Source organism: Halobellus ruber, assembly GCF_014212355.1.
Taxonomy (GTDB): Archaea; Halobacteriota; Halobacteria; order Halobacteriales; family Haloferacaceae; genus Haloquadratum; species Haloquadratum rubrum.
In genome coordinates this window covers 1-42,754 of sequence record NZ_JACKXD010000009.1, presented here as the reverse complement: position 1 = coordinate 42,754, position 42,754 = coordinate 1, and the positions used below count along the sequence as shown (strand labels likewise).

Sequence of the window (42,754 nt, the reverse complement as noted above, 5' to 3'; positions counted from 1 at the left end):
GGGAAATAGAACGACGAACGTCTTCGTTTGCAACGAGTTTCAGTCATATCGACCCACCGACAGCAGAATCGTGGCTCCAAGCTCTCGCTGTCCGGCACAATTCACGCCAAATTTAACGCGACCCTTGAAGCCTCTGGGTTGTATCGAATTACTCCACTCGGTGTTGCTGCAATACATTCCCGACACAACTGAGACAACGTATCACCGGACATCTAGCGCGACATCAGAACTACGTGGTACCCATCGGGTATTCCAATTTGTATGAGGGGATTTCGATGGGCCGCGACCAGATCGGGACGGTGTTCCGTGATCGGAGTTCTCGGTATTTCACGTCGTATTCCAGTGACTACAAACTCAGTCCCCCATATGCAGTTCCGCCTCGACGGTCAATAGCGTGACGGCTGGCAATGACTGGAATCGCGCGCGTGTTCCAGCTGAAAAAGATAGTGTCTCGCTTCTATCTATCTCAGCGCAACTCTTCGAATGCTGATTCAGGGTCCCTGAACTCATAGTCAATAGCATCGTAGAGAGTAGAGGAATCAAGCGTACTATCGGTGGGCCGTGGCGCCTCTTGACCGAATTCTTCGGTTGTGATCGGTTTAACTAGATCCGTATCGTACCCGCACACTTCTGCAAGTACAACAGTAAATTCATACCGTGACATAGACTCGGGTCCTGTTGAGTGGTATAGTCCAGTCTGGCTTTCCTCTCCGAGACGAAGACATACTTTCGCCAAATCAGGGGCGTATGTGGGGGAGGATATCTGATCATTGACGATAGTCAATTCGTTACTGTCTTCTAACTCGCCAAGGGCCCACGTTACGAAGTTCTGGCTCGCTGTGCCATAAATAACACTCGGCCGGAGGATAGTCACTTCATCTGCGATACGTGCTGCTCGTTCGCCCGCATATTTCGTCTCAGCATAGTAGTTGACCGGTTGGATCCGATCCGACTCGGTATACGGTATTTCCTCTGGGTCGCCAGGAAAGACGTAGTCCGTAGAGAGGTAAATGAGGTGAGCGCCGGCTTCGTTTGCCGCAGTAGCGACGTTCCGAGTTCCAGCAGCGTTTACACTCCAAGCCCGATTCCGCTTCGTTTCGCAGTCGTCAACTGCGTGGAAAGCTGCTGTATCTACGATAACGTCCGGGTCAAAGTCTGTGATGACGGACTGAGTTCGGCCTGCATCCGTTTTGTCCAGATCGATATCTGTGGTTTCCGTCTGAGTATCGAGGTGCGTCGAACGAACGGTGTCCCCACGAGATTCTGCTTGCTCGACAATGTTTGAACCGACAAGACCTGACCCTCCGATTACAAAGATTCGCATAGATTGTCCTCTATGTAAGCCGTGCTAAATCTTACTCTATTTGATTCAGGATCGCTTCCGTGAGATAGTCCCCGAACGGGAGTGAGGATGTGAGCCCCCGTGAGACCGCATTCAGCACGTGGGTAGATTGGGACCCGTGCTCAAAGAGTGGGTCTTTGATGAGTGTGCCGTCCTCTCGAACAACTTGAGCACGAATACCAGCGTAGCTTTTTCCGAAGTCCTCGGTTTCAATTTCTGGGACAAGAGACTACGATGCCTCAATGAACGCTTCTTTTCGATACGACTTGTTCAACTCGTTGAGCGCGACGCCAATCATCTTCGGCGACGCCAGAAGCTTCCAGAAACCTTCGTACTTGAGTGTCGATGCTAATTCTGAAATATCGAATTGGGTGTTTTCGTACGCCTCCCGTCCGAACGCGAGCACGGCATTCGGACCGATAATCACCTTGTCGTCGGTTCATCGCGTGAAGTGAACCCCTAAGAACGGGATTTCGGGATCTGGCGTGGGGTAAATCATCGTATTCACCGGATCACGCTTTTGAGGGACGAGTTCGTAGTATTCGCCGCGGAACGGCACGATTTGATACTCTTCTCCAACGCCCATCTGATGGGCAAGTTCGTCAGCGTATAGTCCAGCAGCATTCACGAGATGGGACGCGCTGATTGTTCCGTTTGAGGTGAGAAGGTGGTATGTATCGTCAGCTGTTTTGATTTTCTTCACCTCATAGCCGGTATAAAAGTCAACGCCACGGTCCTCTGCGTCGCCCGCAAGTGAATAGACGTACTTTTGTGAGTCAACAGAGGCGGCTTCAGGGCAGTAGAGGGCAGCTTCGCCGGCAGCGTGTGGTTCGTGCTCTTGGATTTCCTCTCTGGTCTCTAAGATTTCCGTCTCAACCCTGTTTTCTTCCGCCTGTTCTCGGATTTCAGTTAGTCGTTCTCGTTCCTCTTGATCCGTTGCGACGACAAGAACACCTATAGTAGCGTTTGCAACTGATTGCACATCCGATCGCACGACGGCGTGCGATCGAGTGAGCGAAGACTTGCAAACGCCGCTATAGTTTTCGAGAGGGATATCGTTCTCCTCACAGTACTCTTTCATTCGGCGGGCTCCTTCGGTTGCGAATTTCGCCTTCAGCGAACCGGGAGGGTAATTGAACCCAGGATGGAGCACACCGGAGTTACGTCCGCTCTGATGTTCGGCAAGGTGATGTTCTTTCTCGACGATACAGATATTCAAGTCAGCTTGACCTGCTAAGTGATATGCGACGGAGCACCCAACACACCCCCTCCGACGATGGCCACATCGTATTCAGACATATGTTGGCATACTATGGTAACATCTTGAGTGTTCTGCTCTATCTAATAACGGTATGGCTGGCATCACAAACAGTAAGTGGGATTAAAACTTCGGCCATAGTGAACGCGTATGATACACGATGTGGAAATAGAAGAACTCCAGATTAATGCGGACGAGCGCGGATGTCTCACGGAAATCTGGCGCTCAGACTGGGAGTTCTTCCAGGGAGAGGACGAACCAACAATGTCCTACTTTTCCGAGACGTACCCGGGAATCATCCGTGCGTGGCATCGCCACCACCGCGGTCAGATTGACCACTTTGTCGTCCCCCGTGGAAAGGCAAAGATCGGCATCTACGATGACCGCGAGGACTCACCTACACAAGGCGAAGTTGATACTTACATTGTTGGGGAAGGAAATATGAACGTGATCCGTGTTCCAGGGGACTGCTGGCACGGGTTCAAAACAGTCGGTGACGAACGGGTTCTGTTACTTAATTTCCCGACGAACCTCTATGACTACGAGAATCCTGACGAGGAGCGCCTTCCCTACGATACGGACAAAATCCCGCTTGACTGGGAAGAGCCCCCGCACGAGTAATCTATGAAAGGAGTTATACTTGCAGGCGGCACGGGATCCCGTCTGCGTCCGATTACCCATACTGGCCCCAAGCAACTCGTCCCAATCGCTAATAAGCCAGTTCTTGAGTATGCCGTCGATGACCTAGTTGAAGCGGAAATCGATGAGATCGGTATCATTCTCGGCAACAAAGGTCGAGATGAGATTCAAGAGTACTTCGGTGACGGTAGCGACTGGGGTGTCGAAATCACCTATATCGTCCAAGGAGAACCGCTTGGACTAGCACACGCGGTCGGTTGTGCGAAAGACTTCGTTGGGGACGACTCGTTCGTTGTCTATCTCGGTGATGACTTGATGCGGGAAGGAATCACGGAACTCGTCGAGGATTTCGATTCCGAAAAATACGCTGCTGGGATCGGGCTGCAAGAGGTAGACGAGCCGTCCCGATACGGTATCGTGGACGTGAACGACGGTGGTGACGTAATCCAGCTCGTCGAAAAGCCTGACGACCCGCCGAACAACCTCGCTCTCATCGGCATCTATGTTTTCACCCCCGCGATCTTTGACCAGATCGAATCCCTGGAGAAATCCTGGCGAGGCGAATACGAGATCACAGAAGCAATCCAGGGGCTGCTTGATGACGGAAAAAGAATTCAGAGTCATATGGTTTATGGTTGGTGGAAGGACACAGGAAAGCCCGAAGACATCCTTCATACCAACAGACTCGTACTGGACGGTATCAAGACCAGCATCAAGGGCACAGTTGAGAATGAGGAGTCTGTGACTGGCCGGATTGAACTCGGAGATGGAAGCGTTATTGAACAGGGAGCCGTCGTTCGAGGGCCGGTGTCAATCGGCGAAGATACTACGATTAGATCGGATACGTATCTCGGCCCGTATACGAGTATTGGAGATAAGTGCGTGATTGATGGAGGACACATCGAATCGAGTGTTGTTGTCGGGGAGTCCGAGATCAGCGCTGAGCGAACTATTGTGGACAGTCTTATCGGCCGTAAGGCGACGATCACCGCCAATCATAAGAAGAAACCCGACGGCGAACGATTAATTATCGGGCAAAATTCATCGCTGGAGCTCTAATTATGGTACGAATCATTACTTTACCGTGTCCGAACTGTGGCACAGTCGTCGCTGGAAACGTCCTAGAAGACCACCGCAAAATGAAGTGTCCGGGATTAAAGTGCGACGAAGTACTCCGATTCTCAGATCTCCGCGAGAGCGAACAGCAACATATGCTTGAACACCCCGAGCAGTACGTGATGGAGGATTAATCAATGACAACACTCGTTACAGGTGGCCTGGGGTACCTCGGATCCCGACTGATTCGTGAGCTTCCGGACCACCCATCGTTCTCGCAAGAAACGATCCGAATTCTCGATAACTTTCGTCAGCCCCGGTTCCATTCGCTATGGGATCTCCCGACGTACGCCGACTACGAATTCGTTGAGGGAGACATCCGCGACACTGAGGTACGCGCAGAAGCGCTTAAGGGGGTGAATACGGTTTTCCACCTGGCAGCGATTACGAACGCTCCCGAGACGTTCGATATCCCTGAGAAAACGTGGGAGGTTAATCACGAAGCAGCTGTTGAACTCTTTAAGGATGCACGTGATGCGGGTGTTGATGAGTTCGTTAATGCCGTGACTTGTTCCGTGTATGGCCGCACTGAAGAAGAGATTACTGAGAACTTTGATTGCGATCCCGAGTCCCCTTACGGTGAGGCTAAACTGGCCGCCGAGCAAGAGATGTTTGATATCTACAATGGAGAGGTGGGACTGACCGGACTTCGCTTGGGGACGGTCTACGGCTGGACGACCGGAATGCGGTTTGACACGGTTGTGGATAAGTTCGCTCTTCTCGCTGCAACGGGTCAGCCGCTGACCGTATACGAGGGAGCAGAGAACCAGAAGCGGCCGTACCTACATGTGCAGGACTCTGTCCGCTCAATGATTTTCGCCGCGAACGAGCTGGGCGACGGGGATGCGTACAACGTGGTTGGGCAGAACGGGCGACTGCAGGATGTCGTTGATGCTATCGTGAAGTATTTCCCCGATGTAGATATCGGGTACACCGAGGCCGAGCAGTTGAACCAGTTGTCGTACATCGTGAGCGACGAGAAAATTCGTAGCGAGGGCTTCAAAACGTGTTACACGCTGGAGCAGGGCGTTGAAGAGTTGGCCGATAAGTTCCGGACATTCGTGTAAATAGACTGTCTTTTTTTCGCAGGACTGACGATGGCAACTGAGGGCGGGCACGAATAAAAAAAGCTGGAAAGTCGCAAGCACCACACCCCGTCCAGTTCGTCAGGTGCGCAACGACCGATAGGTACGTGCCGTATGAGAGCGGAGTGTGAGGCTCATACTGTCGGCTACAGTTCCGTGACGGATCTCGAACCCCGGGGTGTCGAACATCTTCACGTAGTTATAGCCAACAGTATCAGCCACCGGCTGTCGCCGGCGACCGACGCGAACCAGATATACACGATGCGGGACGGCAGGATCGTCGAGCGTGGGATCCACGCGAACTGGTGCAACGGAACGGGACCTACGCCGAACTGTACGGGCTCCAGACGACGAACTCCGCCGCGAGCGACTGACCGCACACGGCGGGTAGCGGGGGGTGCTGCGAGGCGCACCGCGGAGGAGTCCGCCGGCCGACCCCCCGACGTCTACCGGGGATCGGGTTCGAGTCGCGGCCCGGGTCCTCGAGTGCGCCGGCGACAGTACTCCCTCGGCGATCCCGGGACGCACCCGGATCGGCGACCCTCAGACGCCGTCTATCTCACGGGCAACAGCCCGAGCCGTACTATTATGTGTCCGTTGTCCGACCTACGCCGTATGGCGGAAGAGACCATCCACGACTCCGAGCGGAGGCGCAGTCGACGCGGGATCGCATCGTACCTCCGGCGGCTGGCGACGGCGCTGGGCCGCGGGGAGCGGGTCCCCGTCGACGAGGAGCAGACCGTCACGGTCGATCCCCCCGCCGACACCGACTTCGAGGTGGATGTCGAACGCGAAGACGACACGGTCAGCGTCGAGATCGAGATGGAGTGGGAGGAAGAAGCGGGCGACGTCGAGACCGGGACCGCAGCCAGTAAGGCCACCTTCGAGGTGTACGAGGACGCCGCCGGGCAGTGGCGGTGGCGGCTCGAACACCGCAACGGCAACATCATCGCCGACAGCAGCGAGGGGTACGCCTCCAAGCAGAAGGCCAAACAGGGACTGGAGAGTGTCCGCTCGAACGCTCCGGGCGCCTACGTCGAGGACCACTCGAAGGACGACCCCGCGCCCGACGCGCCCGACGGCGGCAGCGACGCGACCTTCGAGCTCTTCGAGGACAAGGGCGGCAAGTGGCGGTGGCGGCTCCGCCACGACAACGGGAACATCATCGGCGACGGCGGGCAGGGGTACGCCTCCAAGCAGAAGGCCAAACAGGGACTCAACAGCGTTCGACAGAACGTCCCCGGCGCGCCGGTCGAGGACGTCGAGAACTGACGAGCGGCTTCTCACCGATTCCCGACACGTCGAACCGGGCGGCTCGGTCGGGGCCACAACCCAGCTATGCACGTTCGTGACGCGACGCCGACGGACGCCGAGGCAGTGCGGACGGTCCACTACGCGTCGATCGTCGGACTCGGGGGCGAAGTGTACGACCATCGACAGGTGGAGGCGTGGGCCAGCGGCTGCGGCAGTGCCGATTACGGGGCCGGAATCGAGGCTGACGCGCTCGACTACGTCGTCGCCGACCGCGACGGCGTCGTCGTCGGGTTCGGGTCGCTGAACGCGGACCCGCCAGACGACTACGAGACCGATATCGGCGCGGAGATCACCGCCGTCTACGTGCTCCCAGCAGTCGCCCGGGAGGGCATTGGCACGAGGATCCACGCGGAGTTACAGCGTCGGGCCCGGGCAGACGGCGTCGGGACGCTCGGGCTGTCGGCCTCGCTGCCCGCCGTGCCGTTCTACGAGGCCTGCGGATACGAGCGCGTCGCCGAACGCGACCACGAGTTCTCCAGTGACGACGGGACCGGCGTGACCGGACGCGTCGTCGAGATGCGAAAGGAACTGTGAGCCGCGGCCGACGACGTTCGACGCCGCAGTCGGTTGCGGGTCGTCTCCGGAGCTTAAATCATCCGGCCGGGGTCCGGCGCCGACACTACAGATCAGCCCACGCCCCGTAGAACCGCTGGAGCGCGGTCAGGTGGCCCACAACCGCGAAGAGGACCAGTAACCACCCGACGACGCCGAGCCCCGCGGCCCGGGCCGGAATCGCGGGGACCGCGAGCGTGACGGCGGCGACGATCCCGCCGACCCCGATGATCGCCAGCCGGTCGGCGCGGCCCACCAGCCCGCCGTACTCCCGGCCCAGCCCCACTGCCTGGATCTGCGTGCCGAGATAGGAGGTCATCAGCACGCCCGTGACCGCCGCCAGCCCCAGGGCGTAGGCGTCGACGCCCGCCGCGAGCCCAACCAGCATCGCGATGTCGGCGTAGCGGTCGAGAACGTGATCGAGCAGGTCGCCGCCGTCGCCGTCGACGCCCTGCGCCCTGGCGAGCGCGCCGTCGACGAGGTCGAGCCACCCGTTTGCGAGGACGAACGCTGCGCCGAGAACGTACCAGGCGGGTGAGGAAAGCGCGAAGGCGACCCCCGACGCGACCGCGAACCCGAACGCAACCCAGCTTACGCCGTCCGGCGTCAACCCCAGCCGGTCGGCCGCGGAGACGAACGGTCCCAAAACCCCGTCGGCCAGGTCGCGGTACTTGTCTAAGGTCACAGGTACTCGATGAAGTCGACCACGCCGACGCGGGGGTCGATCCGCCCCTCGATCGCGGCCGCGACGTCGTCCGCGACCGCCTCGGGCGTCCGGTCTGTGGTGTCGACCTCCCACACCGACGCTTCGCCGTGGCGGTCGACCGCCGTCGCGAGGATCCCATCGAGCGCTTCGCTCTCGGCGTTCTCCGCCACCGACGCCTCGGACTCGCCGCGGGCGCGGAGCCGGGGCTTCAGCGTCTCGGGGTGGCATCTGAGGACGACCACCCGGTCGACGTCGAGCAGGTGTGCGAGGTGCGATTCCACCAGGAGGTCGCGGTCCCGCTCGTCCGTGCCGAGGTCACCCGACTCGCCGGCCCGGTAGTCGTCGAGCCACGCCTCGACGGCGTCGAGGTCCGCGATCAGGGAGTCGCGGTCGACGTCGCGCTCCGAGACCAGCGCCGCCTCCCGGATGGCGTCGTTGAGGTGAACCACCTCGATCTCAAGCCGGTCGGCGACGAGCTCCGAGACCGTCGTCTTCCCGGTTCCGGGGGTGCCCGTGAGCGCGACGGTACTCACGGCCCCGAGGCCTCCGGCCGGACCTCCGCGACGACCTCGTTGAGGGTCTCGACGGCCGCCCGCGTCTCCTCGCGGGTGCCGCAGGAGACGCGGACGCACTCCGGCAGCCCGAAGCTCGCGGTATCGCGGACGATCACCCCCCGGCGCTGACACGCCTCCGCGACCGCCGCCCCGTCGCCGACCTCACACAGCACGAAGTTCCCCCCCGACGGCCAGGTCGGGACGTCTAAGTGCTCGCGGTAGTACGCCCGCGCCCACCGGGCGGTGTCGACCGAGAGTTCGAGGTGCTCGTCGTCGTCGAGCGCCGCGAGGGCGGCCCGGCAGGCCACCTCGTTGGCGGCGAAGGGGGTGTTGATCCTGGCGTAGGCGTCGCCCCACGCGGCGGGGACCGCGGCGTAGCCGATCCGGAGCCCCGCGAGTCCGTAGGACTTCGAGAACGTCCGCAACACCGCGAGGTTGTCGTAGTCGTCGAGGAGTTCGATCGCCGAGGGGTCCTCCGCGTACTCGCCGTAGGCCTCGTCGACGGCGACGAGGGTGTGGTCGTCGACGCGGTCGGCGAGCGTACGGAGTTCCGCCGGGGGGACCGTCGACCCGGTGGGGTTGTGGGGGGTGGTGACGTGGACGATCCGTTCGCCGTCGTACGATGCGAGGACGTCCTCGGCGGTCTGGACGAAGTCCTCGGACTTCTCGAGGGGGTATGTCGTCACCTCGCCGTGGTGGTACCGGGTCGACATCGGGTAGTAGGCGAACCCGGGGTCGGGGAGCAGGGCGGCGTCGCCCGGCTCCAGGAACGCCCGCGAGAGGTAGTCGATCGCGCCGTCGGCGCCGGCACTGAGCCACACCTGCTCGGCGTCGAGGCCCCACTTCTCGGCGATCCGGTGGGTGAGGTCGGTGTGGGAGGCCTTCGGGTAGACGTTCACCGTCGGCGCGGCGGCCTCGATGGCCTCGACGGCGGCGGGGCTGGGCCCGTGGGGGTTCTCGTTGGAGGAGAGCTTGATCAGCTCCTCGGGGTCGATCCCGAGGTCGCGGGCCACCTCCTCGGCCCCCCGGCCCGGCACGTACGCCTCGTGTTCGGAGAGGTCCCTCGGCTGCATACGCGTATGCAGTCGCCCGCGGGTCTTGAAGGGTGCGTCTCGGAGTGGCGTGTCGCTACGCTCCCCGGGTGTTGACCTCGACGCCGCTTCCGATCCCGCCGGGCGGTGGCTTCTCGGCCGGCTGTCGCCCGTCCGAACGCCCGGAGTCCTCACCGCAACGACCGCAACGTCGACAGCAACGTCGGCGAGGACTCCTCGAACCGCCGGAGCTGGGCCGCCCCGGTGAACGCGTACCGGCCGACGAGCAGGCTCGCCGTCATACTCGTCAGCCCGCCGGCGGCGAAGATCATCCCCATGATCACGAACTGGTACTGGGCGGCGTAGATGGGGTTCGCGCCGCCGAGGATCATCCCCGCCATCATCCCGGGGATGTAGACCAGCCCGAGGGTCCGCATCGCGTCCACGACCGGGATGAGCGACGCCCGCACCGACTCGGTGACGTACTCCGATACCGCGGCCCCCGGAGGAACGCCGATCGCGAGCAGCGCCTCGATCTCCCCGCGGTTGGACTCGATCTCGCCTTTGAACCGGTCGAGCGCGAGCGAGTTGGTCTTCATCGCGTTGGCGATGATCATCCCCCCGACCGGCACCAGGTTCCGGACCGTCGACTCGATTGCGCCCGCGGCGAGCATCGTCAGGATCACCACCGCCGATCCGAGCCCGATCGCGGTCAGCGAGACCCTGAACGCTTTCGGCACCCCGTCGCCGCGCTTCCGGGACTCCCAGGCGGCGTAGCCGATCATCGCCGCCAGCACCACCCCCGAGAACGGCAGCGGGATCGAAAAGAGCACGCCGATGAGCGCCCCCATCGCGAGCACCTGGACGAACCCGCGGGCGAACGATCCGCCGAGTTCACGCTCCAGATCGAGGTTCCGGACGTACGAGAGCCCGAGTACGACCGCGGCGAGCGCGGTCGCGGCGGCGACCTGCGCGAGGCCCTTCAGCAGGACCGGATCGCGGAGCTGCGGCGGGAGCTCCGCGGGGATCACGGCAGCACCTCCCCCGGCGTCCCCGCCGAGTGGATCCGTCCGCCGACGACCCGGACGACCCGATCGGCGATCCGGTCGACCTGCGCCTGATCGTGGGTGACGAGGACGGCGGTCCGGGCCGACGCGGCGAGCAGGTCCGCCAACAGCGCCTCGATGTCGGCCTGGGCGTCGGGGTCGAGGCTGGCGGTCGGCTCGTCGAGCAACAGCACCTCGGGGTCGACGAAAAGCGTTCGCGCGATGGCGACGCGCTGGGCTTCGCCGCCGGAGAGGTCGGTAACCTCCCGGTCGGCGTAGCCCTCGAGGTCGACGCGTGCCAGAAGCGCCTCGACGCGCCCCGGCTCGATAGACTCCCCGCGGAGGCGGGGGCCGATCGTGACGTTCTCGCGGACCGTGCCGTCGCGGAGCGCCGGGTCCTGCGGCACCATCCCGACGCGGGTCCGGAGCGCCGTCGGATCGAGCGTCCGGTAGTCGGTGCCGTCGAGGTAGACCGTCCCCGCGGTGGGTTCGTCGAGCCGACACAGGAGGCGGAGGAGTGTCGACTTCCCCGCGCCCGACGGCCCGATGACGGTGAGCGTCTCGCCGGCCTCCACGGCGAGGTCGACGTCGCGGAGGATGGCGGTGTCGTCGACGACGAACGAGAGGTCTTCGGCCGCCAGCTTCGGTGCGGAAACGCCCATACGGACTGTAACCGCCTGTACGCGGGAGCGGCGCCTGAGTGTTTCGGTGGGGCGACCCCGACTCCCGACCGGCTACACCGACTCGGCCATCGACTCCGCGACGCGGAGCGCGAGCGCGGCGATGGTGAGCGTGGGGTTCATCGCGCCGCCGGTGGGGAACACCGAGGAGCCGACGATCCGGAGGTTCGGGAGGTCGTGGGCGCGGCAATCGGCGTCGACGACGCTCGTCGCCGGATCCGTCCCCATCCGCGTGGTGCCCATCTGGTGGTACGCCGGCCCGGTGGCCTCGGGGCCGACGGTCCACTCGACGTCGACGCCGAGTTCCTCGAGGATCGCGTGCTGGATCTCGTTGGCCCGGCGGAGCGCCCCACGGGTCCGCTCCGAGAGCGACCACTCGATGTGGGGAACCGGGTTGCCGTGGTCGTCGCGGACATCGGGATCGAGCGTCACCCGGTTGTCGGCGTCGGGGAGCTGCTCGACCAGCCCACCCATCGCGACGTGGGTGCCGTACGACGCCTGCAGTTGTTCCAGGAGTTCCTCGCCCCACGTCTCCGCGCCCAGCGCCTGCATCACGGGCGAGGGGCCGGCGTAGTTGAGAAACTCCAGTTTCATCCCCTCGACGGGGTCGGTATCGTCGTAGAACTGGTGGGTCTCGCTCGTGTTGAACCCGACGTGGTTCTGGCGGGTCGGCTCGTCCAACTGCCCGCCTGCGCCCGCGAAGAGATGATCCATGAAGAATCGGCCGACCGCACCCGAGGAGTTCGCCAGCCCGTCGGGGTACAACTCGGACGCCGAAAGCAGAAGCAGTCGGGCGTTCTCCACCCCGCCCGCGGCGAGGACGAACCGGTCGGCCGGCTGGCGGCGTTCCGTCCCGTCGGGGGTCGCATACACCGCGGCTTCGACGGTTTCGCCCGCGTCGTCGTGGACGAGCCGCTGGACGGCGGCGTGATCGACGATCCTGGCGCCCGCCTCGGTCGCCTTCGCCACGTGGGATTCGGCGGTGTACTTCGCGCCGGAGGGACAGATCGGCTTGCAGGTTCCGTAGCCCTGACACGACGCGCGGCCGTCGTATGGCTCGGAGTTGCGCGCGTTCGGCACCGAGTGCATATCGATCCCGAGCCGCTCACACGCCGGCGCGAACAGCGAATCGGAGTGGGAGGGCGGAAACGCCGGGAGGGGGAACGGCTCCTCCCGCGGCGGCGCGTAGGGGTTGTCCGCGGCGCCCGCGACGCCAAGCGCGCGCTCGGCGGCGGCGTAGTACGGCCGGAGATCCTCGTAATCGATCGGCCAGTCGACCCCGACGCCGTGTCTGGATTCCAGCTCGAAGTCCCGTTCGTGGAGCCGCATCACCATCCCCTGCCAGTGGAGCGTCGACCCGCCGACGCCCTTCACGCGGGCGGCGTTCAGCGGATACCCCCGGCCGGAATCGGTGTAGGCGTCCCGGGCGCCGCCCATCTCCCAGGGGTCGCCCATCCCCGGCCGGATGAACTCCTCCTGCTGCTCGCGGCGCTCGTCGAAGTCGAACCGCGGGCCCGCCTCGAGGACGACTACGTCCGCGCCCGCCCCCGCGAGTCGGTGGGCCGCGAGCGCGCCCGCCGGGCCGGAGCCGACGACACAGACGTCCGCCCGCGGCGAGGGGGTGCGGTCGGCGCCGTCGCCCACGCCGCCGTCGTCGGCGCCGGCGCTCATCGGTTCCCTCCCGGACTGAGTTCCCTCATCCGTCTCCCCCCGCGCCGTCGTCGGCCGGCGACATCGTCGCTCGCTGGTAGCTCTCGATCCCGCCGGGGTAGCCGATCGGGTTCTCGATCCCGACCAGCCGGCCGCCCGTCGGGGAGGTGTAGAAGGCGAAAAGCGGGTCGTTCACCAGGAAAAAGCGGATCCGGTCGGTCACCGGCCCCTCGGGGTCGGGGTCGGCGGTCTCGACCCCCAGATCCCGGAGGAGCAGATCGCGGGTGTCGGCGTCGAGGTCGGCGTAGGGCGCGTCGTACCAGTCGCGGGCGACGGCGTCGAGTTGGGCGGCGGCCTCGCGGAGCCCCGCACGGTAGTCGGGGCGATCCGCGACCCGACCAACCACGTAGCTGTCGACGAACGCGCGGCGGTTCTCGACGCCGTCGGGGTAGACGACCTCCGCGACCGCGTCCAGCAGGGCCAGCAGGTCCGTCGACAGCGACACCCCTTCGTCGGCGTCGGTGGCCTCGTCTCCGTTCCCCGCCGCGTCGTCGGCCCGTGGCGGGTCGAACCGGCCGGCGAGCACGCCCCCGCCGACCGCCGCGCCGACCGCGGAGAGCGCCGCCAGCGCGTCGCGCCGTGTCAGTTCCACGCCGACGAATTAGGGGAACCTAAACTTATGCGTTACCTTTCGACGTCCCGCCGGGGCCGTGTGTCCCTGTCGGCCGCCAACGGTTCTATGCGGCGTTCGGTGCGGGTCGTAGACGAAGTTTCAAGACGCCCGCCGGAGTACGTTCGGGTGGAGGCTGTTCCGAGTATGGATATTACTGATATCGCCACTCCTGATTTCGTCGCCGTCGACGCCGGCAAACGCCTGGGCAAGATCCAAGCCATCTTCGAGCGCGAGAACCCCCGGGGAATCGTCGTGACCGACGACGGCGACTACGCCGGCGTGATCGGGGAGAAACAGCTGGTCCGCTCCCGGATGGGGGACGACACCAAGGCCTCCGTCGTGATGAAGTCCGCCCCGCGGATCGACCGCCACGAGGACGTCCGGGAAGCCGCCCGGATGCTCGTCGAGGGCGACGTGAAGATCTCGCCCGTCTTCGAGGGTGAACAGCTCTACGGCGTCGTCAGCACCGACGACATCCTCCACGCCGTCGTCGACAGCCTCGACGCCATCACGGTCGAGGACATCCTGACCACCGACGTCGTCAACGTCGGCGAGAAGGCCCGCGTGGGGCAGGTGATCAACAAGCTCCGCGAGCACGGCGTCTCCCGGCTCCCCGTCGTCGACGAGGACACCGGGTCGCTGGTCGGCATCGTGACCACCCACGACCTCGTCGACTTCGTGGTCCGGGACGACAGCCGGCAGGGTCGCGGCGACCGGCGCGGGGACCTCGACCGAATGTTGGATCTGCCCGTCTACGACCTGATGTCGGACCCGGTCGTCACTTCAGTTCCGACCGAGACTGTCGACGTCGCCGTCGAGCGGATGTTCGAGAACGACATCTCCGGACTCGTGGTGACGCCCGAGGAGTCCGACCAGCGGGTCCACGGGATCGTCACCAAGACCGACGTGCTCCGGGCGCTGACGTTCACCGAGGACGAGCGGATGGACGTCCAGATCACGAACGTCCGACTCCTCGAGACGCTCACCCGCCAGGAGGTCGTGGAGTCGATCACCACCGTGGTCGACAAGTACCAGGAGATGCAGGTGCTGCACGCCCACGTCCGCTTCCACGAGCACAAGGAGAAGCTCCGCGGGACGCCGCTGATGCAGTGTCAGATCCGGCTCCGGACCAACCGCGGCCAGATCGGCGGCAGCGGCGAGGGGTACGGCGCCGAACACGCCTTCCACGTCGCGCTCGACAAGCTCGAACGCAACGTCCTCGAAGTCAAGGGCGTCAACGCCGACGAGAAACAGCGCGGGCAGCTCCTCCGGAAGCTCGGCGAGCTGTAGCCGGCCGACGCGAGGTCACTCCATCCCACGTTCGACGCTTTCCAGCCCGTCGCCGGTGATCTCGAACGTCGCGGTGTCGCCGGCGGGCTTCGAGCGGTGCTTCTCCAGCGTGGCTCGACGGTTGCCGCCGCGGAACCGATCCACGCGGAGTATCGCGCCCGTCCAGTGGTTGAGGGTGTGACCCCCGAGCGCCGTCGCGCGGTCGGTGTCGGGATCGGTGAACACCTGGTTCGTGATCACCACCGCGAGGTCGTGTTTCCGCGCCAGGGAGAGCAGATGCGTCACCTGGCTGGCGACCCGCCGGAGGGAGTCGCCGGCGTCGTCGTCGTCGGTGCGCTCGAGCCGGTAGAACCCCGTCGCGCTGTCGAGGACGATCAGCTCCGCGCGCTCGGCGAACTCCGCGGCGTCGCGGACCGCCTCCTCCTGGGCCGCGAAGTCGTGGGCCTCGGAGACGATCAGCCGCGAGGTGACGTCCTCGATCGACCGGCCGTCGCCGGCGGCGGCCGCCGCGAGCTGTCGGAACCGGTCGGGCGACAGCCCCTCGGTGTCGATGTAGACGGCGGTCCCGCCGTCGGCTGCGACGTTGACCGCCGTCGAGAGCGCGACGTTGGTCTTCCCGGCGGCCGGCGGGCCGTACACCTGGGTCACGGTGCCGCGCTCGAACCCCCCGCCGAGCAGGTCGTCGAGCGACCCACACCCCGTGGTGAGTGCGTCGGACACGGAAGTGTCTGCGTCGGCTCCGGCGAAAAACCCCCCGATCCGCGGGCGGCTCGGTCCGTCCGGGTGTCCGGAGGTTTATCCCCCATTATGGGACCAAACCCGCCGTGACGTAGGAGTCGCCCCGCGTCGGGCCGCGGTTGCCCGGCACGTCGACGCGGGAACCGCGGCGTGCCGGCTGTTCGCTCCACTGCCGAGCCCCGCCGTTGCGACGGGCGACACTTTTTGTCCCGAGGCCGCAACTGATCTACAGTGATCGTCGTCGCGACCGAGGATTTCGAGGTGTACCACGACGTGGTCGCGGAACTCCGGGACCGCGGCGTGGCGTTCACCACCCGGGAGCCGGGCGCGGAGCTGCCGGAGGGCACCCGGGTCGTGATCCGCGCCACAGGCGAGGAGGAGCCGCTTCCGGCCGGCGTTGACGCCGTCGTCGCGGCCGCCGACGACGCCCGCGCCGCGGTCGAGGAGGCGGTCTCGATCCTCCGGCGGGATGAGGGCCGGACCATCGTCGGCGTCGACCCCGGTCCCCACCCCGGAATCGCGGTGCTCGCGGGCGGGACCGTGATCGCGGCGTTCCAGGTGCCGCTCGCCGATGCCGCCGCCGTCGTCCGGCGGGAGACCGACGATGCGCCCGACCCCTTGGTCCGGATCGGCGACGGCGCGCGGCTCCAGAGCGCCCAACTGGTCAACGACCTCGACGACCGGACGGTCGAACTCGTCGACGAGACCGGAACGACCCCGTATCTCGGGACCGGCGCCCGCGGGATGGGCGACGTGCTCGCGGCGGTCAACATCGCGAGGCGCTCCGGGGAGGTGACCGACTCCCGGGAGGTCGAGCCGACAGCCGGGGAACTCCAGCGGATCAAGGACCGGTCGCGGCAGGCCTCCGAGGACGGCCGAACCATCGACGAGGGGCTAGCTCGCCGCGTCGCCGCGGGCGAACTCACCGTGGGGGAGGCGCTCGCGGCCCACCGCGAGCGCGGCGGCGCGGGGGACGCCGCCGACGAATAGGCGCCGGCGCGGGTCGGGACTACTCCTGTCCTCGGACTGCCGCCTCCGCGCGCCGGAGTACCTCGCGGACTGGCAGCCCCGTCGCCTCCGCGACAGCGGCGGCGTCGTCGTACTCCGCGCTGTGGTCGTAGGTCATCCCGTCCTGATCCGACGCGACCTTCACCGATACCTCGTAGGTCTCGCCGTCGACGTCGAGTTCGGCGGTCCGGAACTCGCGGTCCGCAACCCACCGGTGTCCCGCGCCGTGCTCCCGGATCCCGAGCGTGCCGGTCTCGGCCGCGAGTCGTCGTGCAACCCGTTCGGCGTCTGCCGGCCTGACGACCGCCTTCACCAGATGGCCCGGCCGCGACTTCTTCATCGTCGCCGGCAGGATCGTGACGTCGCGGGCGCCGGCGTCGGTTAGCGACCGCTGGAGGTCGCCCAGCACCTCGGGCGCGGCGTCGTCGAGGTTGGTCTCAAGCACCGTGATCGACTCCCGGTCGAGGCCGCGGCCGCCGTCGCCGACCAGCACCCGCAGGGCGTTCGGTCGGTCGGGGAACTCGTAGCCGCCCGCGCCGTAGCCGACGGCGTCGACGTCGAGGACGGGCAGCGACTCGACCCCCTCGGCGAACTGCGCGAGGATCGCCGCGCCGGTGGGCGAGAGCAGTTCGGCGTCGACCGGGCCGCCACGCAGCGACCAGCCGGCGTCGGTGGCGATCTCGACCACCGCGGGCGCGGGGATCGGGTACTCGCCGTGGGCCATCGACGTCGTCCCGCCGCCGGTCGACAGCGGCGTCGTGACGACTCGGTCGACGTCGAGATCGTCGAGCAGTAACGCGACGCCGACGACGTCGGCGATGGCGTCGTCGGCGCCGACCTCGTGGAACGCCGTCGATTCGAGGTCGGTGTCGTGAACCGACGACTCGGCCTCGCCCAGCCGCCGGAAGGTCGCGATCGCGTCGGACTCGACGCCCGGCGGGAGATCCATTCCCTCCACGATCTCGACGACCTCGGCGTAGGTCCGGTGGGGGCCGTGGCCCTCCGCGGGGGTCGCGTCGTCGTCGTGGTCATACCGATGGTCGTGCTGGTGGCCGTGGTCGTGAGAGTCGCCGTGGCCGTGACCGTGACTCTCCCCCGGGGCGTCGTGGCCGCCCCCATCCGCTCCGTCGGCGTCGCCGTTGTCGACGTCCTCCGCAAGCACCACCCGGACGCGCGTCGCCGCGATCCCGTTTTTGTCGACCCGGTCGATCGCGTAACGGACGCCCAGCGCGTCCTCGACTGGCGCGAGCGCGTCGGAGTCGGCGCCGGCCGCGAGCAGGGCCGCGAGCAGCATATCGCCGCTGGCTCCCATCCGGCCGTCGAACGCAAGTGTGCGCATATCCCAGCCTCGGTCGCCGGCGGCAAAGACCCACCTGTCGGTTCCGCGGGCGGTAAGGATTTGTATGCCCGTACAAAAGGACAAACAAGATGTTACGGACCGGTGTCCGCAGTGACTGTACCGAACGGGGCGTCGACCCGGACCGTGACCGGCCAGCGGGACGTGCCCCCGCGATCCAACTATGAACGAAGTTCAACTCGAAGTCGCGAAAGCCTACCCCAACGACTCGGGCCGCGGGATCGCCCGTCTCGACCCGGACACGCTGCTGCATCTCAAACTCTCGCCGGGCGACATCATCGAGATCGAGGGTGCCGAGACCACCGCGGCGAAGGTGTGGCGTGCAGACCGGCAGGACTGGAACACGGACACCGTCCGGATCGACGGGTTCACCCGGCAGAACGCCGATATCAGCATCGGCGAGCGCGTGACCATCCGGAAGGCCGAGGAGACCAAAGCCGAGAAGCTCGTGCTCGCGCCGCCGGAGGAGGCGAGCGTGCAGTTCGGCTCCGACGCTGCGGGGATGGTCAAACGCCAGATCCTCAAGCGCCCGGTTGTCGAACGCGACATCGTCCCCGTGATGTCGTCGACGAACCACCCGTTTATGCGGTCGCCGGGCCAGGCGATCCCGCTGATCGCGGTCGAGACCGAGCCCGACGGCGTCTGTCTAGTGACCGAGGACACCGAGGTCGAACTCCGCGAGGAGCCCATCTCCGGCTTCGAGAAGACCGGCGGCGGGATCACCTACGAGGACATCGGCGGGCTGAAAAACGAGATCCAGCGCGTCCGGGAGATGGTGGAGCTCCCGATGAAGCATCCGCAGATCTTCAAGAAGCTCGGGATCGAGCCGCCGAAGGGGGTGTTGCTTCACGGCCCGCCCGGGACCGGCAAGACGCTGCTGGCGAAGGCGGTCGCAAACGAGACCTCCGCGAGCTTCTTCTCGATCGCGGGCCCGGAGATCATCTCGAAGTACTACGGCGAGTCCGAACAGCAGTTGCGGGAGATCTTCGAGGACGCCACCGAGGAGTCGCCGTCGATCATCTTCATCGACGAACTCGACTCCATTGCGCCCAAACGCGAGGACGTGACCGGCGAGGTCGAACGCCGGGTCGTCGCCCAGCTGCTCACGATGATGGACGGGCTGGAGACCCGCGGGCAGGTCGTCGTGATCGCGGCCACGAACCGCGTCGACAGCGTCGACCCCGCGCTCCGCCGCCCCGGTCGGTTCGACCGCGAGATCGAGATCGGCGTCCCCGACGAGGTCGGCCGGAAGGAGATCCTCCAGATCCACACCCGCGGGATGCCGCTGTCCGATGACGTGTCGCTGGGCCACCTCGCCGACGAGACCCACGGGTTCGTCGGCGCCGACATCGAGTCGCTGACGAAGGAGGCCGCGATGAAAGCCCTGCGGCGGTACCTCCCGAAGATCGACCTCGACGAGGAGGACATCCCGCCCAGCCTCATCGACCGGATGATCGTCAAACGCGAGGACTTCGAGGGAGCCCTCGCCGACGTCGAGCCCTCCGCGATGCGGGAGGTGTTAGTCGAGCTTCCGAAGGTGTCGTGGGACGACGTCGGCGGCCTCGACGACCCGAAACAGACGGTCAAGGAGAGCGTCGAGTGGCCGCTGACCTCGCGAGCCAGGTTCGACCGGATGGGGATCGATCCGCCGAAGGGCGTTCTCCTCTACGGCCCGCCGGGGACGGGGAAGACCTTGATCGCGAAGGCGGTCGCAAACGAGACCAACGCCAACTTCATCTCCGTCAGGGGCCCGCAACTGCTCTCGAAGTGGGTCGGCGAGTCGGAGAAGGCGATCCGGCAGACCTTCCGGAAGGCCCGGCAGGTCAGCCCGACGATCATCTTCTTCGACGAACTCGACAGCCTCGCGCCCAGCCGGGGCGGCGAGACCGGCAACAACGTCTCCGAGCGCGTCGTCAACCAGCTTCTGACCGAACTCGACGGGCTGGAGGAGAGCGGCAACGTGATGGTGATCGGCGCGACCAACCGCCCGGATATGATCGACCCCGCCCTCATCCGGTCGGGTCGGTTCGACCGCCTCGTGCTCATCGGCCAGCCCGACGAGGAGGGCCGCGAGCAGATCCTGAAGATCCACACCCGCGACTCGCCGCTGGCGCCCGACGTGAGCCTCCGTGAGATCGCGGAGATCACCGACGGGTACGTCGGCTCCGACCTCGAGACGATCGCCCGCGAGGCCGCGATCGAGGCGCTCCGGGACGACCCCGACGCGACGGAGGTCGAGATGCAGCACTTCCGCCGCGCGATGGAGTCGGTCCGGCCGACGATCACCGACGACCTGATGAACTACTACGAGGAGATGAAAGACCAGTTCAAGGGCGGCGGCACCGAGCAGCTCGGCGGCCGACGCGACGGCCGGATCGGATTCCAGTAATCGACCCGCGGCGCCGACTTTCTCCCCGCAGCCGTCCTACCTGACTACGGTCACCGGGACGGGCGAGCGCCGAACCACGCTTTCCGCGACGCTTCCGAGGACGAGCCGCGAGACGCCCTGCCGGCCGTGGCTTCCCACGACGACGTGATCGGCGTCGACCTCTTCGGCGACCTCGACGACGGTCGCGGCGGGCCGTCCCACCTCGGTTCTGATGTCGATCCCGTGGTCGTCGGCGTCGCGGGCTGCGACGAGGCGCTCCCGGCTCTCAGTCAGGAGGTCGTCGGCGCTCTCCTTGGCGCTCTGATACCACGCCTCCGACCCGCTCGGCAGGACGCCGGCGTCGTAGCCGGCCTGGACCGGATCGATGACGTGGAGCAGCGTCGCGGGCACGTCGCCCCACTCGTCGGCGACGAACTCGACTGCGCCCTCCGACTGGGTGGAGCCGTCGACGGCGACGAGCACGTGGGTCGGCATACCCGGGGTACGAGGCGCACGGACAAAAAACGGCGGCCGGACGCCTCCGAGACCTACCCGCCGTGTCGCGTGAGGCAGGTCGACAGTCCCGTGAGCTCCACGGGTTCGGAGTTGTCCGGGGAGTAGACCACGAACTGGCCGGTCTCCATGTACGGGACCTTGTTCTCCAACTCCGGCGGGATGTTGACGCTTTTGATGGCGTCCTCGTCGCCGAGGTTCAGGACGAGCCGGGTGTTGATCTGCTTGAACACCGGCTCGGCGATGTCCTGGGGGTCCTGTGTGACCAGACACAGCCCCAGTCTCTCCTTCCGGCCCTGTTTCGCGGCCTCGGTGAACTTCGAGATCACCTTTCGCGCCTGGACGTTGTCGGCGTCGGCGAGGAAGTTGTGCGCCTCGTCCATGCCCAGCAGGACGGGCGTCCCCTTGATCCGGTCGGAGTCGGGCGCGTTCGAGAGCTTGTCGTCGATCAGGAGGCTCGACACCGCGAGCACGAAGGTCTCCTTCGCCCGCGACGTCGAGAGGTGGTAGGTGGGGATCACCGTCAGCCCGCCGGGGCGGACCAGCTGGTGGTCCAAGTCCGTGATCGGTCGCGCCGACTGGTCGAAGACGCCGTCGGGCACCCCGTGGACCCGGCGTTTGACCGCGTCGAAGGTCGCCTCGTGGACCCGCCCGGACTCGTCGAGTTCCTCCTTGAGCGCGGGGTTGTCGAGGAAGGTCAGGAACTCCGCGTAGGTGCCGCCGTCGCCGTACTCCCGGAAGAAGCGGCTCAGAAGGTGCGTCAGTGCTGGATACTGGTTCTCGTTGAGGCTGCTGCCCGCGACCAGCCACGGGCGGTCCCGCGCCATCGAGAAGGGGATGGTGAACTCCAACTGTTCGGCGCGGTGGCCGTCGCCGCCGTACGGGACGCCGTCTTCCTTCGGCACGAGGGCGACGGTGTCGTCGTGGCCGCCGTGCGCAACCGCCTCCCGCTCGTACCGCCGGGCGGTGGCGTCGTCCATCGCGGGGTTGTCGTCGTGCATCTGGGCGTACTCGTCTTGGGGGTCGAACTGGACGACCGCAAGGCGGGCCTCGCGGCCGTCGTCCATCTCGTAGGTCCGGTCGTCGGCCAGCAGCTGCCGGAGGAGGTTCTTCGTGGCGTGGGTCTTCCCGGAGCCGGTGCCGCCGGCGACGAGGGTGTGTCGGAAGACGAGCGGCTCGCCGCCGTCGTCGCCGTCCCGCAGCCGGTAGTCGATGGTCGGCGGGCTCGCGGCGGTCCGGACGGTCTCGCCGCCCACCGCGAGGTGGCCGAGGAAGATCCCCTCGCCGGGGATGTCGAGGCCGGTCTTGATCTGGTCGGGGTCGGTGGCCTCCGCGACGACCGCGCCGGGCTTGGGGACGCGGTCGACCATCCGGCGTTTCAGCGCCGACGCGTCGTCGCTTTCCGTAGCGGCCGCGTCGGCGTCGCGGTCCTCGAACAGCACCGCCAGCGGGTCGAGTGACGCAACGAACTTGTAGTCACGCTCCTGGAAGTCGTCCCGCCGCATCGCCCGCCGGGCGTGGATCTCGGTGGCGTCGTCGGTCCGGAACTCCTGGGCGTACTCCAGGGCGGTGATCTTCGCAAAGAGGAGTTCGTCGTCCGGATACGGAACCAGGAGGTACTTCCCCAGCCTGACGGCCTCGCGGTTGTCGGCGGTCACGTACGCTCGAAGCGAGGTGTCGTCGCCGTCCTCGGCGACGCGGAGCCCCTGGGAGACCGCGATCGCGCCGAGCCCGCGGTCGCGACCCGCCGGATCGGCGTCGTACCGCTCGAACTCCACGCCCGCCTCGTCGGGGTCGTCGGCTGGGGCGGTCGACGGGTCGTCGCGGACAGAGGCGTCGGAGGCGGCCGACCCTCCGTCCGCGGACCCGCCGTCGTGTCCCGTCGCCTCCCGGTCGTCGTCCCGTCCGGACGGCCGATCGTCCGACCCGGGCTCGAAGTCACCGAGGTCCATCGTATCGATCACTTGCGCCGGCGACGGATAAAACACCTCGGCCCTCGTCGACTCGGCCATACACGCCTGTAACTTCCACGACGTTCCCACAACCTGACAGCCAACACATATTTTTACGTGGGTTCCGACGGGACGTGGAGGTATGGGCTACGACAACGTACTCATACCGACCGACGGAAGCGAACAGGCGGCGAACGCGGTCGAAGAGGGCGTCAAACTGGCGGGCGAGCTCGATGCGACCGTTCACGCGCTCCACGTCGTCGACGAGTTCGAGGCGAAGGTCGTCCCTATCACCGGCGAGCAGGACGCGAAACGCGAGGAGTACGTCGAGCACGGCGAGCGCATCACCGGCGAAGTCGCAGACCTGGCCGCCGAGGCGGGACTCGACGCCGTGACGGCGGTCGAGACCGGGGTCGCCCACAAGAGGATCCGGAATTACGTCGAAGAAAACGGGATCGACCTCGTGGTGATCGGCTCCCGCGGGCTCGGTGCGGTCGAGGAGGCGCTGCTGGGGAGCACGGCGGACAAGGTGATCCGGCTCGTCGACAAGCCGGTCACGGTCGTATACAAGCGTCCGGCCGAGACGCTCCAGTGGATGCTGCCGTCGGCGGAGGACACGATCCACCGCTGATGCGGCGGACGTGATCGCTGACTGGTCTCCGGGGACGCACCGATAGCGACCGCCACGGGGGTGTTCCCCAAACTGTCGCTCCCGGCCGTACGTTTATGTCGGATCACGGAACCACCGCCGATGTGCGGTGAGAACTGCCCCGCGTCGGGTCGCGATCGCCCGGCACGTCGACGCGGGGATAGCGGTGTGCCGGCTGTACGCCACTGATTCGAGTCCGAACCGAGGCTCCGCCGGACGGCTTTTGTCGTCGGGGGCGCAACAACTGGTATGTTGCTTGTGCGCGGTCACGCCGGGGGGACCGCTCTGACCGGGACGGTGTTCGAGCGCGGGGAGTCGGCGCCGTCCTACAAGGGCGCGCCCGACGAGGACGCCCCGTACGTCTGGGTTTGCGACGAGTTCTACGAGGTCGAGAGCGGCGGCTCCGAGACGGAGATCGACGGGACGACCAAACACGTCGCCTTCGAGTCGCCGATGCCGCGGGGGTTCGAGACGCGCGAGCAGGCGGTTGAGGCCGCGAAGGCGCACGTCCGGACGCAGTTCGCCCGCGTCGGCGTCGCGGAGTCGGACGTGCGGATCGAGGTGATCAAGACCGAGCCGGGGTCCGAACAGTCGTAGCTACTCCACTTCGCCCCACCGGACGTCGTCGTACCGCCTGACCTCGTCGGTGTCGAGGGTCTCGGCGAACCGCTGGCGGAGCGAGGACTTCTCGGCGGCGCTGATCCGTGCGAGCCCGTCGGCCTTCGCGACGGCCTCCGGCGGGCCGCGACGGGCCGCGACCTCCCCGAGTATCTGTTGGGCGATCGCCCCCCTGGTCTCCTCGTTGCGGGCGAAGGCGTAGGGCGTCTCGACCCGGTAGAGCACGTCCGTCTGTGGCTCGTAGACCGCGAAGAAACACGTCTCGTAGAGGTCCGGCTCCAGCCGGCGCTCCACGCCGTAGGCGTCGCCATCGGCTGCGACTGTCGCATCAACGCCGCCGCGGGAGACGAACCAGCTCGTGAACGTGAGTTCGTCGGTTCGCCTGTTCTCCGGACCCCGGCGCCGGCCATCGGGACCGGCGTCGATCCGGCGCTCCAGCAGCCGCGTGAACAGTGCTGTGTCGTCGGTCCACGGCACGTCGACCCCGCGGTCGCCCTCCCGGAGCGCCCTGACGATCCGCTTGGAGGCGGGGTTCTTTACGAACCCACAGAGGGGCACGTCGCGCTCGACGAACGACTCTACCAGCCGGATGTAGTTCTCGACGATCGACCGCGGCTGGAGCTCCTCGGTGAGCGCTTGGAGCTCCGCGTCGCGGTCCCGCCAGTTGAGGAGTTCGACGGGGTACAGCGGGCCGTCGAGTACGAGCAGATCCTCAACCTCGTCGGCGTGTTCCAGCGCGTGAGAGCTCTCGGCGAGGTACAGCGCTAGGGCGTGGACGATACCCTCGGCGTAGCGGTTGACCCGCGGCACTTGGAGCACCCGCCACCGGCAGTACCCCTCGTCGACGGTCCGCCAGGGCTCCTCCAGTGCTACGGTGTTGTCGTTGACGTGTGTTGCGGCGACGATGCTCCGGTGGCGGTGGAGGTCCAGATCCGACGGGGCCGCCGCCATCGCGGCCTGCGCGAGGTCGACCACCAGGCCGTTCTTGAACGTCGTCGGGTTGATCGTTCCCGAATCCAGGCCGTGGGTGGTCTCGAAGGGGGCGTCGGCGAGCGCGATGTCCTCGGCGTCGACTGCGCGCAGCCGCTTTTCGCCGACGGGTTCGAGTACCGCCCGTCCGTCGGGACCGTACAGCGGGTCGAGGAAGTCGTCCCAGACCCGCGCCGCCACGTCGACGTGGTCGGTGTCGTCCACCTTGCGCGCGAGGTACGCCGCGAGATCGGCGATGCTGTCGACGTGGACGGGGTCGAGAGTCACATCCATTCCGTGGCGGCCCGACGAGAAAAGTCATACGTCCACGTGATCTACCGGTGCCCGTGACGATCACCGCGGTGGGGTTCGACCTCGACGAGACGCTCGCCGTACCCGCACGCGACCGGGAGACGATCCTCGAGGAGGCCGTCGGCGCAGTCGACGGGCCGCCGCTGACCCGGGAGCGGTATCTCGACGCCCACAGCCGGAACCTCACGGGCGACACGCGGGAGCCCATCTTCGAGTCGTTGCTCGCGGCACACGACACCGACGTAGAACCGGAACGGCTCGCGGCCGTCTACCGCCGGAAGATCGCGGACGCGCTCGCGCCGGTTTCGGACGTGGAGCCGTTCCTGCGTCGACTCCGCGGGATCTACCGGATCGGACTGCTCACGAACGGCCCCACAGTCGCCCAGCGCGACAAGCTGACGACGCTCGGATGGACCGACCTGTTCGACGCGGCACTGGTGACCGGCGACCTCGACGCCGGCAAGCCCGCCCCGGCCGCCTTCGAGGCGCTATTGGGGGCGCTCGACAGCGACCCCGAGGAGACGGTCTACGTCGGCGACGATGTCGACGCCGATGTCGGCGGCGCGGCCGAGGCCGGACTAGTTCCGGTACAGGTGACCTTCGAGGGCGGGCCGTCGCCGTCGCCGCGGGCGGCGGCTCACGTTCCGCGGGACCGCCTCGTCGCGGAGCTCCCCGAGCTACTGGAGAGCCTGTAGCGGCGCATCACCTACGCCGATGCAACCGCCCGGAGCGCGGACAGCAGCCGCTTCACCTGCGCGCCGTCCTCGACGAACACCAGCGTCCGCGGCGGCTCGACGGCCTTCGGCCGGACCCGGAGGCCGGCTCCGTCGGCGGCGTCGGCGGCGACGTCGACCGTGCGCTCGAACTCCACGCGAATCCGGTCGGGCTGGACGAACACCGAGGCCACCCGGTCGCCATCGCGTTCGATCCCGTACGCGAACGCTCCGTCGGGCGTGGGTTCGACGTCCGGATCGGCGTCCGTGACCGACAGCGGCTCCAGGTCGCCGCCGTGACCCGTCACTTCCGAGGCCAACAGTTGTGCGATCCGGCGGCCGTCGGTCAGTCGCTTCTCGACCATACGACGGGATTCACGATGCGGCGACAAGAACGCTCGGTTCGGTGCTACTCGCCGAGCTGCTCGGCCGCCGCGCTGGCGGCGTCGGCGACGTCGACGCCCTGCCGTCGCGCGTACAGCGCCGCCGCGGCCTCGACTGTGATCCCGAGGCGGCGCTGCCGTTCGTTGATCGCGGCGACCGCGTCCTGTTTGTCGTGGCCGGCTGCCACCAGGGCATCGAGGATCATCTCGAAGGTCGATTGCTCCCGGAGGATCGACTCGTCGGGCGCGTACTCCTCCGGGACGGTCACGCTCGGCGGGTCGAACTGCGCGACGACCTCGCCGTCGGCACGTTCGAGAAGCCCGCGACCCGCGGCCACGTCGATCAGACGCTTGGCCTGATCCGGGGAGAACCAGTTCCGGTCCAGCGAGAGCGCGACCACGAACTCCCCCTCCCCCAACCGGGTCGTCCCGCGCTGTTTGAACGGGACGGCGACCGCCACTTCCAGGCTCATACTCCGGAGTGGGACTGCGGGCCACAAGGAGCCCCCGGTTTCCCCTCCGCGCCGCCCGTCACCGGACCGGACGCGAGGGGTCCATCAGGGGACGTCGCGGTCCCCGAGCGAGACCCTTCGGGGCTCCCCGTCGACCGCGATCGGCGCCCCTTCGGCAGCGATTTCGGCCCGGCCGTCGGGGAGGACGACCGTCGCACCCGCCAGGATCGGCGCTACGACCCCGGCTATCACGACAGCGGGGTCGGTGAGCGGGCCGCGAAGGACCACCGCCGACCCGGGGTCGATGCCGGCGTCGGCGACCACGTCCGCGGCCGCTGTGACGACCTCGTCGTGGGTGTAGGTTCGACCCTCTGCCGCGAACAGCGGATCGCTCCCCTCGACCGCGACGGGGTGAACCGCGGGGTTCTCGCTCCACACCTCCGCCTCCCAGTGTGTCACCGACGGGTCGGTCGGCGGGTCGCCGTAGACCGCGAGGTGGTGACCCGGCGGGAGGTCGAACGCCGACTCCCGCGTGGCCGGCGCGACCGCGACCCGCGGGGGCGTTCCCTCGACCCCCGTGTCGAACCGCGTCACCGCACCCAGTTGGGCCGCCCCGTAGAACGTGAGCACCGGCTCGGGGACGTGCTCGGATGCGACCTGTATCTCGTCGCCGGGGCGGACACCGAGGTGTCGGAGCACGTTTCCGGCCTTGTACGAGGTCGTGACGAAATCGCGGTAGCTGTACGTCCGACCCGACCCCCTTGCCCGGAGCGCGGTCCCCGAGGTCCGGCGCTCGCGGGCGGCGGCGTCGCCGAGGGTGTCGGCGTCGAGACACGGCAGCGGGTAGTCGCCGTCGGGATCCGGCTCGGAATCGGCGTCGTGGGCGGGGGACATAGCCGGCGTTCCGAGGGCGGGACGCAAAACGGCGTCGGCCGACCGGCCCCCGCTGTCGTCGCGGCGCGACCGGCCTACCATCGAGGGGGGCTACGTCGACGCGATCGTCACAGCCTCCCGGCTGCTGCTTTCGGGAGCGGAACGGCCGAAGCGGGAGCGCGCCGCGGACGATCAGGGCGCGCCGGCGACGACGAGCGTGCTCGCCGCCTCCGCGTGGAGCCGTCGGCTCGATTCGGGATCGACGCGAACGGCGTCGCCGGGGTTCATCGGGACCTCCTCGCCGTCGACGACGAGGGCGGCGTCGCCGTCGGCGAGGTAGTAGACCTCCTCGTGGTTCCGGTCCTCGTGGTCGTGTTCCATCCCGGCCCAGCCCGCCTCGACGTCGACGACGGTGACCCCCAGGCTCTCACAGCCCAGCGTCTCGCGGAGGAAGTACATCCCCTCTGCGCGCTCGCTGCCATCGGTGTAGGTTGCTTTCGAGTAGGACATCGTTCAGTGGTACGGATGGTATCCACGTTAAGATGGTGGACAGCCGATCCCGGTGCTCGCCGTCCCCGACCACGGGCGTTAATCCGGGGGCGTCCGTCCATCCGCGTATGGCCGACTCGTTCAGCGTCGTCGATCCCTCGAAGGTCGAAACGGAGTCGTTCAACACCTGCGAGACCGCCGTCCGGAAGCTGACCGACCCGCTCGGGGCGACGGAACTCCGGGTCAACCAGGTGCTCGTCCAGCCCGGAGAGGTAACCACGCCGCACACCCACGCCGCCGACGGCGACGCCCCCGGACAGGAGGAGGTGTTCGTCGCGACGACCGACGGACAGATCGCGATCGAGGGAACAGTTCACGACGTCCCCGCGGGCAACGTCGTCCGCGTTCACCCCGACGTCGAGCGGAACCTGCTCAACCGAACCGACGACGCCACGCACGTCTGGCTTGCGTTCGGCGCGCCGCCAGTCGGGACCGTCGAGGACTTCGGCGGGTACGTACTGAGCGACGGCGACGCGTGAGCGGCCGGGCGGCAGCGGTCCGACTCGGTGCGGATCCGGCGGGACGCGGCGTCAGAACGGAAGCAACGCCCGCAGTTGCGAGAGGATCCCGCCGCCCGATTCCCGATACTCCTCTAAGACCGGATGCAACGCGTCCAGAAGCTCCCGCTGGGTGTCGAACTGGGTCGCACGGACCGCCCCGAGCGCCTCCGAGAGCCGCACCGTGTTCCCGTTTGCGTCGTACGGGATCGCGGGATCGCCGAGTTCGCGCACGACCTCGTCCGTGGTCGCGGGAAACGTGAGGTCGGACTTCGAGAGGTGCGGCGAAAGCGCGGCGATGCCGAACTCCAGGGTGTCGGGCTCGTCGCCGTCCTGCTGCGGTGGTCTAACAGCCATCGACGGTCGGTAGGGGTGCGGGGAAAGAAAAACCCCCGGCTCCGGGCCGGGCGAGGGCCGCGGCCCCCTGCCGGCGCCGCACGCAGAGTCCGCACTGTTTTGTCCGCGGCTCCCCTCCTCGGAGCTGTGACCGATTATACCACGGTGTCGATCCCGAAAGACCTGGCCGACCGCGTGGACGAGACCATCGAGGGGACCAGCTTCTCGAGCACCAGCGACCTGGTGCGGTTCCTCCTGCGGAGCATCGTCATCCAGTACCAACGCGAGGGCGAACTCACCGAGGCGGAGTTCGAGGACATCGCCGAACAACTGACCGATCTGGGCTACCTGGACCGGTAGCGCCCGGCGGCGTCACTCCCCGACCAGGCGCTCCTGGGGCGGTTCCACGTCGAGCACGTCGAGGTCGAGCCGCCGGTCGTTCCGGTCGAAAGCGGCGACCGAATCGCTCTCCCACGGCGGTACTGCCACGACCAGCGCGGCCGCGAAGGTGTCCTCGCGGGTCGCCGCCAGCCGGCCGTCCGGGTGGGAGACGAACCGGGCGCGCCCCCTGCCCGCCGGGGTTCCGAGGTCGACGCCGAAGACGGCATTCACAGACCCACTGGTCTCCGGGAAGTAAAAGTGCGTCAGAACAGGCGTCTCGCTTTCGAGTTCGAGTTCGGACTCGAACTCCCCGGCCGAGGTCGACGCGAGCACGACGCTGATTCCGTCAGGGTCGGCCTCGGCCGCCATCTCCAGAAGCGCCGCGAGGAGCCCGCGGGTGATGTACACCACGCGCCGAGGAAGGGTGCCACGACTCAAAACACCGTCGGACCACACGGACGCGACGGTCGGCGGGGGTGCAACGATGGTGGGTTCGTCGCCGGCGCGGTGGAGGGGGTGCGTCAGCAGGGTTCCCGGTCGAAGGCCAGTGGGGCAGAGGGGTGGGGACCGGATCGGGGGCGGCCCAACCGGGGCACTTCCGGCTACGGGTGGATCCGATGTAAAGCCGACTGAGCCTCAAAGAGGCGTTTTAGTCTCCGGCTACCGCCGGCGACCGGCCGGCAGGAGGAGCAGCGCCCCGGGGATCGACAGGGTCGCCAACTGCAGCGGGTTCTCCCGGATGTCGAACTCCGGATCCAGCGGCTGGCGCTGTACGTCGGTGATCCGCAGCGATGAGTAGTAGGCGATCACGTGCGTGAGGGCGTAGCCGACGGCGAACGGAACCAGAAGCGAGAATCGGACACCGAACCCGTCCAGCAGATCGAAGACGACGGCCGTTGCCGACGACACGGCGAGGCAGTCGCCGAGCTGGAGCGTGATCCCGGTGAACGCCGTGACGGCGGAGTCGACCGGGGAGGACGTCGTCGGGGTGTAGACGACCGCCGCGAAGACGCTGGTGGCGACAAGCGCCATCCCCGCGAGGAACCCGAAGATCGGGTAGACGTACTCCATCACTCGGCGCAAGTGACGCGGCTCCGATAACTATTATCCCCGAGTATCAGATCCGATAGTAGGACGGAACCGGACGGTGCGACGGGGACGCGCTCCCGACGCACCGGACCCGCTCCCAGTCAGCGGGTCGTCTCACCCGAACGGGTCAGGCGTCGTCGCCGCTCCCGTCGCTCGGCGGGCCGCCGCTACCGGCGTTGCCGCCCCCGCCGTTCCCGTTGTCGTTACTGCCGCCGTTCCCGTCGTCGCCCCCGGCGTTGCTGCCGCTCCCGTTTCCGGCGTTTTCCTGCCCGTCGCCCCCCTCGGACCCGCCGCCGTTCTCACGGTCGGTCCGGTTCGCCTCGGACTCCTGTGGGCCGTCGCCGTTGCCGGTGCCGTCGCCTGAGCCGCGCTGCTCGGTACCCGGAGCGTTGTCGGGGCCCTCCTCGTTCCCGGCGCCGCGGTCCGACGCCGCGTCGTCACCGGCGGAGCCGTTTCCGGCGCGATCCTCCGGAGGACCGTCACCGTTGCCCGCGCCCGCCGGCGGGCCGGCGGGGCCCGACGCTTCGCCGCTCCGTCCCGGCGGGCCGACGTTGTCGCCCAGCCCGCGACCGGAGCCCTCACCGCCGATCGACCGGGCGATCGCCGCGACCTCCGGGCCCGAGAGGTTGCGCGCTTCGGTCCGGAGCCGCTCGATGTTCGAGGTGTTGATGCCGTTCGCCTCCCGGACCGCGGCCGGCAGCGACGCGGCGGTCTCGTTGCTCTGTTCGAGCCGCCGCTCGATCGCGTTGATCTCCGCGACCGCCCGGGCGGCGTTCGCCCGGTACCGGCCCTGTGAGAGGTCGCCCGCCTCGCGGGCCGACTCCAGTTCCTCCAGCCGCTCGCGGAGGTCCGCGAGCCGCTGCCGGCTGTCGTTCACCTCGCTCGCGACGACTGCCGCCTTCGAGTCGTTGCTCGCTGCGGCGGCGACGCGCTGATCGAACGCGCGGGAACTCACCTCGCTTTCGACTTCGGTGCGCTGGACCGCAACGACGCCGGCCAACTGTGCGCCGGGTTCGACGGCCGCCGCGTTCGAGTCGTTCGTTCCGGAGTCGGTTCGGTCGGACGTATCGGTCGTGTTCGACTCGGTGGTGTTCGGCGTCGGCGTGCTCGTCGCGGTCCCGTTGTCAGCCGTCTGTGCCGGCCCCGGACCGGTCCCGAGGGCCGACGGCGACGCGACCGCGGCGGCGCCGATCGGGGCTGTCCCGACCACGACGACCGCGGCGACGAGGAGCGCGAACAGGGGTCTCATTACGATCGCCGTTCGATCGGGGACCTCATATAAGCTCAGTATCCTCCAGCCCGATTCACCCCGATTAAGCCGGTTTATGTGAGCCCACAGGGGAGTCGCTGGCGACCGTCCCCCCTCATACGTCCTCGTCGCTCGGCCCGAACTCCTCGTCGGGGAGCACAAGCACGTTCTCCCGGCCCAGCCGGAACGCGTCGAGGTCGCCCTCCTCGCGCATCCTCCGGACGACCTGGCTTGTCTTCGCGTCGGTCCACTCCAGCGTCCCCGCGACCTCCTGCTGCTTCATCCGGCCCCCCTCATATTCCACCAACGCGAGCACCTGTTCTCGGTTGCTCAGGAGTTCGTCCTCCCAGGGCGCCTCGCCGTCCCCGTCGGCGCCGGCGGCCCCGGCAACCTCGTCGGCGTCCGCCTCGGCTTCGTCGGCACTCCCACCCGCGGACGCGGCTGCGACCCTGTCGCCGTCGTCCCCGGTCGCGTCCACCCCCGGCTCGTCTGCGGTCGTCGCCCCGCTCGCGGCGGCCCCGCCACCCCCTGACGGATCCGGGGTGTCGACCTGGCCGTCCCTCCCCCGCCACCAGTAGACGAGCCCCCCGGCGACGATCGCCGCGATCACGGCGGCGATGATCGCCGGGATACTGCTCCCGTCACCGTCGCTTCCGCCGTCACCGCTCCCACCTCCGTCGCCGTCAGCCGGCGTCGCGGTGCCGCCCGCTGCCCCCTCGGAGACGATGACCGTCGGCTCGCTGGGGCCGAAGTCGATCTGGCCGTTCCAGACGACGATCCGCGACTCCGTCCGGACGTCGTCGGGGTCGGGCTGGACCGTCTCCAGGCCGTACCCCTCGGGCCAGGTGAACTGCAGCGACGTCTCGCCGTCGAGGAAAAAGCCCGCCAGGGCGTCCCCCGCCGTGATCGATCCGTCCTCGACAACCGCGAAGTTCGTCCACACGAAGGTGTACGTGAGGACGCCGTACTCCTGTGGGATCGTCTCCCTGGACGCCTCGACGGAGACGTTTCGGATCTCCATTTGCCTCCCAGTGGCGTTCTCGGCGGTGTCGGCGGTCGCCACCATCCGCGCGCGGAACTCCGAGACGTACCGGGTGTCGTTTGCCTCGATGTCCGCGCGCAGCGACTCGAACGCCTTCGTTGTGTTGTCGTCGTCGAGCCGCACCCGGTACTCGATCGTCCACGCCGCCACCCCGTCCTCGCGGAGTTCGACCCCGATTGAGACGTCGTCCGGGTCGACCTGCGTCCCCGCGATCGTGTCGACCCCCTGCGCCGACGCGGGAGCGCCGGTCGCCCCGACCCCGGCCAGGATCACGGCGGCGACGAGGGCGACGGCGGACAGGCGGACGGCGCGGTCGTTCATCCTACGGAAGTGAAGATACGGATCACACAAACAAGTTCCGAGACCGTCCGACGCGGGTTCGGCACCGTCTCACACGTCGAAGACGACGTACGCCGTCCACCCGTCGTCGGTCGGCTCCACCCGCATCTCCGAGTACGTGACCGCCTTGATCTCCCGTGCGTCGACAGCGGCCAGCGGGACCCCCCGGGCGGTGGCGTCGAGCCGCCACGCGGACCCGGGGTCGGCCGTGTCGTCGTCGCCGCGGGTCCCGTCGACGTCGCCGCCCGGCGGCTCGATCGCGACGCGGTTCCGAACCGGGAGGACGCTTCGGACGTCGCGCTCGTAGATGAGTCGATCCAGGTAGTCGAACAGCACCGCCTCCCGGCTTTCGGCCGTGACCGACAGCTCGAACGCCGGCGCGTCCGACCCCGGTTCCGGGACGTCGTCGCAGGCGGCCGCAGTCAGGCCGTCGGCGACCGCCGCAAAGAGCCCCTCGACGTCGTCGGCGGTCGCCTCGACGGCCACGTCGGCGGTGTGATCGCGGAGGCGAAAGCCCATACCGAACCTGGGTGGCGCCGTCCCCTATCGCTTCCGGTCGGGGCCGCGACCCTCCTGTGGTCGGCCGAGTGCACCGGCCGGCCGAGCGGCCGTCCCGGAGCGGCGACGTTTATCACCGTCGCACTCGGAGAGTGAAGTATGCCGATGAAGGGCGGCGATTCCGACGGGTACCGCGAGATCGACCGATGGGACCGGGGCGTGGGGTGGATCGCGTACCCCGACGAGGAGATGCAGCGGGCTAGCCACGCGGTCGTCGGCGACGACGGCGGCGTCTGGGTCGTCGATCCCGTGGACGCCCCGGACCTCGACGACCTGCTCGCCGAGTTCGGCGATGTCGCGGGCGTCGTCGTCGGCCTCGACCGCCACAAACGCGACTCGGCGGCGGTCGCGAGGCGACACGACGTCGCGGTCCACCTCCCACAGTGGATGTCCGGCGTCGCCGGCGACCTCGACGCGCCGGTCGAGCGGTTCGGCGGCGAACTCGCCGACTCCGGGTTCCGGGCGGTCCGGATCCGCGACAGCGCGATCCCGCCGTGGCAGGAGGTCGGGCTCTCCCACGACGACGACGGCACGCTGATCGTCCCGGAAGCGGTCGGCACCGCGACGTACTTCCGCGCGCCGGGCGAGCGGCTCGGCGTCCACCCGATGCTACGGCTGACCCCGCCGCGGCGGGAGCTCTCGCGGGTCGCCCCCGACCGCGTGCTCGTCGGCCACGGCGAGGGCGTGACGACCGACGCCGCCAGTGTGCTCCGCGATGCGCTCGAAAACGCCCGGTCGAACGCCCCGTCGGCGTACGGCCGCGCGCTGAAGGAACTCCTGTCGTAGCGGTCACGCGGCTCCGGTCGCAGCGGTTACGACGGCCGACAGCGGGAGAAGGCGAAGCCAGGGGTGGGATTCGAACCCACGAAGTCTCGATTACAAGTCGAGTGCATGCACCGCCCATGCTCCCCTGGCACGGGTCGGAGTACTCAGCCCTCCTTTGAGTGTGTGTCGTTTTTCTCGCCCCCCGCGTCTCCGCTACCGTCCACTGGTTTCTCGAACTGTACTCGGTGTGGCGCGTACCCCCGACCCCGGTAGAACCCGCGAGCACGGTCGTTGTCGGCCATCGCTTCGAGCGCGACGACCGTCGCCCCCGCGTCGGCCAGCGCGGCCTCGGCGGCGTCCAACAGGTCGCCCCCGACGCCCCGGCCCCGGGACGCGGGCTCGACGTAGACGTTGCGGACGACGCCGCGCGTCTCGTCGCTCTCGTAGGCCCCCCGCTCCAGCTCGAAGCTGACGAAGCCGACGACGTCGTCGCCGCGCCGGGCCGCACGGAGGCCGCCCGCGACGGCGTGTCGCGCGAGCGTGTCGCGGATCACGCCGCGGTTCGGCTCCGGCAGGATGTGGGAGTCGTAACGCCGCTGGTCCGACGCGAGCGCGACCCACAGGTCGACGAGCGCGTCGATCTCGCCGGGCTCGGGGCGCTCGATCTCGACAGCGTCGCCGTCCCCGTCCGTCGCATCGCCCATACTCGGGGTTCGGTCGACGGACGGATATACTCCCCGTGGCGGTGGGTGGATCACTAAGCGGACGCCACAGTGGGTGTCCCGCCTGACCTCACCCGCCCGGAGCCAGGTGCTTGACCCGCGTCCACGCCGCCGCCACCGACGACGCGAGTGCGGGAAGCAGTCGGCTGTTCCGGATACCGTTCCCCCCGTAACTCCCGCTTTGCCGCCTCCCGCTTTTCGATGAGCCGCTCGTACCTGTCGATCACCCGCTGGTGTCGCCGTTCCTCGGCCTCGACTGTCCCTTCGAGGTCGGTCACCTCGCCTCCGAGTTCCGCGATGTCGGCTTCGCGCGCGAACACCCGGTTCGCCAGGATCTCGCGTTCCGCCTCCAGCGGTTTCACTTCCGGCTTGAGCGAGCCGACGCGGGTTCGTGTCCCGGAAACGGGGTGGCCCTCGTCGATCCCGCGGGGTCGCACTCGCCCGCCGGTCGCGGGTTCGGTTCCGTCCCGACTGCCGCCGTCCGGGTGTTCTGAGGACCGACGCGTTCAGGAGGGTCTGATTCGGATGCTATTTCCGCGGGACATATGCGCGTGACTGCCACACACAGAACGCCCAGTCCGTCGGGAATCAGACGCCGCGTCGTCCGTCGATTCCGTCCGACGCGACGGGATCGGTGCGCACTCGATACGGCAACCCGGCTAGTCGACCGCGTGCCAGAGATACAGGGTCGCATACGACCGGTACGGGCGCCACCGTTCGGCGAGTTCCGCCATCCGCGACCGTTCGAGGTCCTCGCCGTAGACCACACGCATCCCCTTCCGAACGCCGAGGTCCTCGACCGGGAACACGTCCGGACGACCCAGGCTGAACAGTAGCTGCATCTTCGCGGTCCACGTCCCGACGCCTTTGATCTGGGTCAACTCGTCGATCACCGCCGCGTCGCTTTCGGCCTCGAAGTGCTCCCGGGAGTAGCCGCGTTCGAGGAAGGCCTCGGCGATGTTGTGGACGTAGGTGGCCTTCTGCCCCGACAGGCCCACCTCCCGGAGGGTCGAGCGGTCCGTATCCAGGAGTGCCTCCGGCGTGACCTCCACAGTGTCCTCCAGGCGTTCCCTGGTCGCCTCTGCGGACGCCATCGAGACCTGCTGGCGGAGGACCGAGACGATCATCCGGTGGAAGAAGTCCTCGGCGGGCTCGAGCGTCACTGCGCCGTGTTCAGCGACGAGGTGGCCGATGTCGGGGTCGTTTTCGAGGAACGCGATCGGGTCCCGGGTCACACTCACTGTGCGGGGTTCCAGCGGCTTCGTGATTTCGTTCGGGCGGCGGTACGGATCGGGTTGCCGGATCGACCCGGCACGCCGACCGTTGGTCCGCTAAGAGTGCGCGAACGCGTGCCGCAGTCCCCGCGTAACGGAATATTTAACCCAGTCTGACCGTCAATTGTGAGTGCGGGCTCGGTTGGTGTAGTCCGGCCAATCATCTTGGCCTTTCGAGCCGAGGACCAGGGTTCAAATCCCTGACCGAGCATTTCAGGGCTTTCCTCCAGTTTTCAGCGGTTCAGGACAGAAACAAGGCTGAGCCGGTTAGGCCAAAATCACTGGACGTATCGAACAGGGCCAAAAACAGTAACACCCACTCAGCGGGGCGACAATGGCTGAATTGGATGCCGAATCAGGGGGTGAGGCCGAGTACGTCTGCGGCACACCCCTCATCACCGACCCCGCACAGGAGCGCCTCACCGAGCGCCGGGTCGTAGACTACCGCGAGGAGCGCCGCGACCTCCTCGAATGGTTGCGCGACCTCGGCAAGAAGCCAAACGAGGGCGAGGGCTACGCCGCGGATACCGTCTACAACCGCAGTTACCGTATCGACGGCTTCTACCGGTGGGTCTGGAACGAGGAAGACGGCTACACGACGGCCGTCACGACCGATCACGCCGATGCGTACTGTCGGGATTTACTCTCGGGCGACCACTCCGATAGCCACCGCTCGAATACGCAGAAGGCGCTCACGGGTACGATAACGTCTCGCCGGAGACGCAGCGCGAGTCGTTGGATCGGATCGGGTAACTGCGGGCTGCCGACGACGACCTCATCGAGTCGAACGATGGACCACCGCGCCACCGCCCCGATCACCATGTTCGGCGTGCCGGGGCTTCGCGGCTCGGGGTTGACCGTTACCCACCCGACGCACTCCGTCGCGGTCTCCTCGCACGGCTCCATCCAGTTCTTCCGCTCGGCGCAGATACGCCCTATCCCGTCGCTGACCGCTCTCCGGTGGGATACGGCGGCGTTGAAGCCTGTTGAGAGCGCCATAGAGGACCTATCACGGTGTTTATTCACAACCTGCGGCCGAGTTAGCCTTGAGTATGTGCTTGCGAATGTACCGCTGGGATCTCTATCAGATTGCGTTGACGTTCCCGGCGGCGTGCTCAGCCACTTGACTCGCCTGTGTATTATCTACTTACGGACCGAGTGAACGTAAACACGAACAGCGCGATCATAAACGCACCGACGAAGCCCTCAAGTGCAACGAAGAGGCTCACAACTGAGGATGTCGTCTCCGGTTGTCCGATGAGTAAGGCAACGAACGACTCCAAACTGAACGTGACGTATTTTGTGGCGCCCTCATACGGGAGTGATATCCCGATCGTTGCGTATAAAATCGCAAAGACACCGACGACACTCATCGATGCTACGACTGGTCGTAGCGGGCGTTCGCCGTAGCCACAAGTCACTGCCAGCGTAAGGTTCCCTAACAGCTTTGTTGAGGCTTTGAGTGCCTGGAACCCCGGGAACGTTTCACGTAGTAGTTTCAGGTATCCGGCCCGACGGTGTCGGAGTTCGCGGATGTGGAATTCGGAGACTGCGCGGCTTTCTCCAACCTGTTTTGCGCCATTCTTCGCCCGGAGATATGTATTTTCACACTCCGATGGTGATGCCTGCTCGCTGTGGAGTTGCCATTCCATCGAGACGAACACGTCGAGATGTTTGCCAAAGTCAAACCCATCGAAGGTGGTCTTATTAAATCGGACAGAATCGACATTGCTGTCACCAATCTCTAGTTCGCCGAGCGTCGCCTCGGAAAAATCATACTCTACGGGTTCCGAACCGGTTGCAACGCGCCCGCTTATCGTCTCGCTCCCAGTGAAGTTCAGTTCAATTGGTCCGTTATCGACGGAGATGTCGGTCGCAACTACCGCACCCGCCATCGTGGATGACGCGATGTAGACGTTGCCATCGATACTCGCATTGATCAAATTCAGTGTCCCCTCGCAGGTCAGATTGCGAAAAACAACGGCAGCGTCTTGGACGCGTCGGTCGTCAACTGCGATGTGTTGCCAGCGCTCATCAACATCGGTATCATCAACGAAATTATCACTCAACTCAACCGGACCGCCGAATGAGACGTCTCTAAAGGTCGCGTTGCCCAAGAACCGAGTACTTGAAAAAACAGCCCCGCGGCGAAACACACTTCCAGTAAAGTTCGCAACCGCTGCGAAGGTTGCCGCCATAAAGTCGGCCGCACCGTCAAAAATCATATTCATCGCGAAGATGCCGTGGTCAAAATTAACGCCGCGGAAATTCGCCTCGCCCGCAATAGTTGTACTACTGAACTCGGCCCACGCACCAAACGTCGCGTGGTGGAAATCAGCGTACTCCGTGAACTGAGTCTGCTGGAACTCGGTTCGTTCGGCGAAAGTCGTGTCAACGAACGTTGTCGAACAATCGAAAACAGCACCGCTTAGCAGCAGGGGCTGCTCAAAGCTGGCACTCTGAAATGAGGCGACATCGTTGACAGTCGCTTCGCGCAGGTCTACCGGGGCATTCGAAACCGCATCGATGGTCCGGTAATCAACTCGAAACTCGTCGAACACCGCGCCGATGAATTGCGTTCGCTCACCCGTCTCAAACCGTGTGCTGTCGTTTTCCAGCCGTGCGTAGTTCCGGAGATCAGATGGCAGTGGACTTAGACCTGGGACCTGTTCGGTGCTGCCAGTGATGAGCCACACACAGAGTTCGGCAGTATCCTCAAGCACCGCCGAGCCGTGATTTGGTTTGTGCCCCAAGTGAAATGGGCAGAAATCATACCCATCGTCCGGTCCATCAGTCGGTGTGAACTTGTGATGCGGGCATCGCCACTGACCCGTTTCTGTTGTCCTCAGAAGCGATTCCTTTTCGGGTTCGAAATAGTCGGCATTAAGACCGGTCGCAAACTCACACCGCTCTTCTGATGGAGCAGCCATACCCGTTCCCATATGTAGCAGTGACATAATTCATCCGGACCATCTTGGATCAGTGCAAACCCAGTAACGGATCACTGATCCGGGAGGCAAACCCCGAATACAAAACCAGTTTCGGGGTGCTGACTACACGCTCTATATTCAGCAGGCGGTTCTCGACAGGATAGCTACAGAGTGGGTATGGGATAGCGTTCGTCCGTACTGACCGACCCCCGTGTCCGGTCGGCGGCGACGAAGGTATCTGCCATCGCTCGAAATCGGACCAACAGCCCGTCCGGGAAGGTAAGTTCCGGTGGTCTTGGGGCCCCGCCGAGCAACAAGCGGACTGTAACACCGTGCTCAACAGCAGTCGCAACCGCCGCTCTGACTTCCCGGTAGATGTCAACCGGTACGGAAATCATAACCCAGCACCGGGCAGACTCGATCGCCTGCTGGATATGTCCGAGTGCTACCTCCCGGCAACGGGCCATCGTCACGCGTCTGTCGGTCTCCTGATATAATAGTTCACGCGTTTACTGACTGCTACGTCGAAGATAGTGTCCTAAGAGTTCCACCGGATGAGCCTAAAGAAATCCTCAAACCGGGTTACACGTTAGCGACTGGAGGAACCGGGTTTGCTCCCGCGATTGTCAAGCGGATTCCGGAGGCTCACGGTTGGGACGTTACGGTAATTGATGGGTATGACGGAGGTGCTCGTTTCTATAGTAGCGTTTGCAACTGGTTGCACATCCGACCGCACGCCGTCGTGCGATCGAGTGAGCGAAGACTTACAAACGCTACTATAGTGTAACGATGCCAACCGAGTGATAAGTAGTCCAGCCGTCCGTCGCGGTTTCCCTACTGATGCAGTGTTCCGTCGGGTGAACCCACTTATTATAGGCAATAACGAATACATGGCTACAGCATTACCCACATAACATGAGTAAGCGGGGGGGAGAACCCGAATCGAGATCGGTCGTCATAGCCGGGGGAAGCAGGAAAGCAACCTCACTCGTCTCGCAGGCCGCGACTGACGAGATGCGGGTAAATCAGTTTAGACACGCAGACGCCGTGCTACGTCAGGTTGCAGGTAAGTCGGTTGATGCGATCGTTGCGGACGAGTCAGCGTGGCAGCCTATCCTTGACGCGGAACCGGACCTCCCGGTTGTGCTCCTTGCAGCCGACGAGACGCTGGTTGAGACAGCGATCAACGCAGGTGTTTCTGAAGTCGTGCGACTGTCAGACCCAGCCGCAGAGTCGTTGCTCGCGGCCCGCTTATCACAGGTGATTGATACACGCCAGGACCGTGTGGATCAGGCGCGAAGACAGGAGTGGCTGGAGACGCTGATGCGTCACTCCACGGACTCAATGAGCGTTCTCGATGAAAACGGGACAGCAATCTACAACAGTCCGGCTGTCGCAGATCAACTGGGATACGAGCCAGCAGAACTGCGAGGACAGAATCTGTTGGATCAGGTACATCCGGACGATGCCGCGGAGGTGCGGACGACATTTACCGATCTTATTGAGAAGCCGGATGGCTCCTACGCCACAGCAACATACCGCCGGCAACACGCCGACGGTTCCTGGCGCTGGATGGAAACGGTCGGCAACGTCCAGCTTGATAATCCCCGGATCGGCGGGGTCGTTGTCAACCGTCGCGATGTGACGGAACGCGAACAACGGCAGAGACAACTTCGTGATCAGGAGGCATACGTAGAGAGTCTATTGGACGGCCAGCCGGACGTGTTCTACGTGTTGGACACGAACGGGTTTTTCCAGAAATGGAACGCCAGATTGTCTGAAGTGTTGGGATACGACGACAAAGATCTCACTTCAATGCACGCCGTCGAGACGATTGTGCCTGAGGATCGCGAACGGATTATGACAGCGATGACGGCCGTCTATCAGGAGCAGTCCACACAACAGCGCGAGTCGGCATTTCTGACAGCGGACGGCGAGCGGATTCCGTACCAACTCAACGGCGCCCCACTGACTGACAGTGACGGAAAGGTAATCGGGTTGGTTGGAACGGGACGTGACATCTCCGAGCGGGTGCGACGTGAGGAACGTCTCTCCGTGTTGAATCGGGTGTTGCGTCACAACCTCCGGAACCGGACGAACGTGGTGATCGGGCACGCACGCACACTTGCAAATTCGGTTGATGATCCGGACGCTGTCAAGCGAGCGAAGACGATCCGGGATGTTGGGTCGGACCTCAATCGACTTGGCGTGTTGGCTCGAAAGGTCGATCAGGCGCTTGACGGCCAGTCGGACCAGGTACCGATGGACTTAGACGAGGTCGTCTCACGTGCTGCGACGGCGCTGCCGGAGTCAGCCGACACGAGGATCGCGGATCCGCCGGACGTACAATGTGAAGCACTGGCCTCTCTGTCGGACGCACTCGAAGAGGTATTTGATAATGCCGTACGCCACAACCCGGCCGATAACCCGAGTGTTACCGTCGCATACGAGATTGACCCGGATCGAGTGACAATCGCTGTTGCGGACGACGGACCGAAGATTCCAGACCACGAAATGGCGGTGCTCGACGATGGGGAAAGCCGACTCAAACACGGTGGGGGATTGGGCCTGTGGTTCATCAACTGGGTCGTTGACGCCTCGGGCGGTGAGTTATCGTTCGATGAGAGCGAGTTGGGTGGCAATTGCGTCTCATTGCACCTCCCACGTGCGGAGAAGGAAACGAGCAAAGAGGGCTGAGTTGGTTAGCTTTCGTCTCACCTGCGAGCATAGACCCTGTATCTCAGTACGTACGCAGAGTCTCAAACCTGATTCGGTAGTGAAACGAACACCGTGGCAACTCTCCTGTGACATTGTGATTTCGTTTCCCGCTACTATGACAGCACCCCCGAGCATCGGCATTTCCTCGCAGAGCCAATACTCAGGCCTTCACCTCGCAGAGCCAATACTCAGGCCTTCAGCGGATTTTGATTCGGCAGGTTGGTTACCGGTGCTTGCCAGTGCCAGAGACCAGCCGTCACGAACCGCGTGCTGATACTGTCGGCTATAGTCGCGTGACGGGTTTCGACACCCCGGGGTGTCGAAAATCTTCACGTAGTTACAACGGTCGCGTTAACTTTGGCATCGATTCCACCAGACAGCGAGGGCTTGGAGCCAGGATTCTGCTGTCGTCGGCTCCACGTGACTGAACGTATTTGAAAATGAAGAGGTTCGTCGTTTTACTT

45 protein-coding genes, 2 tRNA genes and 2 pseudogenes are annotated in these 42,754 nt (G+C 65.8%); 18 read left to right on the top strand and 31 right to left on the bottom strand.

What is annotated here, in order from left to right:
- Nucleotides 1-116 (top strand): annotated as a pseudogene (locus tag H5V44_RS17070) (IS6 family transposase); the annotation flags it as partial.
- A gap of 350 nt (nt 117-466) precedes the next feature.
- Here H5V44_RS17070 and rfbD read toward each other — a convergent pair.
- Nucleotides 467-1,324: a dTDP-4-dehydrorhamnose reductase gene (gene rfbD / locus H5V44_RS17065; protein ID WP_185194342.1), complete on the bottom strand. Its 858-nt coding sequence runs from the start codon at nt 1,322-1,324 to the stop codon at nt 467-469.
- A 457-nt stretch (nt 1,325-1,781) separates the two neighbouring features.
- A complete protein-coding gene (locus tag H5V44_RS17720; RefSeq protein WP_246404088.1) occupies nt 1,782-2,561 on the bottom strand; it encodes an NAD(P)/FAD-dependent oxidoreductase in 780 nt (259 codons plus the stop codon).
- Nucleotides 2,562-2,750: 189 nt separating this feature from the next.
- On the opposite strand from H5V44_RS17720, the gene H5V44_RS17055 reads away from it, so the two are divergent.
- From H5V44_RS17055 to H5V44_RS17035, 5 genes are all read left to right on the top strand, one after another.
- On the top strand, nt 2,751-3,221 hold the full coding sequence (locus tag H5V44_RS17055) for a dTDP-4-dehydrorhamnose 3,5-epimerase family protein (protein ID WP_185194341.1): 471 nt from the start codon (nt 2,751-2,753) through the stop codon (nt 3,219-3,221).
- A gap of 3 nt (nt 3,222-3,224) precedes the next feature.
- Nucleotides 3,225-4,298, top strand: coding sequence for a glucose-1-phosphate thymidylyltransferase (locus H5V44_RS17050; RefSeq protein WP_185194340.1), 1,074 nt, complete (start codon nt 3,225-3,227; stop codon nt 4,296-4,298).
- A 194-nt stretch (nt 4,299-4,492) separates the two neighbouring features.
- Nucleotides 4,493-5,422 (top strand): NAD-dependent epimerase/dehydratase family protein, encoded by a 930-nt coding sequence (locus tag H5V44_RS17045; RefSeq protein WP_185194339.1) that lies wholly within the window; start codon nt 4,493-4,495, stop codon nt 5,420-5,422.
- A 633-nt stretch (nt 5,423-6,055) separates the two neighbouring features.
- Entirely contained in the window at nt 6,056-6,712 is a 657-nt protein-coding gene (locus tag H5V44_RS17040) for an HVO_2922 family protein (protein WP_185194338.1), read from the top strand.
- A 66-nt stretch (nt 6,713-6,778) separates the two neighbouring features.
- Complete coding sequence (locus H5V44_RS17035; protein WP_185194337.1) at nt 6,779-7,288, top strand: GNAT family N-acetyltransferase; 510 nt, start codon at nt 6,779-6,781, stop codon at nt 7,286-7,288.
- A gap of 85 nt (nt 7,289-7,373) precedes the next feature.
- Here H5V44_RS17035 and H5V44_RS17030 read toward each other — a convergent pair whose 3' ends face one another.
- The 7 genes from H5V44_RS17030 to H5V44_RS17000 all read right to left on the bottom strand — a co-directional run bounded on the left by H5V44_RS17030 (nt 7,374) and on the right by H5V44_RS17000 (nt 13,625).
- Nucleotides 7,374-7,991 (bottom strand): CDP-alcohol phosphatidyltransferase family protein, encoded by a 618-nt coding sequence (locus H5V44_RS17030; protein WP_185194336.1) that lies wholly within the window; start codon nt 7,989-7,991, stop codon nt 7,374-7,376.
- Nucleotides 7,988-8,545 (bottom strand): AAA family ATPase, encoded by a 558-nt coding sequence (locus H5V44_RS17025; RefSeq protein WP_185194335.1) that lies wholly within the window; start codon nt 8,543-8,545, stop codon nt 7,988-7,990. Before H5V44_RS17025 ends, H5V44_RS17030 begins: the two co-directional genes overlap by 4 nt.
- Nucleotides 8,542-9,639, bottom strand: coding sequence for a histidinol-phosphate transaminase (gene hisC / locus H5V44_RS17020; RefSeq protein ID WP_185194334.1), 1,098 nt, complete (start codon nt 9,637-9,639; stop codon nt 8,542-8,544). Before hisC ends, H5V44_RS17025 begins: the two co-directional genes overlap by 4 nt.
- Before the next feature lie 149 nt (nt 9,640-9,788).
- Complete coding sequence (locus H5V44_RS17015) at nt 9,789-10,628, bottom strand: ABC transporter permease (protein ID WP_221625811.1); 840 nt, start codon at nt 10,626-10,628, stop codon at nt 9,789-9,791.
- On the bottom strand, nt 10,625-11,305 hold the full coding sequence (locus H5V44_RS17010) for an ABC transporter ATP-binding protein (RefSeq protein WP_185194333.1): 681 nt from the start codon (nt 11,303-11,305) through the stop codon (nt 10,625-10,627). The genes H5V44_RS17015 and H5V44_RS17010 overlap by 4 nt, the downstream gene beginning before the upstream one ends.
- Nucleotides 11,306-11,377: 72 nt before the next feature.
- Nucleotides 11,378-12,994, bottom strand: a complete 1,617-nt coding sequence (locus tag H5V44_RS17005) for a GMC family oxidoreductase (RefSeq protein WP_185194332.1) — start codon at nt 12,992-12,994, stop codon at nt 11,378-11,380.
- A gap of 25 nt (nt 12,995-13,019) precedes the next feature.
- Nucleotides 13,020-13,625 (bottom strand): gluconate 2-dehydrogenase subunit 3 family protein, encoded by a 606-nt coding sequence (locus tag H5V44_RS17000; RefSeq protein WP_185194331.1) that lies wholly within the window; start codon nt 13,623-13,625, stop codon nt 13,020-13,022.
- Between the two features lie 165 nt (nt 13,626-13,790).
- Between H5V44_RS17000 and H5V44_RS16995 the strand changes: the two genes are divergently transcribed.
- Nucleotides 13,791-14,936: a CBS domain-containing protein gene (locus tag H5V44_RS16995; protein WP_185194330.1), complete on the top strand. Its 1,146-nt coding sequence runs from the start codon at nt 13,791-13,793 to the stop codon at nt 14,934-14,936.
- Nucleotides 14,937-14,951: 15 nt separating this feature from the next.
- Here H5V44_RS16995 and radB read toward each other — a convergent pair whose 3' ends face one another.
- A complete protein-coding gene (gene radB / locus H5V44_RS16990; RefSeq protein ID WP_185194329.1) occupies nt 14,952-15,656 on the bottom strand; it encodes a DNA repair and recombination protein RadB in 705 nt (234 codons plus the stop codon).
- A 249-nt stretch (nt 15,657-15,905) separates the two neighbouring features.
- Between radB and H5V44_RS16985 the strand changes: the two genes are divergently transcribed.
- Nucleotides 15,906-16,664: a hypothetical protein gene (locus H5V44_RS16985; protein ID WP_185194328.1), complete on the top strand. Its 759-nt coding sequence runs from the start codon at nt 15,906-15,908 to the stop codon at nt 16,662-16,664.
- Between the two features lie 19 nt (nt 16,665-16,683).
- Here H5V44_RS16985 and larC read toward each other — a convergent pair whose 3' ends face one another.
- Nucleotides 16,684-18,021: a nickel pincer cofactor biosynthesis protein LarC gene (gene larC / locus H5V44_RS16980; protein WP_185194327.1), complete on the bottom strand. Its 1,338-nt coding sequence runs from the start codon at nt 18,019-18,021 to the stop codon at nt 16,684-16,686.
- Nucleotides 18,022-18,202: 181 nt separating this feature from the next.
- Between larC and H5V44_RS16975 the strand changes: the two genes are divergently transcribed.
- A complete protein-coding gene (locus H5V44_RS16975; RefSeq protein ID WP_185194326.1) occupies nt 18,203-20,428 on the top strand; it encodes a CDC48 family AAA ATPase in 2,226 nt (741 codons plus the stop codon).
- Between the two features lie 36 nt (nt 20,429-20,464).
- On the opposite strand, the gene H5V44_RS16970 is transcribed toward H5V44_RS16975, so the two are convergent.
- Both H5V44_RS16970 and H5V44_RS16965 read right to left on the bottom strand, forming a co-directional pair.
- Nucleotides 20,465-20,902: a universal stress protein gene (locus H5V44_RS16970; protein ID WP_185194325.1), complete on the bottom strand. Its 438-nt coding sequence runs from the start codon at nt 20,900-20,902 to the stop codon at nt 20,465-20,467.
- A gap of 53 nt (nt 20,903-20,955) precedes the next feature.
- Complete coding sequence (locus tag H5V44_RS16965) at nt 20,956-22,872, bottom strand: ATP-binding protein (protein ID WP_185194324.1); 1,917 nt, start codon at nt 22,870-22,872, stop codon at nt 20,956-20,958.
- 142 nt (nt 22,873-23,014) lie between these two features.
- On the opposite strand from H5V44_RS16965, the gene H5V44_RS16960 reads away from it, so the two are divergent.
- On the top strand, nt 23,015-23,503 hold the full coding sequence (locus tag H5V44_RS16960) for a universal stress protein (protein ID WP_185194323.1): 489 nt from the start codon (nt 23,015-23,017) through the stop codon (nt 23,501-23,503).
- A gap of 267 nt (nt 23,504-23,770) precedes the next feature.
- On the top strand, nt 23,771-24,118 hold the full coding sequence (locus tag H5V44_RS16955) for a DUF7113 family protein (protein ID WP_185194322.1): 348 nt from the start codon (nt 23,771-23,773) through the stop codon (nt 24,116-24,118).
- Here H5V44_RS16955 and H5V44_RS16950 read toward each other — a convergent pair whose 3' ends face one another.
- Nucleotides 24,119-25,396 (bottom strand): DNA double-strand break repair nuclease NurA, encoded by a 1,278-nt coding sequence (locus H5V44_RS16950; protein ID WP_185194321.1) that lies wholly within the window; start codon nt 25,394-25,396, stop codon nt 24,119-24,121.
- 59 nt (nt 25,397-25,455) lie between these two features.
- On the opposite strand from H5V44_RS16950, the gene H5V44_RS16945 reads away from it, so the two are divergent.
- Nucleotides 25,456-26,115, top strand: a complete 660-nt coding sequence (locus H5V44_RS16945) for an HAD-IA family hydrolase (protein WP_185194320.1) — start codon at nt 25,456-25,458, stop codon at nt 26,113-26,115.
- 11 nt (nt 26,116-26,126) lie between these two features.
- Here H5V44_RS16945 and H5V44_RS16940 read toward each other — a convergent pair whose 3' ends face one another.
- From H5V44_RS16940 to H5V44_RS16925, 4 genes are all read right to left on the bottom strand, one after another.
- Nucleotides 26,127-26,498 (bottom strand): hypothetical protein, encoded by a 372-nt coding sequence (locus H5V44_RS16940; RefSeq protein ID WP_185194319.1) that lies wholly within the window; start codon nt 26,496-26,498, stop codon nt 26,127-26,129.
- Between the two features lie 44 nt (nt 26,499-26,542).
- Complete coding sequence (locus H5V44_RS16935; RefSeq protein WP_185194318.1) at nt 26,543-26,989, bottom strand: DUF2240 family protein; 447 nt, start codon at nt 26,987-26,989, stop codon at nt 26,543-26,545.
- Between the two features lie 84 nt (nt 26,990-27,073).
- Nucleotides 27,074-27,862 (bottom strand): AMP-binding protein, encoded by a 789-nt coding sequence (locus H5V44_RS16930; RefSeq protein ID WP_185194317.1) that lies wholly within the window; start codon nt 27,860-27,862, stop codon nt 27,074-27,076.
- Nucleotides 27,863-28,033: 171 nt separating this feature from the next.
- On the bottom strand, nt 28,034-28,351 hold the full coding sequence (locus H5V44_RS16925) for a cupin domain-containing protein (protein WP_185194316.1): 318 nt from the start codon (nt 28,349-28,351) through the stop codon (nt 28,034-28,036).
- A gap of 107 nt (nt 28,352-28,458) precedes the next feature.
- On the opposite strand from H5V44_RS16925, the gene H5V44_RS16920 reads away from it, so the two are divergent.
- The gene (locus H5V44_RS16920) at nt 28,459-28,869 is read left to right on the top strand and encodes a hypothetical protein (RefSeq protein ID WP_185194315.1); all 411 of its coding nucleotides are present in this window, start codon (nt 28,459-28,461) and stop codon (nt 28,867-28,869) included.
- A gap of 51 nt (nt 28,870-28,920) precedes the next feature.
- Here the strand turns inward: H5V44_RS16920 and H5V44_RS16915 are convergent, their stop codons facing one another.
- Nucleotides 28,921-29,244, bottom strand: coding sequence for a DUF5789 family protein (locus H5V44_RS16915; protein WP_185194314.1), 324 nt, complete (start codon nt 29,242-29,244; stop codon nt 28,921-28,923).
- A 126-nt stretch (nt 29,245-29,370) separates the two neighbouring features.
- Between H5V44_RS16915 and H5V44_RS16910 the strand changes: the two genes are divergently transcribed.
- Entirely contained in the window at nt 29,371-29,583 is a 213-nt protein-coding gene (locus H5V44_RS16910) for a ribbon-helix-helix protein, CopG family (protein WP_185194313.1), read from the top strand.
- Between the two features lie 12 nt (nt 29,584-29,595).
- Here H5V44_RS16910 and H5V44_RS16905 read toward each other — a convergent pair whose 3' ends face one another.
- From H5V44_RS16905 to H5V44_RS16885, 5 genes are all read right to left on the bottom strand, one after another.
- Nucleotides 29,596-30,015: a hypothetical protein gene (locus H5V44_RS16905; protein ID WP_185194312.1), complete on the bottom strand. Its 420-nt coding sequence runs from the start codon at nt 30,013-30,015 to the stop codon at nt 29,596-29,598.
- 249 nt (nt 30,016-30,264) lie between these two features.
- Nucleotides 30,265-30,675 (bottom strand): hypothetical protein, encoded by a 411-nt coding sequence (locus H5V44_RS16900; protein ID WP_185194311.1) that lies wholly within the window; start codon nt 30,673-30,675, stop codon nt 30,265-30,267.
- A 145-nt stretch (nt 30,676-30,820) separates the two neighbouring features.
- A complete protein-coding gene (locus H5V44_RS16895) occupies nt 30,821-31,942 on the bottom strand; it encodes a DUF7096 domain-containing protein (protein ID WP_185194310.1) in 1,122 nt (373 codons plus the stop codon).
- 115 nt (nt 31,943-32,057) lie between these two features.
- Nucleotides 32,058-33,305, bottom strand: a complete 1,248-nt coding sequence (locus H5V44_RS16890) for a helix-turn-helix transcriptional regulator (protein WP_246404087.1) — start codon at nt 33,303-33,305, stop codon at nt 32,058-32,060.
- Nucleotides 33,306-33,374: 69 nt separating this feature from the next.
- A complete protein-coding gene (locus tag H5V44_RS16885) occupies nt 33,375-33,842 on the bottom strand; it encodes an archease (protein WP_185194309.1) in 468 nt (155 codons plus the stop codon).
- A 138-nt stretch (nt 33,843-33,980) separates the two neighbouring features.
- Here H5V44_RS16885 and H5V44_RS16880 point away from each other — a divergent pair, with 138 nt between their 5' ends.
- Nucleotides 33,981-34,667, top strand: a complete 687-nt coding sequence (locus H5V44_RS16880; RefSeq protein ID WP_185194308.1) for a hypothetical protein — start codon at nt 33,981-33,983, stop codon at nt 34,665-34,667.
- 55 nt (nt 34,668-34,722) lie between these two features.
- Here the strand turns inward: H5V44_RS16880 and H5V44_RS16875 are convergent.
- From H5V44_RS16875 to H5V44_RS16860, 4 genes are all read right to left on the bottom strand, one after another.
- Nucleotides 34,723-34,796, bottom strand: a tRNA-Thr gene (locus H5V44_RS16875).
- A 14-nt stretch (nt 34,797-34,810) separates the two neighbouring features.
- Nucleotides 34,811-35,350: a GNAT family N-acetyltransferase gene (locus H5V44_RS16870; protein ID WP_185194307.1), complete on the bottom strand. Its 540-nt coding sequence runs from the start codon at nt 35,348-35,350 to the stop codon at nt 34,811-34,813.
- Between the two features lie 53 nt (nt 35,351-35,403).
- On the bottom strand, nt 35,404-35,805 hold the full coding sequence (locus tag H5V44_RS16865; RefSeq protein WP_185194306.1) for a hypothetical protein: 402 nt from the start codon (nt 35,803-35,805) through the stop codon (nt 35,404-35,406).
- Nucleotides 35,806-36,027: 222 nt separating this feature from the next.
- Nucleotides 36,028-36,603, bottom strand: coding sequence for a DNA-3-methyladenine glycosylase family protein (locus tag H5V44_RS16860; protein ID WP_343067786.1), 576 nt, complete (start codon nt 36,601-36,603; stop codon nt 36,028-36,030).
- Between the two features lie 175 nt (nt 36,604-36,778).
- On the opposite strand from H5V44_RS16860, the gene H5V44_RS16855 reads away from it, so the two are divergent.
- Both H5V44_RS16855 and H5V44_RS17715 read left to right on the top strand, forming a co-directional pair.
- A tRNA-Glu gene (locus H5V44_RS16855) sits at nt 36,779-36,853 on the top strand.
- A gap of 123 nt (nt 36,854-36,976) precedes the next feature.
- Nucleotides 36,977-37,804, top strand: coding sequence for a hypothetical protein (locus H5V44_RS17715; protein ID WP_246404085.1), 828 nt, complete (start codon nt 36,977-36,979; stop codon nt 37,802-37,804).
- Here the strand turns inward: H5V44_RS17715 and H5V44_RS16845 are convergent.
- Together H5V44_RS16845 and H5V44_RS18245 are read right to left on the bottom strand one after the other, a co-directional pair.
- The gene (locus H5V44_RS16845) at nt 37,782-39,572 is read right to left on the bottom strand and encodes a pentapeptide repeat-containing protein (protein WP_185194305.1); all 1,791 of its coding nucleotides are present in this window, start codon (nt 39,570-39,572) and stop codon (nt 37,782-37,784) included. The two genes, H5V44_RS17715 and H5V44_RS16845, sit on opposite strands and share 23 nt — an antisense overlap.
- A gap of 164 nt (nt 39,573-39,736) precedes the next feature.
- Nucleotides 39,737-40,039, bottom strand: coding sequence for a TrmB family transcriptional regulator sugar-binding domain-containing protein (locus tag H5V44_RS18245; protein ID WP_185194304.1), 303 nt, complete (start codon nt 40,037-40,039; stop codon nt 39,737-39,739).
- Between the two features lie 448 nt (nt 40,040-40,487).
- Here H5V44_RS18245 and H5V44_RS16835 point away from each other — a divergent pair, with 448 nt between their 5' ends.
- Complete coding sequence (locus H5V44_RS16835; protein ID WP_185194303.1) at nt 40,488-42,269, top strand: PAS domain S-box protein; 1,782 nt, start codon at nt 40,488-40,490, stop codon at nt 42,267-42,269.
- 372 nt (nt 42,270-42,641) lie between these two features.
- Here the strand turns inward: H5V44_RS16835 and H5V44_RS16830 are convergent.
- Nucleotides 42,642-42,754 (bottom strand): annotated as a pseudogene (locus tag H5V44_RS16830) (IS6 family transposase); the annotation flags it as partial.

Excerpts from the sequence above, each read along its gene's own strand:
- rfbD (WP_185194342.1), bottom strand. The coding sequence starts at position 1,324 with ATGCGAATCTTTGTAATCGGAGGGTCAGGTCTTGTCGGTTCAAACATT.
- H5V44_RS17055 (WP_185194341.1), top strand. The coding sequence starts at position 2,751 with ATGATACACGATGTGGAAATAGAAGAACTCCAGATTAATGCGGACGAG.
- H5V44_RS17050 (WP_185194340.1), top strand. The coding sequence starts at position 3,225 with ATGAAAGGAGTTATACTTGCAGGCGGCACGGGATCCCGTCTGCGTCCG.
- H5V44_RS17045 (WP_185194339.1), top strand. The coding sequence starts at position 4,493 with ATGACAACACTCGTTACAGGTGGCCTGGGGTACCTCGGATCCCGACTG.
- H5V44_RS17040 (WP_185194338.1), top strand. The coding sequence starts at position 6,056 with ATGGCGGAAGAGACCATCCACGACTCCGAGCGGAGGCGCAGTCGACGC.
- H5V44_RS17035 (WP_185194337.1), top strand. The coding sequence starts at position 6,779 with ATGCACGTTCGTGACGCGACGCCGACGGACGCCGAGGCAGTGCGGACG.
- hisC (WP_185194334.1), bottom strand. The coding sequence starts at position 9,639 with ATGCAGCCGAGGGACCTCTCCGAACACGAGGCGTACGTGCCGGGCCGG.
- H5V44_RS17010 (WP_185194333.1), bottom strand. The coding sequence starts at position 11,305 with ATGGGCGTTTCCGCACCGAAGCTGGCGGCCGAAGACCTCTCGTTCGTC.
- H5V44_RS17005 (WP_185194332.1), bottom strand. The coding sequence starts at position 12,994 with ATGAGCGCCGGCGCCGACGACGGCGGCGTGGGCGACGGCGCCGACCGC.
- H5V44_RS16995 (WP_185194330.1), top strand. The coding sequence starts at position 13,791 with ATGGATATTACTGATATCGCCACTCCTGATTTCGTCGCCGTCGACGCC.
- larC (WP_185194327.1), bottom strand. The coding sequence starts at position 18,021 with ATGCGCACACTTGCGTTCGACGGCCGGATGGGAGCCAGCGGCGATATG.
- H5V44_RS16975 (WP_185194326.1), top strand. The coding sequence starts at position 18,203 with ATGAACGAAGTTCAACTCGAAGTCGCGAAAGCCTACCCCAACGACTCG.
- H5V44_RS16970 (WP_185194325.1), bottom strand. The coding sequence starts at position 20,902 with ATGCCGACCCACGTGCTCGTCGCCGTCGACGGCTCCACCCAGTCGGAG.
- H5V44_RS16965 (WP_185194324.1), bottom strand. The coding sequence starts at position 22,872 with ATGGACCTCGGTGACTTCGAGCCCGGGTCGGACGATCGGCCGTCCGGA.
- H5V44_RS16960 (WP_185194323.1), top strand. The coding sequence starts at position 23,015 with ATGGGCTACGACAACGTACTCATACCGACCGACGGAAGCGAACAGGCG.
- H5V44_RS16955 (WP_185194322.1), top strand. The coding sequence starts at position 23,771 with ATGTTGCTTGTGCGCGGTCACGCCGGGGGGACCGCTCTGACCGGGACG.
- H5V44_RS16940 (WP_185194319.1), bottom strand. The coding sequence starts at position 26,498 with ATGGTCGAGAAGCGACTGACCGACGGCCGCCGGATCGCACAACTGTTG.
- H5V44_RS16935 (WP_185194318.1), bottom strand. The coding sequence starts at position 26,989 with ATGAGCCTGGAAGTGGCGGTCGCCGTCCCGTTCAAACAGCGCGGGACG.
- H5V44_RS16930 (WP_185194317.1), bottom strand. The coding sequence starts at position 27,862 with ATGTCCCCCGCCCACGACGCCGATTCCGAGCCGGATCCCGACGGCGAC.
- H5V44_RS16925 (WP_185194316.1), bottom strand. The coding sequence starts at position 28,351 with ATGTCCTACTCGAAAGCAACCTACACCGATGGCAGCGAGCGCGCAGAG.
- H5V44_RS16920 (WP_185194315.1), top strand. The coding sequence starts at position 28,459 with ATGGCCGACTCGTTCAGCGTCGTCGATCCCTCGAAGGTCGAAACGGAG.
- H5V44_RS16915 (WP_185194314.1), bottom strand. The coding sequence starts at position 29,244 with ATGGCTGTTAGACCACCGCAGCAGGACGGCGACGAGCCCGACACCCTG.
- H5V44_RS16900 (WP_185194311.1), bottom strand. The coding sequence starts at position 30,675 with ATGGAGTACGTCTACCCGATCTTCGGGTTCCTCGCGGGGATGGCGCTT.
- H5V44_RS16895 (WP_185194310.1), bottom strand. The coding sequence starts at position 31,942 with ATGAGACCCCTGTTCGCGCTCCTCGTCGCCGCGGTCGTCGTGGTCGGG.
- H5V44_RS16890 (WP_246404087.1), bottom strand. The coding sequence starts at position 33,305 with ATGAACGACCGCGCCGTCCGCCTGTCCGCCGTCGCCCTCGTCGCCGCC.
- H5V44_RS16885 (WP_185194309.1), bottom strand. The coding sequence starts at position 33,842 with ATGGGCTTTCGCCTCCGCGATCACACCGCCGACGTGGCCGTCGAGGCG.
- H5V44_RS16880 (WP_185194308.1), top strand. The coding sequence starts at position 33,981 with ATGCCGATGAAGGGCGGCGATTCCGACGGGTACCGCGAGATCGACCGA.
- H5V44_RS16870 (WP_185194307.1), bottom strand. The coding sequence starts at position 35,350 with ATGGGCGATGCGACGGACGGGGACGGCGACGCTGTCGAGATCGAGCGC.
- H5V44_RS17715 (WP_246404085.1), top strand. The coding sequence starts at position 36,977 with ATGGCTGAATTGGATGCCGAATCAGGGGGTGAGGCCGAGTACGTCTGC.
- H5V44_RS16845 (WP_185194305.1), bottom strand. The coding sequence starts at position 39,572 with ATGGCTGCTCCATCAGAAGAGCGGTGTGAGTTTGCGACCGGTCTTAAT.
- H5V44_RS18245 (WP_185194304.1), bottom strand. The coding sequence starts at position 40,039 with ATGGCCCGTTGCCGGGAGGTAGCACTCGGACATATCCAGCAGGCGATC.
- H5V44_RS16835 (WP_185194303.1), top strand. The coding sequence starts at position 40,488 with ATGAGTAAGCGGGGGGGAGAACCCGAATCGAGATCGGTCGTCATAGCC.